This window comes from Chitinophaga sp. CB10 (genome assembly GCA_001870995.2).
Classification (GTDB): Bacteria; Bacteroidota; Bacteroidia; order Chitinophagales; family Chitinophagaceae; genus Chitinophaga.
On record MLAV02000018.1, the window covers coordinates 1 to 57,671 of the forward strand.

A 57,671-nucleotide genomic window follows, 5' to 3' on the forward strand; every position below is an offset into this window, starting at 1 on the left:
GGAGCTTGACTGTGTCACAATTATCAATTATTTTTGGTGAGCGGCTGAAATTACGATTGTAAATTAAATCTTGACACAGTTTATTTTACACTCCCTGTTTACACACTTTGTGAGACAGTCCCCTCCATTGGAAATTACTCTTTTCTTGTTCACATAAATACCATCCACTGCTAGCTTAACACCAGACGAACTCTTTCCCACTTCATCTCCAGATGTATTTGTTGTATAAAACAGTTGCGCACTTGCATTAACCTTGGCCTTGCCTACGTCCGCACTCAATTTTGGTCAAACGACAAAGTACTTTGAGTTCCACTTTCACTTACTGTAGTTTTTTGCGATCCTTCCACAGGTATATCTCCCAATATTGCACTAATAGCATTCTTCTGTTCAGATTTACCAACTGATTTACTAGAAACGCTCAATTGAACCGGCCATTCTCCATTTACAAACAAATTTTCAAGGGAGCCAATTTTCATTGAAGCTTTAGACTCGGAAATTGTAACTGTTCCACTCGCTTCCGCGGGTCCTGCTTTTGCTGCAATTTTATCTTCTGTTGAAATATGAACTTCTCCTTCAAATTTGAATACATCTGTTACCTTATCCACTATTCTTCCGAATCCTTGGAAATATTCCTTAAATCCGGCAGTGATAACCGACCATGGGTGGCCCCCTCCTAGTCCAGGTTGCATACCATCTGGATCAATAAATCGGATTGTATTATCGAAGGTATAATTATATTGAGAATGCCTGCGCATACTATCCGATAATGGATCTATGGTAGACCACCTACCTATCTGTACATCATACATTCTTGCACCATAATCATACCACTCCAACCCACTGCCATCTCCAAACTCCTTACTCTGCAACTCCTTACCATTATACTTCAAGCTGTTCTGCACATAATTCGGTCCGGTCAATTCCGTAGTACTAATCCCCGCCATCGTCAACCCAAACGGATAATAATGCGTCTCCTCCAGTGCCACCGGGGAAAGGCAAAGTTATCTCCCAAAATCTTCCAGCGAAATTTTTGTCGGCTTATAATAACGAATCCTGTACTTCTCATCAACCATCATATTCAGAATATCATATATTTTCACCAACTGATCCTGCTTATAATTTGCGGTGTACACTTTCTTAGTTTTGTTACCCACCATTAAAATGATACTCTTTCTATCGCCGTCTTCAATATGCCTGTTAATATATTCTTCTTTTAACGTGTCAATATCAAAAGAAGCCAGATGATCACATAGCAATAACGATACGCTATCTGTTAATTTCCCCACAAGCAGGAGACTGTCCGGTTTTCCGCTAATTCCATCGTAAAATGTCACCTTCAGGCTATCGTTTTCCACTATATAATTCAAGGTGTACGCCATTGAATAATTATGTGAGGATATTTCCAAGTGATAGGTCAGATTGCAAGGGTTCATTACTGGTTTCGTACGACATGCCATTAACAGCGTTAAAAGTAAAATCAAAGTTATTCTCATCTTACGGCAGTATTCTCGGTGTAATATTGTGTTCACATCTTAGTCTGCTTTCCTCTTCCCTGGTGTTTGTTTCTTCAAATTCCAGCACCCGAGGATTATTTTTTACTTCCGGGTCAAGTTTGCCGGTTGAGGCGCCATTTCTTTGGCCTTTATTCATATGTCTGGCATGGATAAACTCATTCCCTAGCCCTATAAACGCAGGTCTTGCGCTTCCTCCCTTGACATCCACACCACCACTCGTTTCATATGGATTAAAGCTAACGACAGTATTGGCTCCTTCCCCATTTGCCCGGTACTAGTCAAATATGACTTACTTTCTTCACCGTCAAATGGGCGGGGTTCCATTACCATCCAGATTTTCAGTTACAACATTTAATTTCTCAGATGTAATAAGATCATGCACTAACTGGGTACCAAATTCCTTCTCCCCTTTACCTGTGGAGACTATACTACTCTTCTCAACCGTTCCAATACTTACCGCCGACAATGCTTCAGCGCTTGAGGCTAACACCACTTTTCCGTTACTTAACATAGCCAATGGTTCGGTGGTCATCTTTTGAATATCAGCGAACGTTTTCTGCATGGATGCAGCATCTCCCCGTAATATAATATCGGTCGGAGCCAGCCCATCAGGATCAATAAATCTAAGCGGATTATCGAAAGCATATGCATATGGGCTCCAGCGCCGCGACTTTTCACCTAAAGGATCAATAACCCACCAATGTCCTACCTGATGATCATACATCCTTGCCTCATAGTCGTACCACTCGACGCCGGACTCATCCTCAAATTCGTTACTCTGCAATTCCTTGCCATTATATTTATTTCGGTTAACCAATTTCTGAGAAAATGCTTTTGAACTAATCCCCCGCCATCGTCAACCCAAACGGATAATAATGCGTTTCCTCCAGCACCGGGCCACTCATTTGCGCCACCATCAGGTTATCAAAGAACACCTCCTGCGGACTTTCATTACTGGTGTAAACATACAAAAATCTGCTCTTTTTCATGACCATCTTCTCTTGAGAAAGGGTCTGCAACTGATCAGGCTCGGCTTTCACCTGTTTCACCCCGCTATTTTGCTCCACCATTTTAAACTGATCGTCAAATAAAACGTAGTTCAGGTAAGCTTTCGGCTTGCCGGGTTGCTGATTGGGGTTCTTTTCTTTCAGCTTGCGATAATCATTGTTATAGAAATTGGCGTTGAAGGGCGTACTTGCAAAATACTAAGGCTCAGAAAGCCTTTAACCCGTAACGACTATACACTTTTCATTGGTTCTTAAACGTACCTATAAAAACAGCGAAGCCGCAGAAAAAATCTGCGGCTTCGCTGTTTATCTCTTTCGCTTTTTGTATTTCTTATCATACCAGTCATGCCACTTCCGTAAATCTCCCTTTGTAAAATCAAACTGCCCAAAATATGTAACTTTTCCGGATGAAGGGATTCCGGTCTCATCCCTCATAAACCGAACACAATTAATTCATCCATATAGGGTATCATTGGGCGATGCAGCAACCAGTGAGTCCATTATCCTAAAATAATAAGCACGCTCAACATTCTTTTTGGAAGTATTTATATAATAGTTATCAACCTGGCCATACATAATATTAGGCACAAAAAAGCACAGTATTAGTATTCTAAAAACCCGGCCTACAGACAACTTAGCTTTACATTTACTTTTTGGGCGTAACCGTAACATTCGCAATATTTTTTTTAATAATATTAAAGTCCACTATATACCTTGTCCCTTCCTTATTATATTGCTGGGATATAGTACCATTACCAGTTCTGGGATCATATGTCGAATTTTGTCTCGCATTTTCATTTCTTGTAGTTCCATTAATTGAATTTTCTACTTTAATTCCCTGATCATGTGCTTGTAAAGGTGACATACCTTTTACTTGTGTTTGATACCCTTCATTTATTTCATGACCTAAAGCCGCAGCAGAAGATACTACACCATTTCCTTTATCTAATTGTTTCACATCAGCAACGTCTATTTTTTGGACCTGCCCATTACTATTATCACCTATAATATATTGTGAACTTCCATTATCTAAGCCTATCAACACATCGTTTGCGCCATTAAAAGCGCCATTTACAGCATCATAAAAAGCTTGTTGCTGACTATTCATGGAACCTTTGGCATCTTTATTCTCTGCTAAGGACATTACCGGAGAACCGTCTTCTGCTATCCTTGTCTGAACGGTGTAGAATCCACCTAGAGCCTGATTTACCATGCCTACAAATTCTCCTGTTGAGGTTTTGTCATTCGGATTCATTGTAACAGCAATTACACTATCACCATTAATATCAACATACTTCAGTGGATTATTTATAGCATATTGATATGGATTGAAGTTAACATACTTATCGGCAAATCGATCATGTACATGAAAACGTCCAATTTGTGCATCATACATCCTCGCCACATAGTCATACCACTATAACCCTGAACCATCTCCGAACTCCTTATTTTGTAACTCTTTCCCGTTATACTTAAGTCTATTCTCCGGATAGTTCTTCCCCACCAACGCATTCGCACTAATCTCCGCCATCGTGAGCCCAAACGGATAATAATGCGTTTCCTCCAACAATGGCCCCGCATCTAAATTTACAAAAAGGTTATCAAAATATACATCCTGCGCCGTTTCATTAGACGTATAAACATACAAATACCTTGACTTCTCTACAGGTATCTCATTCATAGTCAATGCTTGCAGGGCATCCGGCTCTCATTTCGCCTGGCGGATACCACTGTTGTTGTCCACCATCCGGAAGTTATCGTCGAACAGTACATAGTTTAAATAGGCCTTCGGCTTATCTGGACAATTCTAATTCGGTTCTTTTTCCTTTAAACGGGAATAGTCATTATTATAGAAATTACTATTGAATGGACTAATTGTTCATTGATAACCTAATCCGCCTTTCGGGTATCCTCATAAGTTGGCGTCTAGCGGTATTGCAGATCGTGCATTAAAATAACAACTCCGTAATCTCTATAGAAGATTATGCCTTTCTCTTTATAGTATTCCGGATGATTCACTATAATAAATCTTGTTGCAGTATCACTGCTATAGCTTTGTACTCTGCCTGTTAAAAGGCTTCCTATAAAAACATATAAAGTATTGTAAGTTTTTTGATAGCTGTTAATATGTGGATGGAATTGGCTGAGGACCGTTAGTACTGCTTCGTTGTTATTTATGGCCCCAGAAAGTACCATTGCATCATTATTTCCTAAAGCACGTCCTAGACTGGCCGCTTTTTGCCTTAAATCTACTACTTGGCTTGCCGAGCCTCCATTTTTACTAATAGTAGCCCCGATTTCCTTCATTAGTCCCTTCAATTATCAGCTGCCATTGCCCGCAAATACCAGCGATGGACCTATCTTTTCCCTCCTTCACGAGCAGCCAGCCTGGCACTAAAAAGGCGTATGACCGATAATAATAATAAGCCGCGGGCAATGCCTGCGGCTTATTTATAAAAAAGTTAAAAATTGGATTCATCGTCTTTCCAATACAATGATCGGGGATTTCGTTGTTCACAAATTTCAAATTCAAGATTAGTATCAATTAGCAATTCACGATTCTCAAAAAAATAAGCTCCCTTATTATAACATAACAATATTGAATCAACCATAGCTTCTATCGAATCATAAATGGACACAGGATCTATTGATAAATTAATTGCTGGCGAAAATAGATAAATCATACCCCATTCCCCGGATAGCTCGTCTATATTCAATAGCAAAAAATCTCCTCCTCCATTTGTAAATACAGGAAAGTAGCTTCTACTCCAATACTTATTTTCAATACTATCACTTTTATAAAGGTCGATAGCCGACTCTAAAGAAAAAAATATTCCAAAATCAAAAAAGATTTGCCGGGAAAAATTATTCTCATATATATCCCTTATCCCATTCCTCCATTTGTATAAATCATACACCGATAAGGGTAAATTTATTCCTATTTTATCTATTTGAGTTTTTATTTCCGCCTCTGAAATCCCAGGCTGAAGGATCTCTAATACATAGGCATCATATTTCAATAAATACGAAGTAATTTGGTCTAATGCTTGTTTCATTATTACATCAATTACATTAACTAATTAGTTATGCACCTCCCGGTAGTGGTGTACGTGCAGGAACAGGTGGCAAAATCGGTGGAATTATAGGAGGAGTGAATCTCTGTAAGAGAGATTCCAATAATTTTAATAGAATGGGGGGCATCAGTCTGTGGTTCTGATTGTGTTGCTGGGACAGGTTCCTTTTCCACATCTGATTCCGGAATAACAATTATTTTATCCCCGTCTTTAAATCATTAGCTGTGACTAAACCACCCAAACCACCTGCTTGTATCTGTTGCTCCGATTTTGGAAAAGGAACTACATGAGACTTCTCACCACCCTCAACTGTACTTGGGAATGGATACTCATCCAGTGATTCTGTACTAGTTGGACGACGGTTATTCTTATTTTTATCGTATAAACTCAATGCATCTCTTCGCCGGGTATTTTTATTTACTTTATTGCGTTCATATGTAAGCATGATTGGATGACCCATGCTGATAGCTTCCATCGTATGGTTATATATTTTTTCAGTATGAGGCTCATTATACTTTTCCACCTTCGGATCGATTACACCCCACCTCCCTATCTGCACATCATTCATCCTTGCTCCATAATCATACAATTACATTCCTCTGCCATCTCCGAACTCTTTCGATTGTAGTTCTTTCCCATTGTATTTCAAGCGGTTTTCAGCATAGTTACTTCCCTTCAACGCATTCGAATTTATCTCCGCCATCGTCAACCCAAATGGATAATAATTACCGTCCCCTTTTTACACCCGCCGCCGTTTTCAAAGAACCCGTTTTAAAGATAGCAGATTTCTCTTTTCAATTGAAAAACAAAAACTACATCGTCAGGGGCAGATGGAGTGTTACTAAACTGCGCAAACGCAAAAACTGGTCACAGGCGGACCTCGCTAAGGCCGTGGAAGCATCGTGCGACATAATCGGTAAATATGAACGTAACGAGAACAGCCCATCTATCGAGATGGCCGTTAAAATTGCCGATGCTTTCGATGTGACCATCGATTACCTCATCGACAACGGTAAATATGCTGCCTATGATAAAGATGTGATTGAACGTATTGAGGATATTCAGGCGCTTGATGCTAACACCAGGACTACACTATTTAATGTGATTGATACCTATCTGCGAGATTACCAAGTGCATAAAGCATAAAACAATTATTTATATTCCAATCCCCAATTATTTAATATACTGTCTGCTCTATACTTTGTAACGTTCTTCTCCTCAGTGGCAATCAAGGGATTATAATATTTATATTCCCAACCGCTTGTGTCGCTATAGCTATACCCAATAGTCAATTTCTCATATCCCCCCCCTGCTATCCTGAGATAAGTATCCCCATCATAAACTATACTTCCTGATTTTACCACTACAACCTTGGAACTTCTAAAGCTTCCACTATCGGGTCTGTTTACTGGATGCCATACCTTCGTTTCACTAAACTTGTCATTTGTCACCCAAGTATCAGGCAGCAATGCTATACCAAGCCTCGCTCGTTCTGCATTAAAGGCAACTCCATATTTTCTCCCGGGCGGGAACATTAAATAATATAACTTATCCTTAGTCAACAAAAAAATAAATGAAAATATTGTAAGCAATGGGTACCTAAATTTATCCCTTGTCTTTCTCACTATAATAATCATTTAAATAATCCGTAAATAAAATCTATAACTTTTTTGGATGTACCTGTAGGCTCATTCCTATATGCCCTTCCATCCAATGCGGTCGACGCTCTTGGCGTAACGTCTATTGGAGAATTTTCCGGCAATATTCATTTACCTGCAGCTTCCATGGCCTGATCGGCACTAGCTGGCGCACCACCTGCTCCAAGAAGATCACCCCATTTACCCGGCACCTTAACAGCACCGCCTAACGGCAAAGCCCACAAACCTAATGCTTTATCTAAAAATTCACTCGTTTATTAATCCGATAATCATTATACTGAAGCTTATTGGTATTCCTGAAGCTCTCCTAATCTTTTGTTACACTTCCATCAGCGAACTCCTTCGTCTGCAACTCCTTCCCGTTGTATAAATACCTATTCTCCAACGGCCCCACCGCCTTCGTCGATATCCCACTCATCGTCAACCCAAACGGATAATAATGCGTCTCCTCCGATACCGGGTACGATTCCTATGCCACTTCGACTTCCGTTTTATGTATTTCTCATACCACTTATGCCACTTATCCAAATCCTCCTTTTTTACAGGTTAATCGTCCCAAATAATTACCGTCCGCGGTTGCCTCTATACCAGTGATCTTTTCCATTAATTTAATCGAGGAAGGACAGAATATTATTTCCCCTGCTGTTGCGTTTGCAGTAGAATCTAACACATAAAGATGATACCCAATCAGTTTCAAATCGCTTCGATCAATTTTCTGTGCGCTATATGTTGTTGTATAAAATATTAAACAACAGACAAAAACATATTTCAAATTATTTAAATTGAAATACTGACACTTTCTTCGTTACTGAATTATCCAGGTCTTTTGCAGATGCTGTAATACCTCAATCGGTGATATTTAGTCTACATGGTCGCATGCCAACAATCTTTTCAAGATACAGGAAACCTACCTAAACTATGTTAGTACTGATCTAGCACAGGTTAAAAACTTAAGAACAGAAGTCAGTTATATATCCCATTGCAACCAGAAACACATACCTGTTAATACGCTGCCACTCTATTCTCAAACAGCCGGTTCATCGCACTCCACTCCTCCGCACTAACCGCCTTCCTCCTCAAATTAGCCACATGCTTACCATCTACCAGCAACTTAATCACATTATGGCCCTTCTTTACAATCACCTTATCCAAGGTTACATTGATAGGTAATTTCTTATAGATGGACATGTTGACGAACGATAAACTTAATTCCTGCTCATTCACTCCCATGGTGAGGACTTCATTTAAATTCATCCGCAATAACAAAATGGAAGATAGCCCCAATATCATAGAAACAAGGGCCATTTTAGAAGAAAAATCCATTTTCAATAAATACAATGCCACACCCAATACTGTAAAAAAAATTAAGGCTCTGATAGCAACAGCCTCCATATAAACAGGCTTAAACTTAAAGAACATTGTTACTTAAATTTGTCAGTTATCAATATATCGTGGAACGAAAAACTTCTTATTTGGTTGAAACAATCTGCTGTATCTATATTCCGTACCTACCGGCTCTCAGTTCTCCCGTAACGGGTAAATTCAATAGTGGAATATACAAAAAAAATTCACAAAAAAGGGCCGCCTCACAAATGAGGTAGCCCTGTGCATACAATCTACTAACTAAATCAGTCTTTACAGTTTATTTGGCTTATATATCTTTACTACGCCATCCCCTTCTGAACTCACAATCAGCAGGCTTTGTTTGATAGGACTATCCGCGGCATGGATGAACATTACGCCCTCAGGTGCATCACCCGTCTTCAGGAGTTGGAGGAAGGAAGGGTTGGTCGGATTGGTCACATCATAGACCGCCACGGCATCCGCACGCTCCATGCCAACAAACAGGAGCTTTTTCTTACCAGCTTCGCCCAGGGCCAGTCCCTCTGGCTCCACACCTTTGTCATCACTACGACCGTCATCATACAGGGCAGCAGCCTTGGCCTGTACTTCCAGCTCATTTTTGCTATCGAAAACCAGGGTACCGGCGTTCCCATCCCATACGCTGAAAGAACGGGCTCCAAAGGAATAGAGTTGATCGTAATCCCCATCTTTATCCGTATCTCCTAAAGTTGTGGTCACATTCAACCTGCCCAGCATTGCCTGCCCCTGTAAGGTCAGCGCGTCAGGAAACGCCGCTGGGTCCAGTTTTAAGGCGCTTACGCGCTTTGCCTCGGCAAAACCGGCATACTCCCGTACATCTCCTTCGTTAGCCGTAAAAAGGTAAGGAACGCCGTTTTTATGTAGCACAGCAATAGCATCCGGCTGATACATACTTTTTACATTCCATTTCTTAAATTCAATTACATTATCCTTATCGCTTACGTCCACCCCGTTGGCGGCTACATTGTAGTCCTTAAATCCCAAAGGCATGATGTTTTTGATAGTTTTGGCAGTTATATCGATGGTGGCAATGGCATTATTCTCCTGAAGGGTTACCCATGCGGTTTTGGAATCTTCCGCGACGGTAATATACTCCGGTTCCAAGTCCTGCGCCAGCGTAGCATTAGGCCCGAATACCCGTAAGCCTTGCTGCATCAGCGCGGCTTTCTGCGATTCAAAACCACTGAAATCAATCGTTTTAACTTCATAGTTGTTCTGAACATCGATTATGGATATGGATCCCACGGGATCATTGGTATAGTCAGCATTTGGCTCTCCCTCATTGGCAGAAAGAATATAGCGGCCATCAGGGCTGAAAGTCAGCATATCCGGCAGGACGCCAACTGTAACACTTTTTACCAGGGAATTATCACTGGTATTGAATATCACTACCTTTCCCGGCTCCTGCTTTACTTTTGATTCAATAGCGGCTGCCAGCAGACCGTTCTTTACGGACAGGCTGTTTACATAGCCGCCATAGCCGGAAGAGGCGATCTCCGTTAGCTTGACTGGCTTTGAAGGGTCTTTTAAGTCGATTACATCAATGCGGTTCAGGAAAACACCGTTGTTATCTTCCGCATTATACACCACAAACAGGCGCCCGGTTTTGGGGTCGTAAGCCGAAATTTCAGCGGCGCCTTCATTCCCTATATCAATGGAACCAATCTCCGCAAAGGAGGCAGGGTCTTCAGGTACGTAGAAATCTTCTTGATGATCTTTTTTACAGGACAGCGCTACAATTACTGTGAGTACAGGCAGGATTTTTTTATAGTTCATCTCGCATTTTGGTTAATGGAGCGCAACCTAATATATCGGCATTACAGTAACATTAACGCAAGGTTATAAGATTGTTAAGCATGGGCATAAGAAAAGCTGCGGAGGATATCCGCAGCTTCTAATCAGTTTACCGGAGCCTGATACCGGTACTCGTAGACTTTCAAAATATTATAATTATGATCCCGTTGTTCAATCAGTTGCCCGTAACCGTCATATAAATAATAGACGGTAATATTGGACTCATTGGTCGCACTTGTCATACCGCATAGGGGATCGTAGGTAAATGTCTTCATTGTCGCATCCGCTGGATATATTCTTACCTCGTCAATGTAGGCGCCGTCTGTTATAGTATAGGTGGGACCGGTATAGGGCAACGTCTTCATAATCCAGTTGCCGGCACTACCATTCCTATACCAATATGTTAGTACGTAACCACGCTGATCCGGGACTGTAAAATTCACCTGAAAGCCTGATGGTTTAACCATGCTTCCTGTTTTGGCTGCCACTTGTGCAATGCCTTTATTCACACCATACTCAAAACTCTCATAATAGAATTGGGAGGAATTGGCATTAACGACTTCGGCTACAGGAAATTGGTTATCATATCCCCACTTATAAGAAGAAGGCACATCGTTATGTTTTGCCTGCGTAAGAATATTACCCTCCGAATCATAGTTGAGAAAATCAACCGCGGTAAATGCCGCGTCCGGATGAAACTGCTGGATTATTGCGACAGGCAATATCTTATTACCTGGCCAGCTTGTATAATTAGTACGGACAGTTTTTACAGGTACACCATCAATATCTTTTTTAGTTTCAATATTATCACCAACCCTGAAAGCATTCACCATATTTTGCAATACGGGGTCAGCGGGATAATCAAAAGGATACTTGAACGTTGTATTCTCCTGTTGGTTCTTGCTGTTGATAGTGCTCGACTTAGTCAGCTGCAGATAGGTTGGATGCCCATATTCAAAAATAGTGGTAGTTATCAGCGAGTCACTGCTGCCTGTAGGCGAATACTCTACAACAGATTCAGCGGACAAATAGGTAAAATCAGCAAGCATATCATAGAATTTCACATTTTCGAAAGTACGCATATACACACCGGCTGCGGCCTCATAGGTAGCAAACTTTTCTTCCGGTATTTTTACTCCGCGAATCACCGTCCTACGCGTTCCGTCCGTTTGATAATTCCGAGAAATCCGTTTAATCAGTTTAAAACTTCCGTCCGGCTGATTGGCATATATGTATTGGTGAAGCAACTGCCCGTTTTCAGGATCGGAAGTTAGTGGTACATTCGGAAATGTAGGATAGTTAATTTGATCTTTGTTGTTATGATAAATATAGACCGTCTTACCAGCATTTGTGCGACTTTCTGTCACTTCTGTATATCCAAGGGGTGAACCAGCCGCACTGGCACTGATAGGCATAATAGACGTAGACTCCCGGAATACGGCATCTGCACTTGATATTACTTCATAGCTTATAGGCCAATCCGGCGGGGCTGTACACATCTTCTGTAAAACACCCGTATAAGTATATACCGGGTCCGACATCAACACTCCTGAGGATCGAATACTATCGCCCGGAATTATCGTTTCATAGGAATATTTAGTTGTTACATCGTTTGCGTGATTTACGCCATCATAATTTGTCAGTGCTTTAATGCGTAAACCTGGGCCATAACGTTCCTTTATTTTCCTTTCCTCTGTTTTGAAAAACGATACGGTAATCCAGTTAAAAAATCCCCCCTCGCACAATGCCTTTATTTTGTAAGTCCCCGGATCCAATGTAAACACTTGTTCCGCATCTGCACTACTTTGATTTCCAGAGTTAATCAGAATCCCCATACTTCCAACGAACATTTGACTGGTGCCATTGATCTTATAAACTTCAAAAGCATCATACTCAATATCCATCTCATCATTCATGCAATCCCCAAAGTAGCAGGACCAATGTGACTGGACAGTCACATCCCTCACTGAATCCATCGTAATTAACATTTCATTGGGTTGTAATTCCATGACCGGTGACTGTGGTCCTTTCTTATGAAGATATTCCAATTGCTCCACCCTTTCCTTTATCGTCTCTGGTGCGTAATAGTCATTTGGCTCATACGTGAAAGTTGTAGTACCACCGGTAGGATAAGTTAAGGAAGTCAGCATGCAAGCTTGGCTAAATTGAGGATTAGGCTCTCTGTTTGCCCCTATAAAGGTACCTGTTTGCTGTGTTGCTGGGTAATAAATAGAAACAGGCGGTACCAGCGTCCCATTTGCCATATGATCGCCATTATTTGTATTCTCCCTTATGGCATTGTTTGAGGCGCCATTGTAATATCCCCAATGATCGATTGCTTTGCTATTTTTTGCCGGTAAATCCATCGCATTGTAATTAAAGGTGAATGGAGCTTTGGGTTTAATACCATCCGTTTCCCTGACAGACAAGAGTTTTAATCTTTTCGTCAGATAATCGCCACCGCCAAAATAACTGTACTGCATTTCAAATCTGCGCTTAAAGGTATAGACTCCATCTTCCCTTGAATAGATGCTGATATTATCAAGCTTAAGTGGCATGGATGCAGCTGTACTTACAACTGGTTCAATATCCTCCCGCGTACTATGGTTAAATTCCACTTTTCCGGCTGGGAATGTAATAGATTTCAGATATACTTCCTGTATTTCAGAATATGAAGAGAAATATAGGAACTCATGATAATTACCGATAGGACAAGTACCTGCTCCGCCGGGTAATGTGGCCAGCTGGGTATTATAGATATGTCTCTTTATCTGGGAGCGGCTCAGAACCTGTGCTGCTCCTGGAGATGTTTTAAAATAGTTAAAATTGACCTCTGCACCGGTAGGGGATATTATTTTATCCAGGTACCAGCTGGTAACCGTTTCTTTCGGTGGACTGTCTTTCACATTCAAATCCGACTGCAGCTCTTCGGTTGAAACAGCTGTCCGTGCAGTATTAATTTCGCTGGTACCAAAATAATACTGCATGCCATGCGCATCGGTAATAATCCATGAATATCCCGCTATTGCAGCATTGTAACTCACAGATATCTTCACATCAGCCTTGGAAAGCAGAGTGGCTGTGATAGGCGTCCCTGCTGTTCCTTTATTGAGAATAAATTTTCCAGAGGCGCCATTTATGGTGAATGAGAATATGTCAGGTTCTCCGTCTGCTATTCCTGAAATAGCATCGTTTAAAAACGCCATATCCCGGTTATACGCATTATTATCCGTCGGACGGACGTACAGGTAGTTACTACTCACACTCTGAGGCATATAGCTATACATGTAGCCATAGGTACTAAGATCATCAGTTCCACGTACTACCCTGGAAATAACCCCACCTGTAAACAAAGACCATCCTAATCCAACCAATGAGGCTTCTTCCTGCACTTTAATACCTCCACTATGATAGTTGAGACTAATAGGGACAGTAATTTCTTTATTCTTCACTGTAAAGATCGGAACTGAAACATTTACAGTTCCAGTATAATTAGATACCGGCACCTCTCCGTATTTAGCAATGGAAGCAGCATTGGGCGAAGGGCCGATTACACGTGGAATACTGGTTCTATCCTCCTGTGCCAGGATGCTAAGCGGCATAGAACACAACATGGCAAATGCCAGATACTTAAAAATTTTCATAGCGTAAAATGGATAACTCAATTCCAGGTATAACAAAACTTGGTTGCTTACAAACGTACAAGAGGTTTTTTTTATTAGCCCTATTTTGGGTAATTTCCCTCTTTTCATGCACTTCCTTGCGGTTAAGCAATTTCTTTCCTATAAAGTCGACAAAGTTCCTTACGGCCCAACCCCTTATGCGCCTTCACCCATTTCACCATTTTCCCCATATCCAACTTATCCAGCAGCACCTCCGTTGTAGCCGAAGCATTCGGAATCGCCGCCGGGCCACCGCAGGCGCTCATGATATACGCATGCAGCAACAACTTGGCTCCATTGGATTTATTTAAATCCAGGAACCATACTGCGGAATAAGTAGCATACGGGCTCGGCGCCGCTATCCATGTACATTTGGTCGTATCTCCTTCATAGGCCATGAGCTGATCCAACAGGCTACTGTCGGCCGCAAAAAAATGCTTCACAGCGGTATAGTAAAGTATGCTATCCTGCTTAAACTGCTCAGGTGATTTATCATACAACATCAGCATATGGGTATCCGCAGCATTTGGCACATTGGTCACATAACCGAAAGTGAGACTATCCAACAGGGTGGCAGGCGCCGCTACGGATGGTGTTTCTTGGGTTATTGCAGTTGCCTGTTGCTGTTGTTGTTTTGGCTGACATGCCCACAGTACCAGTAATACCAGGCTCAAAATCGTTATCCTCATGATCCTTCCTAAATTAAAAAACGTTGTGAGGAAAATTAGTAATTTTCTCTCACAACGCTTCCTCTAAAGAATAGTTTTTATTTCGGCGATGCTAAAATTGCTTATTTAGCTATCCAACAACTTTTCCAACGCCTTATCCACCTTCTCAAACGCAAACCCTTTCAACACTGCTTCCATCTGCTGCGCAATCTGCGCGGTACACAAGTTCCCGATGCTGCCGGCATGGGTATGATTCACCTCTTTGGCAGGCGCAAAAGTCCCTTTCTCGATATCCATTCCTACCTGCTTGTAAGCCTCGCGAAACGGCGTTCCCTGCAACACTAAATTATTCACCACTTCCACGCTGAACAGGTACTGGTATTTCTCATCGTCGAGGATGTTATCCTTGATACGAATATTTTCCAGCATCAGTTTTGAAAGGCTGATGCAATCTTTCAATGCTTTAAATGCCGGGAAGAGGTTTTCTTTCAGGAGTTGTAAATCGCGGTGATAGCCGGAAGGCAGGTTGGTGATCATCATCGCAATTTCATTCGGCAAGGCTTGCAGCTTGTTGCCATGACTGCGGATCAGCTCCCATACATCCGGGTTCTTTTTATGAGGCATAATGCTGGAACCGGTAGTCAGCTCATCAGGGAAAGTGATGAAGCCGAAATTCTGGTTCATGAACAAGGTAGCATCCATCGCCATTTTAGCGAGGGTGGCGCCAATGCCGGCCAGTGCAAATGCTACCAGCTTCTCGGTCTTACCACGGCCCATTTGCGCATATACTACGTTATAGTTCAGGGAATCAAAGCCCAGCAGGGAGGTGGTCAACTCACGGTCAAGGGGGAACGAAGAGCCATAACCGGCCGCAGAGCCAAGCGGGTTCTTGTTTACCACGCGGTAGGCGCCCTGCAGCATGGTGAGGTCATCCACCAGGCTTTCTGCGTACGCTCCGAACCAGAGGCCAAAAGAAGAAGGCATCGCTATCTGCAGGTGTGTGTAACCCGGCATGAGCTGACCTTTATATTTTTCACTCTGCGTTTGCAGCAGGTCGAAGAGGGATTTTACTTCTTCTACCACCAACTGCAACTCATGACGCAGAAACAGCTTCAAGTCCACCAGCACCTGGTCGTTACGGGAACGGCCGCTGTGGATCTTCTTGCCTACTTCGCCCAAACGGCGCGTCAGCAGCAGCTCCACCTGGGAGTGGATGTCTTCCACATCGGCTTCCAGTACAAAATTACCGTCCTGGATTTCCTGGTATATCTTGCGCAGTTCTGCCTTGAGTACGGTCAGTTCCTCCGCTTCCAGCAGACCAATGCTTTGCAGCATAGTGATGTGCGCCATAGAACCCAGTACATCAAAAGGCGCCAGGTAGGCATCCATCTCGCGGTCTTTACCCACGGTGAATTTTTCTACCGCATCCAGTGCTGTCTTATCTTTTTGCCACAATTTCATAATTCGGAAATTTCTGCGCCGGCGCTATCAGTTGATAGCTTCCAGCAATTTTATATAACTATCTATTCCGTCTTTTATTTCGGAGAGATATATGTATTCATCGGCTGTGTGAGAGCGGGCGGAATCGCCGGGGCCCATCTTCACGCTTGTTGCCGGGATCAGCGCCTGATCAGAGGTGGTAGGCGACCCATAACAGCTCTTACCGGCGGCAATTCCTGCCTGGACAAACGGGTGGTCCATCGGGATGTGAGATGGCCGCATACGGAGGCTGCGGGGCTTTACTTCACACTGCACATTGGCACGGATGATTTCCAGCAGTTCTTCCAGCGTGTACTGATCATTGGCTCTCACATCCACCACAAATGTACAATCCGCCGGCACTACGTTATGCGCTTTGTTGGAAGTATTGATCACCGTTACGCTCATCTTTACGGGACCCAGCGTTTCGGATACTTTAGGGAAGCAATAATCGCGGAACCACATCAGGTCCGGCAGCGCCTTATACAAAGCGTTCTCTCCTTCCTCGCGGGCAGCGTGCCCTGCTTTGCCGGTGCTGGTGCAATCCAGTACCAGCAAGCCTTTTTCGGCCACTGCCAGCTGCGTTTGCGTCGGTTCGCCTACGATAGCGAAGTCGATGGCCGGCAGTTTGGCAAGAATGCTTTCCACGCCATTGCTGCCACTGATCTCCTCTTCGGCAGTAGCGGACAAAATAATATTGTATTTCAGATCGGAACGATGGTAGAAGTGCAGGAAGGTTGCAATCAGGCTCACCAGGCAGCCACCGGCATCGTTGCTGCCCAGGCCGAATAACTTACCGTCCACCACATCCGGACTAAACGGATCGCGGGTATATTGCGGGTTTGGCTTTACCGTATCGTGGTGGGAATTGAGTAAGATATTGGGCTTAGCGGGATCGTAATGCTTATTTAGCGCCCAGATGTTGTTCAGATGCCGTTCATGCGGTATCTCCATAGCGGTGAGGAATTCGCTGATCAGCGTAGCTGTGCCGTCTTCCTCACGACTCAATGACGGCGTCGCAATCATCTGCTTCAGCAGTGCTACGGCTACATCATATAGTTTTTCGTTCCACATAGTTAGCATATTAAGGTGCCGGCTACGGTATCGGTAGTATTACTCAACACGTCTTCGGCATGGCCTATCAGCACTTCTTTCACGCCGTTGTCTATAGCGCCGAAAGCGTTGTCCAGCTTGGGCAGGATGCCGTCAGACAAAACTTTCTGGTCCATCAGCTGCTGATAGATTTCTTTATTGATAAGGTTGATCACGGCATTGTCGTCATTAGGATCGCTCAGCACGCCCTTTTTCTCGAAGCAGTAGATCAGCCGTACATTGTATTTACCGGATAAGGCAATGGCCAGTGAGGAGGCAATGGTATCCGCGTTGGTATTCAGTATCTGGCCGCTGCCATCATGTGTGAGGGGTGCTAACACCGGCATTATCCCAGCTTCCAGTAAAGCCACGACGGGACCTGTTTGAACCTGCTCAGCTTTAACATCTCCCACAAACCCATAATCTATTGTTTTAACAGGACGTTTAGTAGCCGGAATGATGTTGCCATCCGCACCTGTCAAACCGATCGCATTGCAGCCTTTGGCCTGTAACTGCGCCACCAGCTGTTTGTTTACCAGTCCGCCATATACCATGGTTACGAGATCGATGGTTGCCGCATCGGTAATGCGCCGGCCATCCACATACCTGGATTCGATTCCCAGCTTGTCACCTATACGGGTGGCCACTTTTCCGCCTCCATGGATGAGTATCTTTTTAGCGGAAATTGCTGCAAACTTTCCGAGGAAAGATTGCAGCAATGCCGGGTTATCAATGACGTTACCGCCTACTTTGATAATAAACAGGTCGATCATAATTCTCCTTTCAAGATTTCACTCAATACTGCCTGCGCCGCCCATACGCGGTTGCCCGCTTCAGGGATCACGATGGAGTTAGGTCCATCCAGCACTTCGTCGGCGATCACCACATTCCTGCGGACAGGGAGGCAGTGCATTACCTTGGCGTTATTGGTATTTTTGAGCTTTGCGTTGTCCACCATCCAGCTGCTGTCCGTGCAGGTGATCTTACCATAGTCCCTGTAGGAGGACCAGTTTTTCACGTACACAAAGTCAGCATCTTTCAGCGCTTCGTCCTGGTTGTATTCGATACGGGCGCCTTTGGTGAATTTCTCATCCAGTTCATAACCTTCCGGGTGGGTGATCACAAAATCCGCTTCGCCCCAGGCATTGATCCACTGCGCGAAAGAGTTAGGTACGGCCTGTGGCAGCGCTTTTACGTGCGGCGCCCAGGTCATTACCACTTTCGGTTTGCGTGGCTCGTTCCACCTTTCCTTGATGGTAATCACATCCGTCAAACTTTGCAGGGGGTGTAAAGTGGCGCTTTCCAGGCTCACTACCGGCACGCCTGCGTATTTGATGAACTGGTTGATGTATTTCTCTGTATAATCTTCTTCCTTGTTTTTCAGACCAGGGAATGTACGGATGGCGAGAATATCGAAGTATTGTCCCATTACCGCAGCGGCTTCCTTTACGTGTTCGGAAGTATTCCCGTTCATGATAACGCCGTCATTCATTTCCAGCTGCCACCCTTCCTTATCAATATTGAAAACGATCGGTTCCATGCCCAGGTTTTTGGCAGCCACCTGTGTACTCAGGCGGGTACGCAAACTTGGGTTCAGGAATATCATTCCCAACGTCTTGTCTTTTCCTAATGCTCTATCCTTGAAGGGATTTTTTTTGTACTCCAGTGCAATGTCTACCAAACGCGGGACACTGGGAACATCGGCTGTTGAAATAAACTGTTTCATTATTATTTCACTTCTTTTCTGAATGCTTCTAAAAATTGGTCTGCATGTGCCCGGGTAAGCGCCAGGGACGGTAACAGGCGGATCACATTTGGTTTTGCTTCACCGGTGAAGATCTTATGTGTACCCAGCAGGTTTTTCCTTACATGGGCCAGTTCTTCCGGCAGCTCAATGCCAATCATCAAACCGCGGCCTCTTACTTCCAGCACCTGGTCAAACTTCTTCAGTTCATTGATCAGGTATCCGCCAACGGTGGCAGCGTTCTGCATCAGGTTTTCTGACTCGATCACTTCCAGCACTGCCAGCGCTGCTGCGCAGGCCAGGTGGTTGCCTCCGAAGGTGGTGCCCAGCATACCGTGGCTGGCGGCGATTTTAGGGGAGATAATGATACCTCCGATGGGGAAGCCATTACCCATACCTTTTGCCATCGTATAGATGTCGGCGTTAACGCCGGCATAATCATGCGAGAAGAATTTGCCGCTTCTGCCGTAGCCGCATTGCACGGAGTCAGCAATGAATACAGCGTTGTGCGCATCGCAGAGGGAGCGGATTTTTTGCAGGAAAGATTCGGACGCTACCCTGATACCGCCTACGCCCTGGATGCCTTCGATGATCACGGAAGAAACTTCGTGATCCCTGAAAGCCTGTTCCAGCGCCGCTTCGTCCAGCCATGGCAGGAACACGACGTTATCGGTTTCATTAACCGGCGCAACGATTTTAGGATTGTCCGTTGCGGCCACTGCCAGGGAAGTACGGCCGTGGAAGGATTTCCTGAATGCGATCACTTTCTTTTTACCATTGTGAAAAGAAGCCAGTTTCAGCGCATTTTCGTTGGCTTCCGCACCGGAGTTGCAGAGGAACAGCTGATAGTCCTCTTTTCCGGAAACCTTGCCCAGCAAAGCTGCCAGCTGCTCCTGCAGGGGCATTTTGATAGAGTTGGAATAGAAGCCGATTTTATGGAGCTGGTCTGTAAGGCGTTTCACATAGTGAGGGTGCGTGTGACCGATGGAGATCACGGCATGGCCGCCATACAGGTCCAGGTATTCAGTGCCCTTATCGTCCCAAACATTGGAGCCGAGGGCTTTATCAATAACGATATTATTAACCGGATAAACGTCGAAGAGTTTCATTTGTAATTTCAGATTGACAATTAAAAAAGGTTTAGAAAACGATGGACTTCAGTTTGAGTCCTGCCGTTTCATCCAGTCCGCACATCAGGTTCATATTCTGTACAGCCTGACCGGAAGCGCCTTTTACCAGGTTGTCCTCTATGGAATGGATCACCAGTTTCTCTCCCACTTTTTCCAGTTGTATCAGCACCTTATTGGTATTCACCACCTGTTTGAGGTCTATCTGTTTTGTGCTCACATGCGTGAATGGATGACCAGCGTAAAATTCCTGGTACAACTGCACGGCGCCTTCCAGTGACAGATCGCTCTGCAGATAGGAAGTCACCCAGATGCCTCTTGGGAAATCACCTCTTACCGGAACAAAGTTTACATCTGCTGTATATCCAGGCTGCAGTTGTTGTAAGCTTCGTCGGATTTCTTTAAGGTGTTGGTGTGTTAATACTTTGTAGGTGGAGATATTATTTGCCCTCCAGGTAAAGTGTGAAGTAGCCTGCAGGCTTTGTCCCGCTCCGGTTGAGCCGGTGATACCAGTGGTATGGACTTCTTTCAGTACTCCGGCTTTCGCCAAAGGAAGGAGTCCTAACTGGATAGCGGTAGCAAAGCAGCCGGGATTCGCGATATTGGTTGCCGTTTTGATGGCATCCCTGTTCAGTTCAGGCAGGCCGTACACAAAGGTTCTTCCTTTCACGCTTTCGCCTAAACGAAAATCCTGGCTGAGGTCAATGATCTTCACGTGGTCTGCAATATCATTTGCTTCCACGAACTTTTTGGATTCGCCATGACCCAGGCAGAGGAACATCACATCGATGTCGTTGCTCAGTTCGCCGCTGAAGGTCAGTTCGGTTTCGCCCAGCAGGTCCGCATGTACGGCGTACAGCGGGTTACCTGCGTTGCTCCGGCTGTGCACAAAGGAGATGGTCACATCCGGGTGGTTCAACAAAAGCCGGATCATTTCGCCACCGGTGTAACCGGCGCCGCCAACGATTCCTGCTTTTATTTTATTGGAATTACTCATTGCTTATTTGTTGTCATTTTTTACCTGATGCCAGATCATGGTCTGGTTACCGAAGATTTTGCTGAAGCCTCTCACGTCGTCACCGGACCAGCCGCTGTTCATTTCGCCGTATTTGCCGAATTTGCTGCTCATCAGGTCGTAAGGACTTTGGATACCGGTTACCTGGAAGCGGTAAGGCATCAGGGTTACATATACTTCACCGGTTACATTTTCCTGGGAGTGCTGGAGGAATGCTTCGATGTCGCGCATTACAGGGTCCATGATCTGGCCTTCGTGCATCCAGTTACCATAGAACTGCGCCAGTTGGTCTTTCCAGCTCAGCTGCCATTTGGTGAGTACATGTTTTTCCAGGGCGTGGTGCGCTTTCAGGATTACCATTGGCGCGGCGGCTTCGAAACCTACGCGGCCTTTGATGCCGATGATGGTGTCGCCCACGTGGATATCGCGACCGATAGCGTAAGGGCCGGCAATAGTTTGCAGGTATTGGATGGCTTCGGAGGGATGTGCGAATTTCTTGTCGTTGATACCGGTCAGTTCACCTTTTTCGAACACCAGTTTCACCTGCTCTTCACCATTTTTGGTGAGTTGGGTAGGCCATGCGGATTCAGGGAGCATACCGTTGGAGGTCAGGGTTTCCTTACCGCCTACAGAAGTACCCCAGATACCTTTGTTGATGGAGTACATGGCTTTTTCGAAGTTCATGTCCACCCCTTTGGATTTCAGGTAGGAGATTTCTTCTTCGCGGCTCAGTTTCATATCGCGGATCGGAGTGATGATTTCCACACCTGGGATCATAATGTGGAATACCATGTCAAAACGAACCTGGTCGTTACCTGCGCCGGTAGAACCATGGGCCACAGCGTCAGCGCCTACTTCCTTCACATATTCGGCAATGGCGAGCGCCTGGCTCATACGCTCAGCGGAAACGCTCAGGGGGTAAGTGTTGTTCTTCAGTACGTTTCCGAAGATCAGGTATTTGATAACGCCGTCGTAGTAACTGCGGATTGCATTAACGGTTTTATGGCTCTTAACACCCAGGTTGATAGCGCGCTTCTCGATCTCCTGTAATTCTTCCTCAGAAAAACCGCCTGTATTTACGATCACAGAATGCACTTCATAACCTTTTTCCTCGGTCAGATATTTAACGCAATAGGAAGTATCAAGTCCTCCGCTAAATCCCAGTACTACTTTTTTCATTATAACAACGTTTTATTCAGATAACAATATTTTTTACAAGGTGCCTGTCAGAAGAAGAACAGGAATTTCTTTTTAGCGCCTGCAGCGCCGCCTTCTTTTTTGCTGTTGAGCAATACGAATCTTTTGAACCGCAGCCAGCGTTCGTAGAGTTTGATGTTGCCTTTGAAGCGGCGACGGCGGCGTTCGTGATGAATGCGGCCGTTAGCGGCAACAGACATTTTCATTTTCTCCATTTCGGCTTCTGCAGCGGCGGCTTCCGCTTTGGCGGCCATCGCTTTCTCTTCCGCTTCCTTCAGCTTTTCAGCCGGATCATAGAGCATGGCGGTGCAAAGACAGTTCTTACGGTTTTTTGCTGTAAGAATATCAAAATTCACGCAACTGCGGCAGCCTTTCCAGAATTCTTCATCATCTGTTAACTCGGAATAAGTAACAGGCTCGTAACCCAGCTCTGAGTTAATTTTCATCACGGCCAGGCCGGTGGTCAAACCAAATATTTTGGAATCAGGATATTTCTGACGGGAGAGTTCGAATATTTTCTTTTTAATCGATTTAGCTACACCATGCCCACGAAACGCCGGATTCACGATCAGTCCTGAGTTGGCAACAAATTTCTCATGGCCCCAGGCTTCAATATAGCAGAAGCCTACCCATTCGCCCTTGTCCGTAACTGCAATGACAGCCTTACCTTCCTGCATCTTCAGTTCCACATAAGCCGGGGAACGCTTTGCAATTCCGGTTCCACGAGCTTTGGCAGAAGACTCCATCTCATCGGTGATGGTCTTTGAATAGTGTATATCGTCAGGAGTGGCTACCCTAACGATTATATGCTGATTTTCCAACTTTTAAAATTGAAATCGTGAATCAATAAACTACATTGAATGCTTTCCATTACTGGAAAAAGAGAAACACCTTATGACTGGGGATCATGGTGCGACAGCGAGTCAATATGACGGAGCGCTATCAAATTCTAGGTCGTCGGGAAAGGTATCTAAAGACATTGAACCCAACAGAATATACCCCTTTATTTAAAGCGGGATGATATGCGGAGATGTTGGTATGAGTTGCGGTTTTTTCCAACTTCAGTTCAGCGTTAAATTGTTATAAATATTGTCTTTAGTTTAGATTATCCGCAAAGTTATAACATTATATTTTTAATTGGTCCAAATTTTTTTGGCCAACGGCAAATTTTTTCAACCCGTTAACAGAAAATGCCCCTGCTGCCAACTTCTCAGGCAACAGAGGCATTACAGATATAATATTTATTTACTATCTGGTGATAATTCCCAGTTCGGCCACGCTGATCTTTTTATCCCCTTCCACTGCCGGCCGGGTGGCCACCAGCTTGATATAGCGCGCTTTTACAGGGCTGAAGGCCACGGATTGCTGCACCGGGTTGTTTTTTATGTTGGCGAACATACCTGCGGCGGCTTTGGACCAGGTATTTCCGTCCTCGCTGGTATAAAATTCATATCCATATATGATGCCGCCAATATGCTCATTTGTCACAGGAGTGTAAGTGAAGCCTTTGAGCGTCAGTGTTTCCCCAAGGTTTACGACCAGTTCCTGCGGCGCTCCTGCTTCGCTGACCCAGGCGCTGCCGGCGTTACCGTCAATCGCTTTCACGGCGGCGGCAGGCTGCACGGTCCATTTAGCAGGGGCTACGTCGTAGCTCGCGGTAGTAACGGCGCTGCGTTCGGCTTTTCCGTTTTCTTCGTGGATGGACACCGCTTTTACTATGCCGCCCATCGGCAGAGAGATTGCCTCGCCTGTTTTGTAGAGGCGGGAGTTGACAGTCGGCTCGCTGCCATCGGTAGTATAATATATATGTTGGTCTACCGTAGCGTTGCTGATCACCACCTCTCCTTTGCTATTCCGCTTCAAAACCGGCTGGGTGACCAGTACAGGGGCCAGGTAAAGCCCTACTTCACGGATCACCGGACAAGCTTTAGCGTCCAGGATGTTCACCCGCACCTGGGTGGTAGTAAGCTTAGGCAGCTCCAATATTCTTTTGTGGCCGATGGTAGTGGCTGTGGCCACTTCCCGGAAGCGGCCGTTCTCCAATACTTCCACGGAGAATGCCTTGACACGTTGTCCCAGTTTGATATATTCTTCCAGACTGATTCTGTTGAAAGAAACCGGCTGTTTGAAAGTAAGGGTAAAGGAGGCGGTAGTGGCGTCGTCCGGGGTAGCCCAGTAGGTATCCGGGTTACCGTCGTTCAGGTGGCTGACTTTCACCGCGCTGTTGTTGCGGCGGGTAACGCTGGCGGAGGCGACTGCCCTGCGGGCCAGGTTATTTTTAAAAGTAGCGTCCAGCACGCGGCGCAGCTCCATGAGGCGGGTGGAATCGTTCTTATGAATTACCCCTTCCCTGCTCACGGGCACGTTCAGGATCAGGTTGCCGTTGCGGCCAACGGAGCCGTAGTAGATTTTGAGGAGGTCCTGCAGGGATTTTACTTTATCGTCAGTATCCGGGCTATAAAACCATCCCGGGCGGATGCTCACATCGCATTCCGCCGGCACCCAGGCTTCCCCGTCTTCCACGCCTTCGTTCAGCTGCTGCTGTGGCGGCGCGGCTCTTCCCGGGCCATATCCTTTGATGTTCAAGGTGCTCCAGTTGGTAGTGCCGGCAATGCCGTTTTCGTTGCCTACCCAGCGGCAGCCGGGGCCAACGTCGCTAAAGATAACAGCGTTGGGTTGCAGTTTGTGAACGGTATTATTAAAGAGTTCGAAATCGTACTTCTGTGGTTTGGTGCCATCGTTGGCGCCGTCGAACCATTGCTCAAACACGGGTCCGTAGTTGCTCAGCACTTCGGTGAGGGTGTTCACGAAGGTCTGGTTGTACCTGGGCGTACCGTAGTCAGGATGGTTACGGTCCCACGGGGACAGATACACGCCGAATTTCAGTCCGTATTCCTTACAGGCTGCGGAGAGTTCCTTGAGGATATCGCCTTTATACATGCTCTCGCGCACGGTATGCGTACTGTATTTGCTGGGCCAGAGGCAGAAGCCGTCGTGGTGTTTGGCGGTCAGCACGATTCCCTTCATGCCGGCGAGTTTGGCCGTACGGGCCCATTGGCGGGCGTCTACATGAGTAGGGTTGAATACTTTAGGGTCCTCGTCCCCGTGTCCCCATTCCTTATTGGTAAAGGTGTTGGGGCCGAAATGGATGAACATGTAATATTCCATGTCGTTCCACTCCAGCTGAGATTTGGAAGGTAAAGCGCCATAAGGCTTGATTTCCTGAGCCATTGCCATGTTGCAGGCAAGCAGACCTGCAAGTATTGGTGTAATTTTCATGGATCACTGTTTGATTAGGTCACTGGCGAAGATAAGTCAGATATCTCTGCAGCAGCTAAAGGTAATTTAGCTATTTATAATGCTGAATTAGCATTGTGAGGAACGGTCGGATCCTCTGTTGTAAACATTACGCTTATCCATCGATTGCAAAACCAGAGCGGATTTGCAGACCGTTTATCACAAAAATGTAAGAAAATAGTTGACCTGCATTACTTTGCTTCATCTTATTTTATAAATTTAGCCTCTTCTGAACGTATTATAATACGCTATTTAAACAACTGAACAATGATGAAACAACCACTGCATCGCAGAAGTTTTCTCAAAAACACCGCAGCAGCAGGTATTGGCCTGTCTATGCTGGGTTCTTCTGCAAAGCTTTTCGCAAATGAAAAAAAACCAAAAGTTAGAGTTGGCCTGATTGGCGTGGGCGCCCGTGGATTGAGCCATCTGGACCTCGCACTTCGCAGAGAAGATGTGGATGTAGTTGCCTTTGCCGATCCTGATACTGCTTACACGGTGCCAAAAGCGAGGGATATGATCACCAAAGCTTACGGTGCAAAACGTAAGGTGGCTGAATACACTAACGGTCCGGAAGATTTTCGCAACATGCTGAAACGGGATGACATCGATGCGGTGATCATCGCGACGCCGTGGGAATGGCATTCCATCATGGCGATTGCAGCAATGAAAGCGGGAAAGATCCCTGCAGTGGAAGTATGTGGCGCTTCTGACATCCAGGAGTGCTGGGAACTGGTGAACACGAGCGAATCTACAGGCATTCCTGTATTCGGTATGGAAAACGTGTGCTACCGCCGCGATGTAATGGCGGTACTGCAAATGGTGCGTCAGGGCCTGTTCGGCGAGCTCACACACTTACAAGGTGGCTACCAGCACGACTTACGCGCCGTTAAATTCAACAACGGTAAACAATATTATGGCGGTGGCGTGGAATTTGGTGAGAACGCGCTCTCCGAAGCTAAATGGAGAACCAACCACTCCGTTCACCGCAATGGCGACCTGTATCCATCCCATGGTCTGGGTCCTATCTGCAATGCCATCAACATCAACCGTGGTAACCGTTTGCTGTCCCTGACTTCTGTGGCAACAAAATCCCGCGGTCTGCACAAATACATCGTTGACAACAGCAGCGAAAGTCATCCGAACGCGAAGGTGAACTTCAAACTGGGCGACATCGTTTCTACCCTGATCACTACGAACAATGGGGAAACGATCATGCTGTCGCACGACACGAACAGTCCGCGCCCTTACTCCCTGAACTTCCGCGTACAAGGTACCAATGGCCTGTGGATGGATGATCAGAAACAGATCTATATCGAGAAAGTGAGCCCTAAACATGATGTTTGGGAAAGCACCGGTAAGTTCGACGATCCTTCCAGCTACTACGGCAAGTACGATCATCCGCTGTGGAAACGCTATGCGAAAGATGCAGCCGGCGCTGGTCATGGTGGTATGGACTGGTTTGTAATGAACTCCTTCATTGAGAGTATCAAACGCGGTGCGCCGTTTGCGCTGGACGTATATGATATGGCTACCTGGTATGCGATTACTCCGCTGACCGAGCAGTCTATCCAGGAAGGCGGCAGCGTACAGTATATTCCTGACTTCACCCGCGGCCGCTGGATGAACAGGAAACCGATCTTCGCTTTGGATGATCAGTATTAAGAGATAGTTGAATTATAAAGTACTAACGGGAAACGGCCGGCTGAGGGATCAGCCGGCCGTATTGTTTCAGGTGAACCAATATTATTATCTGCGGGCGTACCGATCAGGCGTTTTTGGCGCAGTTACAAACAATCGCGGCGGCCGGCCACCATGGCTTATCCCGCGCCTAATGCCGGCCTGGCCGTACCACTATCGCAGCGCCGCCTTAAATCTTTTCTCCCCCTAAAACAAAAAAACCGCCTGTAAAGGCGGTTTATGTCAGCTTGCATTATTGAACTTATAAAACTGTCACCCCGTTTTCAATCGTGGTAACATAGATTTCAGGATCTTTATTATACTCCTTGTTATAACGGGAACGCACAAACTCCGTGTACTCCTCAACTTTATCCGCCGCCACCAGGTTGATGGTACAGCCGCCAAAGCCGCCACCCATCACGCGTGCGCCGGCTACTTCCTCCCGCTCGCTGGCCAGGGAAACGAGGAAATCCAGTTCAGGGCAGCTTACTTCATAGAGCTTGCTCAAGCCTTCGTGGGTTTCGTACATCAGTTTGCCGAACTCGGACAGCTTGCCCTGTTGCAGTAAACCGGTGGCTTCCTGCACCCGGGAAATTTCTTCAATCACGTACACACAGCGATCGTACACTTTTGCCGGCAGCTCCGCTTTCACTTCTTCCAGCATTTCCAATGTGGCATCCCGGAGGGATTTCACTTCAGGATGGCGTTGCTGAATGGCTTTCACGCCGGCTTCGCATTGCTGGCGGCGTACGTTGTATTCAGAGGAAGCGAGGGAATGATGCACCATGGAGTTGCACAGCACCACCTTGTATCCCGGGAATTCAAACGGGAAATATTCGTAATGCAGGCTGCGGCAATCCAGTCGCATCACCTGGTCCTTTTTACCGTGGAGGTTCGCAAACTGGTCCATGATCCCGCATTTTACGCCGGGGAAGGTATGCTCCGCCTGCTGGCCGATCAGCGCCATATCCATGCGGGACAGGCCAAAGCCAAACAGTTTGTCTAACGCTGCTACGAGGCCGCCTTCCACCGCGGCGGAAGAAGACAGGCCCGCGCCGATAGGAATATCGCCTGCCAGCACACAGTCAAATCCTTCCACTTTCAACCCCCGCTGCTGCAGCATGGCTACTACGCCCATGATGTAGTTGATCCATCCCGGGGTAGGCACTACCGCATCCAGCGAAAAAGTGATGGTTTCCTTACTAAAATCAGCGTAGACCTTACATTGATTACTGTTATTCGGCGCTACTGCGTACACAATTTTTTTATCGATGGCAGCGGGTAATACAAAGCCGTCGTTATAATCTGTATGTTCACCTATAAGATTTATTCGCCCTGGGGATACAACGATCAATGGTTCTTTTCCGAAAAGTTTGACGAATTGCTCTTTTGTTTTTTGTATCATTAAGTACCTGTAATTAAACGTAAAATTTACGCCTAAAAATACGCGATAAAAAATAAGGAACAAAGAAATTTTTCAGGGGAAAAACCGCTTTGTTCCTTATTCCTTGTTATTCAATACGACTTATGCCGTTACTAATTGTTTTTTGCCAATCTTGTGTCCGATCACTGCATAGAACAGGATGTAGAGGTAGCAAGGCAGCATGCAGTACAGGAAGGCGTGTCTGAAATCGATGTTCGGGCTGTAGAGGAAGCTGAACATGGACTGTTTGTTAAACATACCGCTGTAGATCTGTGGCAGCACGGCGCCGCCTACGATACCCATTACCAGCAGTGCGGAACCGGTTTTGGTGAATTTGCCCAGGCCGTCGATCGCCATCGGGAAAATCGCAGGCCACATCAGGGAGTTGGCCAGTCCCAGCAAGGCAATGCAGGTAACTGCGGAGAAACCGGTTTTGGTATAAGCCATCACGGTAAATACGATGCCCAGCGCCGCGCAGATGAGCAGCGACTTCTGAGCGCTCAGGTATTTAGGGATGGTGATGATACCGATGATATAACCCGCCAGCATGGCTACCAGCGTGAAAGAGGTGAAATATTTGGTCTGATCGAGGCTCATGCCCATGGATTTACCGTAGGAGCCGATTACGTCGCCTGCCATTACTTCCACACCTACATAAACGAAGATGCAAAGCACGCCCAGCAGGAGGTGCGGAAACTGGAAAATGCTGGTTTTACCAACGGTAGCGGCAGCGGTGGCTGCATCTTCCTCGTTGGTGTCGATTTCAGGCAGGCTGCTCTTTTTCAGCAGGAAAGCCAGTACCAGCAGCACGATGGCAATTACCGTATAGGGGCCGATGACGCGGGAAGCGAGGTTATCCAGCAGGCCGGCTTTTACCACCGGGTCGGTAGCGGCGGCAATTTTGCCTTTCAGCTCTTCGGCGCCGCTGAGCAGGATTACGCCCAGGATGATGGGCGCGAGGGCGCCTGCCACCTTGTTACAGATACCCATGATACTGATACGCTTGGCCGCACTTTCCTTAGGGCCAATGATGCTGGCATATGGGTTCACGGCTGTTTGCAGCAGCGCCAAACCACCACCCTGAATAAACAGGCCGGTCAGGAACATCGGATAACTCCGGGCATTGGCTGCGGGGATAAATACCAGCGAGCCGATGGCGATGATGCCAAGGCCAACGGACATACCATTTTTAAATCCTGTTTTCTCCAATATGTAAGAGGATGGAATAGAAAGAAACAGGTAGGCAAGGTAAAAGGCAAACGTCACCAGCAGGGACTGGGAGACATTCAGCTCGCATACAATTTCAAAAAATTGGATCAGTGCCCCGTTTAACCAGGTCACGAAGCCAAATACGAAGAACAGCATGGAGATGATCGCCATTGCCTGTCCGTACCCGGCTTTTTTAGGAGGTACTTCCATTGTTACTGTTTGATTCGACATAAGCTGAGTAGATTGTTTTAAGTATTTGCGAACATAAGAAACAGTTTCTATATTTCATAAATATCTTAGCTAAAACGTTTTATCGCCTAAAAAAAACACAAGTGTTTATCCGGTTTTTTAGAAAATGATAAAAAATAATTTATACATTTATCGGGCAAAAATTCACTGTAACTTAACACGTTTATGGCTCAGCAACAACGGCAAAACGCGCAAAGTACTCATCCTTCTTTCTTTGTGCTAATTTTAGTGTTCTTTTTTTGGGGCTTTTTAGCCGCATCCAACAGCATATTCATCCCGTTCTGCAAGACCCATTTTAACCTTACCCAGCTTGAATCTCAGCTGATTGATTTTGCTTTCTACAGTGCCTACTTTATCGGGTCTTTGATCCTCTATCTGGCATCGGCAGCAAGAAAGGTAGATATCCTCAACAAGATAGGATATAAAAAGGGTATTATTTACGGTTTATTGATTTCTGTGCTTGGATCTGCTATCATGATCCCCTGTGTCAACAAAGAGAAAATTGTTCCTATCACGGAAACCGCAGCAGACATCAGCAGTTTCCAGGTTGGTCAGCAATTGCAGACTTCAGATCGCGAGGTGAAGATCCGTCGCGATAAAAATGAAAAAAATGAGCCAGTTACGTATTCCCTCATTGTTTCTAAAAATGAAGCAGGCGCCAAATACGCTTCCAACGCCAACCTGCAGGCAGCGGTAGGCGGCAGCTTCACCGAAACCGCCACTGAATACACCGGCACTTTCTCCAAGGACAAACTGCAAAATGTATTAGGCGTACTGGAAACTGATTTCCACCAAACCGTTACCTTCGGCTACTTTGCGCTGATCCTGATGGCCCTCTTCATCGTGGCACTCGGATTCTCCCTGCAACAGACAGCCGCCAATCCGTTCGCCATCATCCTTGGCGACCCTGCCAAAGGCGCGCACCGCCTGAACCTGGCGGGAGGTATCAACTCCTTCGGTACTACCATCGGCCCTATCATCGTGAGCATGCTGCTCTTCGGTGGCGCTGCCGGCGGCGCGGTTACCGATACGGATATCAGCAAGATCAACACGCTGTACATCCTCCTGATTGTACTGTTCCTCGTGGCTGCTGCTATCTTCGCATTTGTGAAAATGCCGGACAACCAGGAAGAAGGCGAAAGCTTCGAATCTTCCCCGAAAGCAACAAAAGCAATTCTCGGCATCACCGCGATGTTCGTACTGATCCTCGCAGGGCTGGCCCTGAAAATGGAACTGCCGCTGTTTACCGCCGGTATCGTTGGTATCATCGGTATCCTGCTCGTTGCACAGTCCTCCTCCAATAAAAATCCTGAAGGCTGGGGCGCGATGCGTTATCCACAGCTGACATTGGGTATGCTGGCCATCTTCATCTATGTAGGTGTAGAAGTAACCATCGCCAGCAACCTGGGCGGACTGCTCACCCACCCGGGCTTCCTGACGCCGGAAGGCTTACCTGAATCCAAGCTGGATCCATATGTATCCCTGTTCTGGGGTTCCATGATGATTGGCCGTTGGACGGGCGCTATCAGCGTATTCAACGTTTCCAAAAACACCCGTAAGATCCTTTGCGTGATCGTGCCTTTCGTGGCTTATGCCATTGTGCTGGGCGCCAACGTGATCAAGGGCAATGATGTATCCGGACTGTATCCATACGTAATCTGCATTGCCATCCAGATCATCGGCTTCTTCATGGGCCAGGATAAACCGGCTAAAACACTGATGATTTTCGGTTTGCTGGGCGTACTGTTTGTACTGGTAGGTTTATTCACCACCGGTCCGCTGGCTACCTTCGCCTTCCTCAGCGGCGGCCTGTTCTGCTCTGTAATGTGGCCAAACATCTTTGCGCTGGCCATTGCGGGCCTGGGTAAATACACCGGTCAGGGTTCTGCATTCCTCGTTATGATGATCCTCGGCGGTTCCCTGGTACCACCATTACAAGGCGGCCTGGCGGATATTCCGGCCATCGGCATTCACCACTCCTACATTATTCCGGGCTTATGCTTTGCATACCTGGCATTCTTCGCATTCAAAGTTAAAAACATATTAAAATCTCAAGGAATTGATTATGAGTCAGCAATTAGCGGTGGGCATTGATATTGGGGGAACTAACACAGTTTTTGGCATCGTAGATCGCAGAGGTAATATTTTGAGTGATGGCAAGATGTCAACCAAAAGCCATGATAATGTAGAGGATTTCTTAACAGAACTCCACGGTCACCTCAGCAAACTCATTGAGCAGGCTGGCGGAACTGAAAATATAAGAGGTATAGGCGTTGGCGCTCCAAACGGCAACTTCTACACCGGTAATATAGAATATGCGCCAAACCTTTCCTGGCGCGGCATCGTGCCCCTGGCAAACCTGCTGGAACAGCGCTTCGGCCTGCCCACCGTGCTTACCAACGATGCCAACGCAGCTGCCATAGGTGAAATGACCTATGGCGCTGCCCGCGGAATGAAAGATTTCATCATGATCACCCTCGGCACCGGCGTTGGCAGCGGCATTGTTGCGAACGGACAGCTGATTTACGGCCATGATGGTTTCGCAGGCGAACTCGGTCACTGCATTGTGCAGCCCGGCGGCCGCCTTCACCCGGGCACCGGCATGCGCGGCTCCCTGGAATCCTATGCATCCGCCACGGGCGTTTGCAATACGGCCAAGGAGTTCCTCACCACCCGCCCGGAAGTAGAGAGCGTGTTGCGCCAGTATCCGCTGGATGATATCACCTCCAAAATGATCTATGAGGCCGCGATGAAAAATGACGCCCTGGCAAAAGAAGTGTACGAATACACCGGCAAGATCCTCGGGGAAGCGCTGGCCAACTTCGTGATGTTCTCCAGCCCGGAAGCCATCATCCTTTTCGGCGGACTTACCAAAGCGGGCGACATGCTCATGAAACCTGTACGCATCCACATGGAAAATAATGTGCTGCCGATATTCCAGAATAAAGTTAAATTGCTGTTCTCGGAGTTAAAGGAAAGTGACGCCGCTATTTTGGGCGCTAGTGCCCTCGCATGGGAAATGAAAGACTAAACATCCTATAATGAAAGATAGAAGAAGTTTTCTGAAAACAGCGGCCCTGGGCGCCGCTGTTTTCTCTTTAGACAGCATCGCCTCCGCCGCAGACGCGCAGGCTAAAAAAGGAAGTGTAACCGGTAAACCTATCGTTGTTTCTACCTGGGATTTTGGTCGCGCTGCCAACAGCGCCGCATGGGAAATCCTGAAAAACGGCGGTCGCGCCCTCGACGCCGTGGAAGCAGGGGTACGCGTACCGGAAGCAGATCCCAACAATCACACCGTAGGCTACTCCGGCTACCCGGACAGGGATGGCCGCGTGACCCTCGATGCCTGCATCATGGACGAATTCGGCAATGCCGGCTCCGTATGCGCGCTCGAACACATCACCCACGCCATTTCCGTAGCGCGTAAAGTGATGGAGAAAACGCCGCATGTGATGCTCGCAGGCGACGGCGCCCTGCAATTCGCCCTGGCAAACGGTTTCGAGAAAGAGAACCTCCTAACGCCGGAAGCGGAAAAAGCATGGAAGGAATGGTTGAAAAAATCCGAATACAAGCCGGTGATCAACATTGAAAATAAATCATACGACAGCAAAGGCGCTACTGCCTTCAATCCACTCATGCTGCCGGGCAACCAGTACAACCACGACACCATCGGGATGGTAGCCATGGACGCTGCGGGCAACCTCTCCGGCGCCTGCACTACCAGCGGTATGGCGTTTAAGCTGCATGGCCGCGTGGGCGACTCCCCCATCATCGGGGCAGGGTTGTATGTGGACAACGAGATCGGCGCTGCCACCAGCACCGGCGTTGGCGAAGAAGTGATCAAGATTGTAGGTTCCCACCTGGTAGTGGAACTCATGCGCCAGGGCTATCCGCCTGAAGCGGCCTGTAAAGAAGCGGTGAACCGCATCGTTAAACGCAGTCCGTCCAAAGCGAAAGAAATCCAGGTAGGATTCCTCGCGCTCAACAAAAATGGACAGGTAGGCGCATACTGCCTGCAGCCTGGCTTTAGCTACGCGGTACTGTCCAACGAACAGAACAATGTGCTGATTAACGGCAAATCGCATTTTAAGTAGGAGGGTTGCTCGCAAAGGGGCATAAGGGAAATGTAAGACGCAAAGAGGATGAGGGTGTTTGATATTAAAGTATAACAGATTAGCTAATGGTATCAAAGTGACATCATATGGTGATAGCAACTTTGATCAATTTCGCTATTAATAGGTAAGCATTTAGGATAAGGTTGTTTCCGATCCATTTTAGCCAGTACCATCAACCTACCCTACACACCTTTGCGTCTTACTCCCCCTTATGCAGCTTTGCGAGAAAAAACTCCGCGAGAAAAAACTTTGCGAGAAAAAACTCCGCGAGAAATACCTCCGCGAGCAAAAACCCTCGCCAGCAACAAACTCAAAATCATTACACCATGCTCACCCTTGAAATCTGCGCCGGCTCTGTAACCTCCTGCATCGCAGCCGAAAAAGGCGGCGCCTCCCGCATAGAACTGTGCGACAACCTCCTCGAAGGCGGCACCACTCCCAGCTACGGTACCATCGCCTTGGCAAGGGAAAAAGTTAAAATTGACCTGTATCCCATCATACGCCCGCGTGGCGGCGACTTCCTCTATTCCGACATCGAATTCGAAACCATGAAGCGCGATGTAGCCCTCTGCAAACAACTGGGCTGCAACGGCGTGGTAATCGGCATCCTCACCGCGGAAGGGAAAGTGGACAAAGCCCGCTGTAAAGAGCTGGTAGACCTGGCATGGCCCATGGGCGTTACATTCCACCGCGCGTTCGACATGACGGACAACCCTTTTGAAGCGCTGGAAGATATTATCGCCATCGGCTGCGAAAGGATACTGACCTCCGGCTGCCGCAATACCGCCATGGAAGGGGCTGAACTGCTGAAAGAACTCGTGATCCGCGCGGACGACCGCATTGCCATCATGGCCGGTTCCGGCGTGCGCAGCACCAACATCGCCACCCTCGTGAAAACTACCGGCGTAACGGAATTTCATACTTCCGCCAAAGCCTACAACGATAGCAAAATGGTGTACCGCAATCCAAACGTTAGTATGGGCGGCATCCCGGGCGTGCCGGAATACGGCATCTCCGAATCACAGGAAAATGAAGTGCGATTAATACGCGAAATAGCTGAAAAAGCATTGGCCGAAATCAGCCAATAATCCTATTTTAGCCGCTTGCCATTTTGCAAACGGTATTATCTACGCTGTAATTGAAACGTGAACATTATGAAAAAACTGATTCTTGCAGCTGCATTGCTGCTGGGCGGCACCTTCGCCCACGCACAGGTAAAAGGTGTGCGTCATGTTATCCTGATCGGAATGGACGGCTTCGGCGCCTATTCCTTCCCTAAAGCGGACAATCCCGTAATGAAACAAATGATGCAGGAAGGCGCCTGGACGCTCGAAGCCAGGAGCGTACTCCCCTCTTCCAGCGCGGTAAACTGGGCCTCCATGGTGATGGGCGCCGGCCCTGAACTGCACGGCTATACGGAGTGGGACAGCAAAGTGCCGGAACTGCCCTCCCGCGTGCTGGATCAATACGGCATGTTCCCTTCCATTTATACCCTCCTGCGGGAGCAAAAACCGAAAGCTGAAATCGGCGTGATTTACAGCTGGCAGGGCATCGGCCACCTTTTCCCCAAGCAGGCGGTGAATTACAGCCTGGGCACAAAGGATAACGACTCCCTTGCAACCGCCGCCGCAATTGACTATCTTAAAGCCAAACAACCGGACTTCCTCTTCATTCACTTCGACGAGCCGGATGGCGTAGGCCACAACATCGGTCACCATACGCCTGAATATTACGAGCAGGTGAAGAAGAACGACGCGCTGCTGGGCAAAATTTTCCAGGGCATCAAGGACGCCGGCATGTGGGATAACTCCATCATTATCCTCACGGCCGATCATGGTGGTATCAGGAAAGGCCATGGCGGAAAATCCATGGATGAAATGCAAATACCCTGGATTATCCGCGGACCAGGCGTTAAGAAGAATACACAGATTACCAACAGCGTCATGACCTATGATACCGCCGCAACCATTGCGTGGATCTTTGGACTTAAAACACCGCAGGTATGGACTGGCCGTCCCGTTACAGCAGCCTTTAAATAATTAGTCGCCATGAAAAGCATTCTTTCCGCAGCCCTGCTGCTCCTGCTGATGAGCAGCGCCGGCTTCTCCCAGCAAAAAATAAAAGTACTCAGCTACAACATACACCACGGCGCGAACATGAAAAATGTGATCGACCTGCCAGCCATTGCAGCAGTGATCAACGCTGAAAAGCCCGACCTGGTTGCCTTACAGGAGGTGGACAGCGCCACCGGCCGCAGCGGCAAAGTGGATCAGCTCCAGGAGCTGGCCCGGCTTACCGGCATGTATGGCTACTTTGGCCGCTCCATGAATTACGATGGCGGCGGTTACGGCACCGGCATCCTTTCCCGCTATCCCATCAAAGAAGCCGCCACCCTGCAAATGCCGGTGGGCGAAGGAAAAGAGCCACGGGCGACCAGTATGATTGTAACCAACATACCTGGTACCAAAGGCGTTCGCTTTGCCAGCACCCACCTGGATGTGGAGCGCGAAGATACCTGGCGCATACAGGAAGCCGAGCTGCTCTGCCAACATTTTAAAACAAGTACACTGCCGGTGATCATTGCGGGCGATTTCAACGCCCTGCCAGACAGCAAGCCTATTGCGGCTTTCAGGCAATTGTTCACCGACCTCTCTGCGGACTCAGGCCCCAGTTTCCCTTCGGAAAAGCCGGGGATTAAGCTGGATTACATCATGACCGCCAAAGCGCCCGCCCGCTGGAAAGCCGCGCTGGCGAAGGTAATCAACGAACCGATGGCATCCGACCACCGCCCTGTTTACGTAGAGATCAGCCTGTAAAAACTATCAACTTCATATGACTTTGAAAAAATTATCTCGCTGGGGCCTGTCTATCGCCCTGCTGGGCCTGTTCAGCTGCGGCAACGGCAGCAACCCAGGCACGCCGAAAGGTAAGGTGAGCATCATTCCCATGCCGGTAAACGTGCAGGAAAAAGCAGACTCCTTCCTGCTGAACAAACGCACCGTACTGGTGGCCGGTAATGAGGCCGACAAACAAACGGCGGCGCTCTTCAACAGCTGGCTGAAGGAGCTTACCGGCTATGAGCTGGACGTGGCGCCGCAAGGTACGGACAATGCCATCCTGCTCCATAGCGGTACGGACACTACTAACGCGGAAGGCTATACGCTGGACGTGAATAACAAAACCATTACCATCAACGGTAACAGCAGCGCCGGTACCTTCTACGGCGTACAGTCGCTCATACAGCTGCTGCCGGTAGAAAAAGCCAGCGCCATGTACGTTCCCGGCGTGCATATTGAGGACGCGCCCCGCTTCGCCTACCGCGGTTTGCACCTGGATGTGAGCCGGCACTTCTTCCCGGTGGAGTTTATCAAGAAGTACATCGACCTGATGGCGATGCATAAGTACAATACTTTCCACTGGCACCTGACGGACGACCAGGGATGGAGAATTGAAATCAAGCGTTTCCCGCGCCTGCAGGAAGTGGCTTCCAAACGGAAGGAAACCATGGCCGGCCATTACAACGAAGGGAAATACGATGGCAAGCCTTACGGCGGCTTCTACACGCAGGAGCAGGTGAAGGAAGTGGTGAAATATGCAGCGGAGCATTTTGTAACGGTTATCCCGGAAATAGAAATGCCGGGCCATGCCCTGGCTGCCCTGGCCGCCTATCCTAACCTCGGTTGCACCGGCGGCCCTTACGAAGTAGGCACCCGCTGGGGCGTACTGGACGACGTATTCTGCGCCGGCAACGACAGCGTGTTCACCTTCCTGGAATCCGTGATGGAAGAGGTTTTACCGCTGTTCCCCAGCAGGTACGTGCACATCGGCGGGGATGAATGCCCGAAGGTACGCTGGGAAAAATGCCCTAAATGCCAGGCGCGTATCAAAGCCCTTGGCCTGAAGGACGAGCATGCCCTGCAGAGCTACTTCATCCAGCGCATGGAAAAATACCTCAACGCACATGGCAAACAGATCATCGGCTGGGATGAAATCCTGGAAGGCGGCCTGGCGCCTAATGCGACGGTGATGAGCTGGAGAGGCATTGAAGGCGGTATTACCGCTGCCAAACAGCATCATGATGTGATCATGACGCCGGGCGATTACTGCTATTTTGACCATTATCAGTCGAAAAGTAAAACAGAGCCACTGGCTATTGGCGGCTACCTGCCGGTCAGCAAGGTGTACGAATACGAGCCTATCCCTGCGGAGTTAACCGCGGATGAAGCCAAATATATCAAGGGCGCGCAGGCCAACCTCTGGTCGGAATACATTGCCAGTCCTGAGCATATGGAATACATGGTGTATCCGCGCGCTACCGCGCTGGCGGAAGTGCTTTGGTCGCCGGCGGACAAACGCGACTATAACAACTTTGTAGAAAGGTTGAAAGTACACCTGAAACGCCTGGACCTCAAGAAAGTGAATTACGCCAAACATGTGTTTGAAATCACCGGGGCGGTGGAAGATAACCATAAAGGCGGTGTGCAGGTAAAGCTGGATGCCAAACTGGATGGCGGTAAAATTACCTATACTACTGACAGTACCGCGCCTACAGCGGAAGGTACCGCTTACCGCGCGCCGGTACAGGTGCAGCAATCAGGTACCATCCGCGCGCAGGTATTCCAGGACGGGAAGCCTTTTGGCAATGAGTACAGCCAGGCTTTCCTGTACCACAAAGGCCTGGGCAAAAAGGTAACCCTGGCTGCCCCGCCTGAAAAGAATTACAACCCGGGTACTCCCTTTGCGCTGGTAAACGGCGTGCAGGGCAGTGCGGAGTTTAATGACAACCAATGGTTCGGATACAAAACCACTCCGCTCACAGCCGTGGTGGAACTGGATAGCATCCAGGATATCAGCGAGTTAGGCACCAATACCATCAAAGGCGCCTCCAACTGGATCTATCCGCCCAGGTCTGTTGTTTTTTCTGTTTCGGAAGATGGGAATGCTTACAAGGAAGTATTTAAGCAAACCAGCTTTACTGCTGACGGTATCAACAGGATCAGGGCGAAAATTACGCCGGTAAGGGCTAAATATGTGAAAATGCAGGCCGTTCCTTATGGTAATATCCCGGCAGGGGCGGTTGGTGCAGGTAATCCTGCGTGGATGTTCATTGATGAGATTATTATCAATTAAATCTGCGGAATGCCGCCATGATAAAGAAAGAGGCGGGATGCGCCGGATTGCCGGTAATCATCTCAGCAACACGCCCGGGCCCATAAAACAAAGAAACCGTCTGGCATGACACCAGACGGTTTTTTTGTTGATCCTACACCTAATTTATATTATGAAAAAAGCATTTCCCGAAAGCATTCAACTATATTAACGGAATCGGAAGGAAAATGGTTCTCCCGCCGCGCAAGAATTTTCAATTAAATAAGTGCTAAATAAACGTAGATATTAGCGGTATTTTTTTTAATTTTCCGGCTCGTTTTTAAACCGCATCTAATCAAAAACGTTTACAAATGACGATTAATCATCAGGAAATCGAACTGATCGACAGCTTTGAGCAAATTGCTGTGGAAATTCATTCCTCTGCCAAAGAGGGTTCCAAAGCAGTTGCCCGCGAAATCGCCGCGCTGATCCGCGAGCGGCAGGCTGCCAATCAAAAATGTGTTTTAGGACTGGCGACAGGCTCCACTCCTAAGTACCTCTATGCCGAACTTGTACGCCTGCACAAGGAAGAAGGGCTGAGCTTCAAAAATGTAATTACGTTTAACCTGGATGAATACTACCCAATAGAGCCGGATGCTCTCCAGAGCTACAACCGCTTTATGAAAGAACACCTGTTCAATCATGTGGATATTCCTGAAGGCAATTACAACGTTCCGGACGGTACTATCCAGAAAGACCAGATCAAACAATACTGCGAGCAGTATGACAGAAAGATCGAGGAAGCCGGTGGCATTGATATCCAGATCCTGGGTATCGGTAACAACGGTCATATCGGTTTCAACGAGCCTGGTTCCAACATCAACTCCCACACCCGTCTGATCACGCTGGACAACAGTACCCGTCTGGCAAATGCATATGAGTTCCCTAACATGAGCCAGGTACCCCGTTTGGCCATCACCATGGGTATCGGCACTATCATGAAGGCTAAGCGCGTACTGCTGATGGCCTGGGGCTCCCACAAAGCGAAAATCGTATGCCGTTCCGTAGAAGGCCAGAGCACTGACCAGGTGCCCGCTTCCCTGCTGCAACAGCATGCTAACTGCAAATTCGTGATCGATGAGCAGGCTGCTGCTGAGCTGACCCGCTTCAAAGAGCCATGGCTCACCGGCGATTGCGAATGGACGCCTAAGCTGATCCGCAAAGCCGTAACCGGCCTGGCGCTGAAGCTCAACAAGCCTATCCTCATGCTGACCGATAAAGACTACAATGAAAACGGTTTGAACGACCTCATTGTACAATACGGTTCCGCATATGAGCTGAATATTAAAGAATTCAACGCTATCCGCGATACCATCACCGGCTGGCCGGGCGGTAAACCGGGCCCTCAGCTGCCTAAGCATCCGGAGCGCTCCGAGCCTGCGAAGAAAACAGTGCTGATCTTCTCTCCGCACCCGGACGATGATATCATTTCCATGGGTGGCACCTTCATCCGCCTGCATGAGCAGGGCCATGATGTGCACGTAGCTTACCAGACTTCCGGCAACATCGCGGTTACCGATGAATTCGTACTCCGCTTCGTGGACTTCGCCGTAGGCTTTGAGCATATGTTCGACATCGACGGTAGCAAATCCACCCAGATCCTGGCAGACGCCAAAGCGTTTATCAACAGCAAAAAGCCAAGCCAGAAGGATACACCGGAAATCCGCTCCATCAAAGGGCTGATCCGCCGTTGCGAAGCGAAAGCTACCTGCCGCTACGTAGGCATCCCTGAAGGTAATGAACACTTCATGAACCTGCCTTTCTACGAAACCGGCCTGGTGGAAAAGAAACCAATGGGCCCGGAAGATGTGCAGCTGACGGTAGACCTGCTCCGCAAAATCAAACCGCAGCAGGTGTATTGCGCCGGCGACCTCGCCGATCCGCATGGCACCCACAAAGTATGCCTGGACATTATCTTCGCAGCACTGGAAATCGTGAAGAACGACGACTGGGCCAAAGATTGCTGGGTATGGCTGTACAAAGGCGCATGGCAGGAATGGGACATCCACGAAATCGAAATGGCTGTACCAATGAGCCCTGACCAGGTGTACCAGAAACGCCTCGGTATCTTCATCCACCAGAGCCAGAAAGACGTGGTGCCTTTCCAGGGTACCGACAGCCGCGAGTTCTGGGAGCGTGCGGAAGACCGTAACGCCAACACCGCGCAACTCTACGATAAGCTCGGCTTACAGCAATATGCAGCCATGGAAGCGTTTGTACGCTACCATTTCATGTAATTGCTACAGATATTCAACTGAAAAAGGGGTTGCCGGTCCGGCAGCCCCTTTTTATATTCAGCGCTTTCCATTGCATAACATCCGCATAACTCCACCCTAATTACCATTGGTATAATTTACCCTTCATATTGCAAATATTCTTTTAAATTACGCCACAAACTACAATGCGCTTCAATGGAAAATGATATCCTCATTGACTTCCGTTTTACTAAAACGAAACCAGGCTTTGGTGATCTGTTCCTGATTACGGGTGAAACCCATCCTAAATTCGCCCCCCGTAACAATGCCTTCGGGCAACTGGCCCACCTGGGCTTTGAGCAGTTGGACGACTTTTTCGGTATTCTTAACAGTGAGGAAGCCGGCGACGATGTAATCGTATGGCTCTTCCCCATGCTGAACGGAGAGGAAGTATTTCACAACAGCGGCTCCTTCGATGCCATCCGCCTCTCTTACAACGCGCTGCGCAATACTGCGGACAGCCTCGCCATCCTGCAGGCATGCTACGATGCCTTCACCACCCACCTGGATACCCAGGCCCTCTTCGAAGGGAAAGCCATCAACTCCTTTGAACCGGTACGCGCAAAAGCCGGCGAAATCATCAGCTACTGGCGCGGCAACCAGATAGAACCCGGCTCCGAAGCCAGCCTGCTTATCGACGAAGACGATGACGAGGACTGGGATGACGACGAATTCCTGGATGAAGACTGGGTAGATGAGGATGAAGATGATAACAGTAAAAAGTAAGCCTTAGCGGTACACGGTAACTTCGGCATATGCCTAACGGGCGACTTACCTCAGGTACGTCGCCCGTTGGTTTTTGATGCCTTATTTCTTTCTCCCAAAAAAATATTAAATTGTAACCACCTATACAACTAAACCTGATGCCAACAACTATGACTACACGTAATTTCAAAGGTTATGCCGGGCTGGTATTGGCCGCCGTTATAGTGGCCGCGCTGCTCATTTCCGGCATTCCCGGCTCCCGCAAAGCCACCCACGAAAAACATACAGTCAAAACCGCAACAGTTGAAGAAGTTAAAGAGGGTTCCGCCGGTATTATCCTCCACCTGAAAAACGATCCGAAGATCTATTTTATCGACACCAAAAAACGCCGGCACCCCAGCGCGGCCGAGCTGCAACGCCAACTCTCCGGCAAGGAAACCCGGCTGGTAGTGGCCGACAACTGGTCGCCCCTGGACCCCTTTTCCAGCATGCAGGAAATAGAGTCGATCGAGTTGGAACAACACACCGTCTTTTCGGCGCACTAACCTTTTTTCTTTATCTTAGTCACCTGTATATGTGTGACTTATGAAGAAGATTACCTATTTGTTACTCGCTGTTTTGTTGATAGCCTGCGATCCGAAAGGCAGCAGCAAATACGATAATGAGGAAGATTCCGGGAAGGCAAAGACGACGACCGACGCTAAGAAAACGCCCGCCAAAGCGGCCAAACCTATTGGCGGCGAGAGAATAAATAAATCCGCTACCATCCGCCAGCAGCCCAACGGTACGCCCGTTGCGAGCCTGGTCGACTATGCGCCCGTGCGCTGCGCCACCATCCGTAAAGGCTGGTACCCCGTGAGTATTGATTTCGACATCACGGCGGACGAATACCGCAAACCCAGCTTCCGCAAAGGCCGCAAGCTGTCCGTCAACGGCGTGCCTGCCGGCGCCCTGCTTCGCGATATCAAACTGCCCGTTTCCACCAATGGCGACAGGATGTGGGCTACCATCGAAGGCTTTACCGAACAAAGCAGCATCCGCCAGGGCAGCATTGTGGAAGTGGCGGCCGTCAACTTCCTGAAGCAGCATAAAGACTACAGCATCGACGGCCTGCAACCTTTTATCCACAACTTCCAGCTGGATGAGGACAGCGCCATCAAACCCTACGTGCTGTATTACAATTATGAAAGCGGGATCGACGATCCGAGCCCCGGCTACCGCCTCGCGTTTGTCTGCCAGGGTAAGCAGCTGATCGGCGTGCTGCATTCCCGCCCGTTTGCCCTGCAAGGCACTACGCCACGCCGCCTGCAACGCGGCTATGCCGTGAACTTCCTGCCGGGTATCGACGATTACCTGAAAGAAGATTTCTGCAAGAAATTCAATTCCTATATAGTCACAGTTGATTAATGTCATAACTTTTCGTTATAACCTATTACTTTTAAAGATTTGACTCCGGCCTTGCCTGTGCTGACCTTTGCTGCATAAACCAACGTTCAGCATATGGCACATCAGCACATCAGCAGCAACAAACTCCGGTTTGCCCCTTTACGCAAACCGCTCTTCTTTACTGCGGCGGCAGTAACGCTGCTGCCCATCGTATCCCCGCCGGTAGCCCTGTTAATGGGCATTGCGCTGGCGCAGACCACCGGCAACCCCTACGCGCAGCTTACCCGCCGCACCACGCACTGGCTGCTGCAACTCTCTGTAATAGGCCTCGGCTTTGGCATGAACGCCCACCAGGCGCTGCGGGCCGGCCGGGAAGGCCTGCTGCTCACCATCGCTTCCATTGCCGCCACACTGCTGCTCGGCTACGGGCTCGGCAGACTGCTAGGCATCGATAAAAAAACCAGTCACCTCGTTGCCAGCGGCACCGCCATTTGCGGAGGCAGCGCCATTGCCGCCATTGCGCCGGTGGTAAAGGCCAACGATCAACAACTCTCCGTATCCCTGGGTATCATCTTCCTGCTCAACAGCATCGCCCTGTTCCTCTTCCCTGTGCTGGGACATTTATTGCACCTGAGCCAAACCCAGTTTGGTTTGTGGAGCGCGATAGCCATACACGACACCAGCTCCGTGGTAGGCGCCGCCGGCAAGTACGGCACGGAAGCCCTGCAGGTAGCCACTACGGTGAAGCTTTCCCGCGCGTTGTGGATCATCCCCGTATCCCTGCTCACCGGCCTCCTGTTCAGAAACGGTACCAGCAACATCAGGATCCCCTGGTTCATTGGCTTGTTCGTTATCGCCATGTTACTGAATACCTTCCTGCCGTTGGGCCATATCAGTTATACCCTTACCAGCGCCGCCAAAACGGGGCTGGCGCTGACCCTCTTCCTCATCGGCAGTAACCTGAGCCGGGAAGTGCTGGGCAGCATCGGCTGGAAACCACTGCTGCAGGGCGTCTTATTATGGGTATTCATCAGCGCGGCCACGCTGGCAGCCATTATTTTCCTGCAGTGATCCACTGCAGGAAATATCCCTGCATTTCCTTACATTTGAAATACTGAAGGATCGTCAGGTATTTTCCCCGGGATGCATCGGCAGGCAGTTAACTGAAATCGCTATTAAATAACCATTATACTTCTTTCCCCTATGAGCTGGAAGCACGGCGGCCGTGCCACTATTTTCATGGCGCTATCACGGGCTATAGAAAGTACAGCCCCCGCCCATAAAAGACTCCTATACGATCCCTTTGCTGCAGCATTTTTGTCGCCCCTGTTTCAAAAAATCGTTGCCTGCTGTAACTACGGGCCTCTCCGCAAAGTCACCACTACCATCTTGCAATTCCGCTGGCCGGGCGCTTACACGGCCGCCATAGCGCGCACCCGCCTGATAGACGATATGATCCGCGACGCGGTGAATAACCAGGGCATCAACCAGGTGATCATCATCAATGCGCGGCTGGATACGCGGGCGCACCGGCTGAAAACCAGCATCCCCGTGCAATACGTGGAGGTGGACCTGAAGGAATCCCAGCTGCAAAAGCAGGAAATAATTTTCAACCTCGTTCCCGAACAGGTGACCTACGTGGATTACGTACCGGCGGACATCCATACGGAGCGGTTATCTTCCGTGATGATCAGCCACCTGCAAAGGGAATACTATAAAACCCTGTTCCTCTGGGAAGGCGTTACCTCCAACCTGAAGGCAAAAGAAATTGACGAGTTTTTCGACTATGTCACCCGCTATCCTGCCGGCACGCAGATCATCCTTACCTACCTCCATAAAGCGGCCGTGGATAACCCGGATAAATTCCGCGGCTTCCGCTCCGTAGCGCGCACGCTGGGCCGCAAAGGGGAGTTCTTCAACTTCGGCGTATATCCCGACGCCTGGACGGCCATGTTCCGGGAGCGCAACATGCACGTTACCTATGATGGCGGCGCCAGCGACTACCGGGCGCAATACTACCGGGAGGCCGCCAAACGCATGAAAGGCTACGAATACTTCCGCGTAGTACGGGCCGCATTAAAATAATACCATAGCTCGGGCCGATTGAATATCTTTGCAGCATTCTTCACGATAGCAGGACCCGATATGCATATTCATTATTTCCAACATGTTTCATTTGAAGGCTTAGGATGTATAGCGGATTGGTGCCGCACGCAGGGCCATACCCTCACCGCCACCAAATGGTTTGAACCCAACGCCGGCACGGAAGCCGCTGCCACGGCGGATTGGATCATTATCATGGGCGGCCCCATGGGCGTGTATGAGCAGGATAAATATCCCTGGCTCGCCACCGAAATTCAAATCGTAAAAAAAGCCCTGGAACAGCAGAAGAAAGTATTGGGTATATGCCTCGGCTCGCAGGTACTGGCTGCTGCCCTGGGCGCTAACGTGTACGCACATACGCAAAAGGAAATCGGCTGGTACCCGGTGGATTTTACCTTCCAGGACCAGGCTGCATCCCTGCACGGTGTGCTGCCACAACATATGGAAGTTTTCCATTACCATGGCGATACGTTTGATATCCCGGCAGGCGCTACCCGCTTTGCCGCCTCTGCGGCCTGCAACAACCAGGCGTTTATATACGATAACGCCATCGGCCTGCAGTTTCATATCGAGCTCACGCCTGACTCGCTGCTGGCAATAGTGGAGCACGGGCAGGACGACCTGGCGGCCGGCGGCGCCTATGTGCAGCCCCGCAATGAAATACTGGCCAACACGGCACAATTAACCGTTAACAACAATGCTTTGGTAAACTTGTTGAATTACCTGGCAGCAAAATAAATTTACTATGGACGCGGCATATGACGTAATCATTATCGGAGGGGGACCAATAGGCATTGCCTGCGCGCTCACCGCGCAGCGGGCAGGCTTGTCGTACCTGGTGATTGAAAAAGGATGTCTGACGAACAGCTTGTACAACTATCCCCTGTACATGACTTTCTTCTCCACCTCCGAAAGGCTGGAAATAGGCAATATTCCCTTTGTATGTATCAATCCCAAACCCAATCGCCCGGAAGCCCTGGAATACTACCGGCGCGTGGCTACCAGCAACCAGTTAAACATCCGGCTGTTTGAAGAGGTAACCGGCATCATCCCTAACGGGAACGAATATACGGTGCATACGCCCAGGGGGCAGTACCACGGGCGGCATGTGGTGATTGCCACCGGCTTTTACGATATCCCCAACCTGCTGAACATACCCGGGGAAAACCTGCCGAAAGTGACGCACTACTACAAAGACCCGCATTTTTACGCTACCCGCAAAGTGCTGGTGGTAGGCGCCAATAACTCCGCGGTGGACGCGGCTTTGGAAACCTATCGCAAAGGCGCGCAGGTAACGATGGTGATACGCGAAGATGGCATTGGCAAAAGGGTGAAATACTGGGTAAAGCCTGATATCGAAAACCGTATCAAAGAAGGCAGCATCAAGGCCTACTATCATTCCAGCCTGGCGGCCGTGCGGGAAAACGAGGCTGACATCCGCACGCCGGAAGGAATAGTTACGATTCCTAACGATTTCGTGATTGCAATGACCGGATACCAGCCCAACTTTGAGTTCCTGAAAAAAGCAGGCATCGCCCTGTCGGACGATGCCAAGAAATATCCTGCCTACAATCCCATCACGATGGAAACCAATATGCCGCGCATTTACTTAGCCGGCGTGGTTTGTGGCGGGATGGACACGCATGTATGGTTCATTGAAAATTCCCGGGAGCATGCGGATAAGATCATTCAGCATATCCGCAGCAGGGTTTAAATAATGTTCACTTCTCTTTCGAGGGTAACGCCGAATTTTTCCTGCACACTGTCTACCACTTGTTGCGACAGGTGGTAGATCTCACTACCCTTCGCATTCCCGTAATTCACCAGCACAAGGGATTGTTTGGCATGCACGCCGGCATCGCCCTCCCGGTAACCTTTCCAGCCGCATTGCTCAATCAGCCAGCCGGCGGCCAGTTTGAAATGATCGTCCGGCAGCGGATAGGCCACGATGCCGGGGAAGCCGTCTTTCAGGCGGCGGTAGGTAGCGCCATCCACGGATGGATTTTTGAAGAAGCTGCCGGCATTGCCGATCTCCGCCGGGTTCGGCAGTTTGGAACTGCGGATGTTGATTACCGCATCGCTGATGGCCCTGATGGAAAGCTCCTTCACGCCCATATGCTCCAACTCCGCTTCTATAGCGCCATAGCTGGTATTAAAATGCGGCGTTTTACTCAGTTTATACGTTACCGATATGATGGCAAACTGGTTTTTGTACTGATGCTTGAATACGCTCTCCCGGTAGCCAAACTTGCAGTCGGCATTGTTGAAAGTCACCAGCTGCTTGTCCTCCAGGTGATAGGCTTCCAGCTCATGGAAGCAGTCTTTGATCTCCACGCCGTACGCGCCGATGTTCTGCATCGGACTGGCGCCAACATTCCCCGGTATGAGGGAAAGGTTTTCCAGCCCGGCCAGGTTCCGCCCGATACAATACTGTACGAAGCCATGCCAGTTCTCCCCCGCGCCCGCTTTCACATATACGTAATCGTTATCCTCTGCCACTACGGAGATCCCCTTAATTTCATTTTTGAGCATGGCGCCATTGTAGTTTTGGGTGAAAAGAATATTGCTTCCTCCGCCCAGGATCATACGTGGACGCCCAATTACCCGCTGATCAGCCAGCCCTGATTCCAAGTCCTGCAAACTCGCAAAAGTGCCGAAAAAACGTGCGGCAGCAGTGATTCCAAAGGTGTTATACGGCTTTAACAGAACATTTTCAGATATGAGCATAACTAAGCATTCAAAAAACTTAACTTTATATCGGACAAAGATAAACCGGATTTACTAACATCAGCACAATTCTATCCATGGAAAAAACTGCTATTGTAATAGGAGCTACCGGCCTTACAGGTACTCACCTCGTATCAGCGCTCCTGCACAACGGGTACTATACCCATGTAAAGGTGCTGGTACGCAAACACTGGTTTAATCCCAGGCCGGGGCTGGAAAGCGTGATAGTGGATTACTCGGATGAAGCCACCCTGCGTACTTTGCTCAAAGGCGACGCCCTGTTCTGCTGCATCGGTACTACGATTAAGAAAGCCGGCTCCAAAGAAAACTTCCGCAAAGTAGATTTTGATATCCCTGTGAGATGCGCCAGGATCGCGCATGAAAACGGGGTCCCGCAATTCCTCGTCATATCCAGTATAGGCGCCAACCTGTACAGCCGCAATTTCTACCTCCGCACAAAAGGGCAGCTGGAAGCCGCCATCGAAGGCATCGGCTTCCCCTCCACCAGTATTTTCCGCCCCAGCTTCCTGTTGGGGCAACGCCAGGAATTCAGGCTGGGCGAATGGCTGAGCAAATACCTCATCCAGTTGTTCTACTTCCTGCTGCAAGGCCGCTGGAAAAAATACCGGGGCATCAAAGCCGCTACCGTAGCCAGCGCCATGCTGAAAGTAGCGAAGAAAGACGCCCCCGGCATCGCTGTGTTTGAATCCGACGCCATCCAGGAAATAGGGGAAACCCCGCGCTGAGTTTGGCCAACACTACGTATCTTTATTGCTTATGCAACGACTTATATTCTTTCTGATCACTCTCTGCTGGATAGCTTTATCCCAACCCGGTAAAGCCCAGGATAATAAGTTCCCGGATGTATGGCCAAGAAACGCCGTAAAGCACCCTGTGCCCGGCGGCCCGCAATACAACGTGCCCTTTTTTACGCTCATACAACGCGAAACATTCGACTTCAACGTCAATAACGAAGATAAAGCCGCCGGCATCGCCTACTATCACAAACTGTACAAGAGCATCCAGATACAGCAAACGCTGAACAGGGATTCCTTTAACTCCGTACAGTTTTCCGTGCCCGGCAGCGAGGAAACCCGCAGCCTGAACGTACGTAAAATCAGTGCGGACGGCACGGCCACCAACCTGGCGCGCAACGCGCGGGCGGTGAATAACAATGCAGGCGGCACCACCATCAGCATTGAAGGCCTGGAAGCCAACGCCGGCGACGAGATTGAATACGAGCTCACCACCAAAGCCTCCGGCTACGCGGGCGCGTTTATCATGCAGTCGGAGATCCCCACCGCAGAAGCGCTGTTCCGCCTGACGGCTCCCAAAACAATGAAATTCAATTTCAGCTCCAACATCCCCGGCGCTGCGCCCGCCGTTAGCGAAGAGGGTAACAGTAACGTGTACACGTTTACCAGGGAAAACGTGGCGCCGATACGCAGCAACCCGTTATACAACGTGAAACCGGTGCTGGCACGGCTGGAATTTGCACTCGCGGAAATTACAGAAGGCAGTAAAACCACTAAAATAAACTGGCAGGACTTCGGTAAGGAAACCTTTATTCCTTACGCTGCCATCAACAAACAGGAGGCCCGCCTCGTGGAAAAGGAACTCGGCAACCTGCCTTTCCTGAAGCAGCGCATGCCGCTGCCACAGCTGCTGTACCTGCTGGAACAATACATGAAAAACAATTATCAGCTCACTCCTCCGGATCCCTACCAGCAGCCGGGCGACCTGGTGGAGGCCATCCGCACCAAAAGAACGGATAAGATGGGCATGATCAAGCTGATGAACGCTTTCCTGTATTACCTGAACATTCCTACGCACGTGCTCTTCACCTCTGCCAGGGATGAAATTCCTTTGCAGAAGGACCTGGTTAATCCTCAGCTGGCCTCCAACGTACTGCTGTACTTCCCTACCCTGGGCCAGGCCATGGCGCCGGGCGAGCCGGAATCCCGCTTCCCCTGCTACCCTGCCAACTGGATCAACCTGCTGGCAGTAAGATGCCATGATACCCTCATTGGCGATAAAAGCGAAGTGCTGACAGACCTGATCAATACGCCACTGCCTGATTATACTTTCAGTAACATCAGCATGGATGCTTCCCTGACGGACCTGAATAACCCGACCTGGGAGGTCACGCAGTCCTACGGCGGTTATGCGGCCGCGAATGTGAAACGGGGCTTTGAGCGCGCCGGCAACGACGAAAGCAGGAAAAACGCGGCCTTCAACTCCATCCTCCCGCTGGAACCCGCTATGCGTAAGGTTGTGAGCTACAGCGCAACGAACGAAACATTCAATAACTACCCGCTGGATAAGCCGGTGGTGGTGAAATCCAAACTCAGCACGCCTTCCCTCGTGGAAAACAAAGGCACGGGTAAAAATATCAAGGTGGGCAACCTGCTCAGCGGCAGCCTGATCCTCAACCCCGTCATGCCGGAAGATACGCTGCCCGTACAGCTGGCGTTTCCGTTCTACTTTGAAACCCGCCTCCATATCGACATCCCGCAGGGGTATAAGGTGATGAACAAGGACGATTTCAGCGCCAGCATCGGCGATAAGAACGAGCACCTGGGCATGAAAATGCGCCTTGTGCAGGACGGCAATAAAGCGCACATCTTTGTAGTGCAGTACTTTAAACTGGTTGATTTTAAAGGGGCCGACAAGGATTTATTCCGGAAAATCGTAGAGCGGGTGCAGATATTGAAACAGCAGGAGCTTATACTTGGTAAATAATAAAAGCAAGGGGGGTATCAACAGTTGATACCCTCCTTGCTTTTTATACGTACACGCCTACACGCAATCCACATCCGGCACAATCGTCACCGATCTGAATTTCTTCTCTGCCAGCAACTGTATGAAATACTCTCTCAGCAACTGTTTGGTTTGCGCTATTACTTTGGTATCCCGCGGTAATTTGATCAGCATCTCCTGTAAATAGTTATTCCGCACCCTTGCGACCAGCGGCGCTGCGGGGCCTACCAGCTGCGGGCCTATATGCGGGTTCAGCCAGCTGGCAAGGATTTGCGCGGCCTGCTCCACTGTTTGCTGGTTTTTATGTTTGAGCGTGAGCTTCAGCAGCCGGTAAAACGGCGGATAGTGGAAAAACTGGCGCTCTGCCAGCTCCGCCTCGTACATGGCTTTATAATCGTGGTTCAGCACATAATGCAATACCGGGTGCCGGGTATTACTGGCCTGTACCAGCACTTTGCCTTTTTCATGTTTGCGGCCGGCGCGCCCGCTCACCTGCTCCATCAGCTGGAATGCCCGTTCGTTCACGCGGAAATCGGGATAGCTGAGGAGGCTGTCCGCACTTAAAATACCCACGAGGTTCACATTCTCAAAGTCCAGCCCTTTCACCACCATTTGCGTACCCACGAGGATGTCCACTTCCCGGTCTTCCAGGAGCTTAATCATTTTGTTATGGCTGTCCTTATTCCGGATAGCATCCACGTCCATACGGGCGATGCGGGCTTCCGGGAAAATCTGCTGCAGGTCGTCCTCAATTTTTTCCGTGCCGAAGCTTTTTGGAATGAGGGACTGGCTGCCGCAGGCGGCGCAGGTATATACGTACGGGTAGCGTGTACCGCAATAGTGGCAGTGCAGTTTATCCTGGTTCCGGTGGTAGGTGAGCGATACATCGCATTGTTTGCAATGCGGTATCCAGCCGCAGGTGGTACACATCAGGAAGGGAGCATAGCCACGGCGGTTCTGGAACAGGATGATCTGTTTTTGTGCGGCAAGGCTTTCTGTTACGGCTGTTTTCAGGGCGAGAGAGATATTGCCGTCCATGGTTTTTTCAGCCGTTTCCTTTTTGATGTCCACGATGTCCATCGCCGGCATTTCCACGCCGCCGTATCTCTCGGCCAGTTCCACCAGGCCGTATTTGCCCTGTTGAGCGTTGAAGTAGGATTCCAGGGAGGGGGTGGCGCTGCCGAGCAGGACTTTCGCCTTAAAGAGGCCGGCATAGTAAATGGCGGCATCCCTGGCGTGGTAGCGGGGAGCGGGGTCCTGCTGCTTGTAGGAAGGATCATGCTCCTCATCGAGGATGATGAGGCCCAGGTCCCGGAACGGCAGCAGCAAGCTGGAACGCGCGCCCAGCACTATTTGCAGCTCTCCGTTCTTCACCTTATTCCAGATTTCTACCCTTTCGTTGTTATTGAAGCGGGAGTGGTAGATCCCGATATGTTTTCCGAAATGTTTCTGTAAGCGGCGGATGATTTGCGCCGTGAGCGCAATTTCAGGCAGCAGGTACAATACCTGCTTTCCGGCCGCCAGGGCTTCTTCCATCAGTTTTACATAGACCTGCGTTTTACCGCTGGAAGTAACGCCGTGCAGCAGGGTCACCTGCTTGGTCGTAAAGTGGGCCCTTACCTGTTCCAGCGCCTGCTCCTGGGCGGGGCTGAGGGTAAAATCCACCTGGGCATCCAGCTTGTGCAGCTTGATGCGGTCCACTGCCCGCTTTTCCACGAGGAGGATGCCTTTATCCACCAGGCCTTTGAGCTGGGCGGTGGTGGCATTGGATTTTTTCAGCAGGGCATTTTGGGTTACCTCGCCGGTGGTTTTCAGCAGGTGCAGGTAGGCCAGCAGCAGCTCCATTTGTTTGGGCGCGCGGCCAAAATCGTTGAAGAGGGCTTCCAGCTGCTCATCCCGTTGATAGTCCGGGTGCAGCACTACGAAGTTTTCCAGCTTCTCTTTATATACCTCTTTGAGTTCTTCGTAAACGAGGCAGACTTTTTTTTCGATGAGTTTTTTGATGACGCTGTAGACCTCCGATTTATCCAGTATCAGCTGCACTTCTTCGATGCGGAGTTCTTTGCGGATTTGCAGCGCTTCGGCGATGAGGTATTCGTCATCGTCCAGCTCCGTATAGTCGTCCCCGTAAGCGTCGTTATAGAGCAGCAGCGTTTCGCTGGAGAGCTTCAGGTGCGCGGGGAGGGCGGCGTTGAGCACTTCGCCTTCGCTGCACATGTAATAGCTGGCTATCCACGACCAGAAGCTGAGCTGGGTGGGATATACCACCGGCTCTTTATCCAGCAGGTCCAGCAGCGGTTTGGTTTTATAATCGGCAGGCGCCTGCTGATGAATAGCCTTTACGATACCGGCATACTTCTTCTGTTTACCCAGCTGCACGGCCACACGGCTGCCCACCTGGATGGAGGGTTCCATGTTTTCCGGGATAGCATAAGTATAATTTTTTGGTAGCGCCAGTGGCAATATTACATCTGCATACTTCATGCGGTCGGTTGCAAGGTTGGGTAAGCACGACGTTTACGCAGTTCTGCGTCCATCACCTCGTAAACGCGTTGTTTGAGGGTATTGATATCGTCGAGCGTGAGGCCATCCACCGGGATTTCGGGTAGGAATACTACCCGGCATTTACCGGGGTTCAGTACCATCAGCCCTTTGCCGGAAGGAAAGCGGTCGCCCGCATCTACATACAGCACCGGTTTGAGCGGTATCTGCATTTCGATGGCCATACGGAAAGCGCCGTTATGGAAAGGGCGCAGCGGCTCGCTGGATTCGTTGGTAGTGCCCTCCGGGAACATGAGCACGGAGATGCCCGCCTTGAGCATGCTCATCATTTCACGTACGCTCTTTGCACGGGCAGGCGCGTTGGAACGGTCTACCGAAACGACGGAATTCTTATAAATGAAGCCAAAAAACGGGATTTTTGCCATTTCCACCTTTCCGAGCGGGCGGAAGGGCAGCCGCATAACCTTCACCGCCACGGCGGCATCCAGGTAGCTGCGATGGTTAACAACGTATATGCATGGTTTATCGCCATGCGGCACGAGGTGTTCTTTTGTAACGCGCATCCCTACCAGCGGGAACCAGGCATGGGCCCAGAATCTCAAAAAGTAAAAGATAATGTTTCCGCCTTTTTCCTTACCCAGGAGAGATGCCAGGAAAATTGGCGGCAGGATAAGGAACATGATTCCTAAAAAAATAATGGCGGCGTATATTACATATATAAGACGCAACAATTTCATAAATAACTTCATAAACGCCCCTTGACTGTGGTTTGAATTAAGCCGGAAATCTACGATTTATATAATTAATAATGAATTCCTTTGAGCAGTATTGTGTTATTCACAATGACAGGTCCAGTCCTGATCCAGGTCGATGCAGGTGACCACCCTGGCGCTGTTCTTGTCGCAAGGCGCAAAAACTATGCGCAAATGCTGCCCTTCATGGGAATACCCTTCCAGTGCGAAGGTCGGGCAGGGGCGGTCGTTCGGATTCGATTTCTCCAAATTGACTTCTCCTTTCTGCAGGATTTCAGCCACTTCCTGCTCCGTCACGTGTCGGCACTCCATGCGACACCTGGCGTGTTTCGTAAATTCCAGTCTGGCCTCGCGATTTAGCAGGGCGCCGGGGGCGTTGTTGGTAGCGGGCTTAGGCGGACTGGTGATAACGCCTTTGCTTCCCGGAATAGTGCCTGACTCTTTTTTCCACCACTCCTGGTGCCAGCCTGCCGCTAAGAGAACGACTAACAACAGCACCGGAAGATATTTTTGAACAGATTTCATAAAATTATAACAGCGGCGTAAAATAGTCAAAATTCCTGACCTGACTATGACATAAAAAGTTGCTACCTTTGCCGTCCTTTATGGAACAAGTAAAAACAGTAGCATTTCATACCCTCGGCTGCAAGCTGAACTTTTCAGAAACCTCCTCTCTGAGCAGGTTACTGGAACAGGATGGCTTTGTCAAAACGGATTTTGACAATACCGCCGACGTATATGTGATCAATACCTGTTCGGTCACTGATAATGCCGATAAGGAATGCCGTCAGCTGGTGCGCCGTATCCAACGCCGCGCCCCTGAGAGCATGGTGGTCATCACGGGTTGCTACGCCCAGCTGAAACCGGAAGAAATTGCGAGCATTGAAGGGGTAGACCTGGTACTCGGCGCTGCGGAGAAATTCAATATCGCCGAACACCTGAAGAACCTCACCAAAGGCGACAGTGCAAAGATCTGCTCCTGCGATATTGAAGATGTAAACTCTTTCCACTCCTCCTACTCCCTGCACGACCGTACCCGCACCTTCCTGAAAGTGCAGGACGGTTGCGACTATGGCTGTACGTTCTGCACCATCCCGATGGCGAGGGGCAAGAGCCGCAGCGACAGTGTGGCCAATGTGGTAAAGAATGCCGAAAGCCTCGCTGCCAACGGCGTGAAAGAGATTGTACTCACTGGGGTAAACCTCGGGGACTTCGGTAAAGGATTCGAAGGCGGCAAGAAAAGAGAAGAAACATTTTATGAGCTGATCCAGGAACTGGAAAAGGTGGAAGGTATTGAGCGTTATCGCATCAGCTCCATCGAACCGAACCTGCTGACCGCGGAGATCATTGAATTTGTAGCCAACAGCAGCAAGTTCATGCCGCATTTCCATATTCCCCTGCAGAGTGGCAGCAATGAAATCCTAGGCCTGATGCGCCGCCGCTACCGCCGCGAACTCTACGCGGAGAAGGTGGGCATGATCAAACAGTTCATGCCGCATTGCGCTATCGGCGTTGACGTGATTGTTGGCTTCCCGGCCGAATCCGATGCGCACTTCCAGGAAACGTATGACTTCCTGCACAGCCTGGATGTATCCTACCTGCACGTGTTTACCTACTCTGAAAGGGCCAACACGCTTGCGCTGGATATCAAGCCGGTAGTACCGGTACACGTGCGCCACGAGCGCAATAAAATACTCCGTAACCTCAGCGTGAAAAAACTGAACTACTTTACGGAACAACATATCGGTCAAACCCGCAAAGTGCTGTTTGAATCGCACAACAAAGACGGCATGATGGAAGGCTACACCGATAACTATATCAAGATCACTACCCCATTCCGGGAAGAATGGAGTAACAATATTGTAGCGTGGGAATTGAGATAACCGCGCTCACTGCATAGAAAAAGACGCCGGGATGCCGGCGTCTTTTTTTTATCCTATATTCCCATCGTTAAATTGCTATTTTTACGCCAGCTCATTTTCAGGTTCCTATGAGAAACTTAACCCTTATTTGTTGCTGGCTGCTGATTACTGCCGCCGCCTATGCGCAAAAAAATATTACCATCGTGGGCGCAGCCCAAACCGTACCGGCCGGGAAAAAATGGGTAATACCCATCAACAGGAAACTGCAGGTGGAAGTGCCGGATGGCGCCCTGCAGTCCGGCACGCTTTGCAATGCTGCCCTGCTCACTAAAAACGGATCAATCGGCCTTGTAGGCGCCGGGCCTAACCCTTACGCCCCACTGAACATTTACCAGATAAATATTTCCGGAGTAGAGCGCGCCGCTTTCAGCGGCAGCAATGTACTGGCTGTTACGCCCGCCTCCTTCAGCTGGAAATCCTATGAAACCAATGCAGTCGCCACCATCAGTCAAAACCTGGTATTCTATGAGCAGGATAACGTGTCTGTAAAGGAATGCCTGCTGGCGATTCAGGCATTTGAATACAACCTTACTCCTGCGGAAGTAAAACAATTACAGGCTACGCGGAATGCTGCCATCAAAAAGGCAGCGGCAAAAAATACTGAAAAGGAAGAAACCCCGGATGAAAGAGTAGAGCGGTATGCCAGGGAAGCGTACGAAGCGGGCAGGCCGGTCAGCGATTACTACCTGGCCAATAAACCAACGCTGGTAGCCAGCAATGATCCGGCTGCGGAAAATGCATTAAAGGAGGTGTTTAGTACCCTTTTCAGGACCGAAGGAGGCGCTCCCCTTCATTTCCTGCAGCAACAATCCGTCACCTTCTATTTCGATACGCTGGGCCATATGACGCACCTGTATGCAGATCATCTTGATGAAAAACGCTTCCTCAAGCCGTTCCGGGATTATTTTACCGCTTCGGCGCCCGGCGTGATTATGCTTAAAAACAAAGAGATCCCGGTTAAATTTTCGAAGGAAATAAAAATACAGTTCGAGGAAGAAAGCGGCGAGGTCAGGGGAACGGTAAA

General features: G+C 48.9%; 48 protein-coding genes and 1 pseudogene (1 of these 49 running past the window's edge). 21 read left to right on the plus strand and 28 right to left on the minus strand.

The features are described from left to right. Positions 1-275: 275 nt before the first annotated feature. From BOC67_RS21055 to BOC67_RS21090, 8 genes are all read right to left on the minus strand, one after another. The gene (locus BOC67_RS21055) at positions 276-986 is read right to left on the minus strand and encodes an RHS repeat-associated core domain-containing protein (protein ID WP_291913284.1); all 711 of its coding nucleotides are present in this window, start codon (positions 984-986) and stop codon (positions 276-278) included. A gap of 15 nt (positions 987-1,001) precedes the next feature. Beyond that, a complete protein-coding gene (locus BOC67_RS21060) occupies positions 1,002-1,493 on the minus strand; it encodes a hypothetical protein (protein ID WP_291913286.1) in 492 nt (163 codons plus the stop codon). 325 nt (positions 1,494-1,818) lie between these two features. After that, positions 1,819-2,331 (minus strand): RHS repeat-associated core domain-containing protein, encoded by a 513-nt coding sequence (locus tag BOC67_RS21065; RefSeq protein WP_291913287.1) that lies wholly within the window; start codon positions 2,329-2,331, stop codon positions 1,819-1,821. Between the two features lie 22 nt (positions 2,332-2,353). Then, positions 2,354-2,584 (minus strand): hypothetical protein, encoded by a 231-nt coding sequence (locus BOC67_RS21070; RefSeq protein WP_291913290.1) that lies wholly within the window; start codon positions 2,582-2,584, stop codon positions 2,354-2,356. A gap of 583 nt (positions 2,585-3,167) precedes the next feature. Continuing rightward, positions 3,168-3,926: an RHS repeat-associated core domain-containing protein gene (locus BOC67_RS21075; RefSeq protein ID WP_291913292.1), complete on the minus strand. Its 759-nt coding sequence runs from the start codon at positions 3,924-3,926 to the stop codon at positions 3,168-3,170. A gap of 521 nt (positions 3,927-4,447) precedes the next feature. Beyond that, positions 4,448-4,828 carry a hypothetical protein gene (locus BOC67_RS21080; protein WP_291913294.1) on the minus strand — a complete coding sequence of 127 codons (381 nt, stop codon included), beginning with the start codon at positions 4,826-4,828 and terminating at the stop codon, positions 4,448-4,450. 155 nt (positions 4,829-4,983) lie between these two features. Further along, on the minus strand, positions 4,984-5,577 hold the full coding sequence (locus tag BOC67_RS21085) for an SMI1/KNR4 family protein (protein WP_291913296.1): 594 nt from the start codon (positions 5,575-5,577) through the stop codon (positions 4,984-4,986). A gap of 211 nt (positions 5,578-5,788) precedes the next feature. After that, the gene (locus BOC67_RS21090; protein WP_291913299.1) at positions 5,789-6,118 is read right to left on the minus strand and encodes a NucA/NucB deoxyribonuclease domain-containing protein; all 330 of its coding nucleotides are present in this window, start codon (positions 6,116-6,118) and stop codon (positions 5,789-5,791) included. A gap of 191 nt (positions 6,119-6,309) precedes the next feature. Between BOC67_RS21090 and BOC67_RS21095 the strand changes: the two genes are divergently transcribed. Continuing rightward, the gene (locus BOC67_RS21095) at positions 6,310-6,741 is read left to right on the plus strand and encodes a helix-turn-helix transcriptional regulator (RefSeq protein WP_291913301.1); all 432 of its coding nucleotides are present in this window, start codon (positions 6,310-6,312) and stop codon (positions 6,739-6,741) included. 5 nt (positions 6,742-6,746) lie between these two features. On the opposite strand, the gene BOC67_RS21100 is transcribed toward BOC67_RS21095, so the two are convergent. From BOC67_RS21100 to BOC67_RS21165, 14 genes are all read right to left on the minus strand, one after another. After that, a complete protein-coding gene (locus BOC67_RS21100; protein ID WP_291913303.1) occupies positions 6,747-7,220 on the minus strand; it encodes a hypothetical protein in 474 nt (157 codons plus the stop codon). Positions 7,221-8,255: 1,035 nt separating this feature from the next. Further along, positions 8,256-8,672 (minus strand): hypothetical protein, encoded by a 417-nt coding sequence (locus BOC67_RS21105; RefSeq protein WP_291913304.1) that lies wholly within the window; start codon positions 8,670-8,672, stop codon positions 8,256-8,258. A 216-nt stretch (positions 8,673-8,888) separates the two neighbouring features. Next, entirely contained in the window at positions 8,889-10,412 is a 1,524-nt protein-coding gene (locus tag BOC67_RS21110; protein ID WP_291913307.1) for a choice-of-anchor I family protein, read from the minus strand. A 122-nt stretch (positions 10,413-10,534) separates the two neighbouring features. Then, positions 10,535-14,182: a hypothetical protein gene (locus tag BOC67_RS21115; protein ID WP_291913309.1), complete on the minus strand. Its 3,648-nt coding sequence runs from the start codon at positions 14,180-14,182 to the stop codon at positions 10,535-10,537. A 14-nt stretch (positions 14,183-14,196) separates the two neighbouring features. After that, a complete protein-coding gene (locus BOC67_RS21120) occupies positions 14,197-14,781 on the minus strand; it encodes a hypothetical protein (protein ID WP_291913310.1) in 585 nt (194 codons plus the stop codon). A 105-nt stretch (positions 14,782-14,886) separates the two neighbouring features. Further along, positions 14,887-16,221, minus strand: coding sequence for an argininosuccinate lyase (gene argH, locus BOC67_RS21125; RefSeq protein WP_291913313.1), 1,335 nt, complete (start codon positions 16,219-16,221; stop codon positions 14,887-14,889). 27 nt (positions 16,222-16,248) lie between these two features. Continuing rightward, complete coding sequence (locus BOC67_RS21130) at positions 16,249-17,313, minus strand: M20 family metallo-hydrolase (RefSeq protein WP_291913315.1); 1,065 nt, start codon at positions 17,311-17,313, stop codon at positions 16,249-16,251. A 2-nt stretch (positions 17,314-17,315) separates the two neighbouring features. Beyond that, positions 17,316-18,104, minus strand: coding sequence for an acetylglutamate kinase (argB, locus tag BOC67_RS21135; RefSeq protein WP_291913317.1), 789 nt, complete (start codon positions 18,102-18,104; stop codon positions 17,316-17,318). Further along, the gene (locus BOC67_RS21140; RefSeq protein ID WP_291913319.1) at positions 18,101-19,057 is read right to left on the minus strand and encodes an N-acetylornithine carbamoyltransferase; all 957 of its coding nucleotides are present in this window, start codon (positions 19,055-19,057) and stop codon (positions 18,101-18,103) included. The genes argB and BOC67_RS21140 overlap by 4 nt, the downstream gene beginning before the upstream one ends. A 2-nt stretch (positions 19,058-19,059) precedes the next feature. Beyond that, complete coding sequence (locus BOC67_RS21145; RefSeq protein ID WP_291913321.1) at positions 19,060-20,184, minus strand: aminotransferase class III-fold pyridoxal phosphate-dependent enzyme; 1,125 nt, start codon at positions 20,182-20,184, stop codon at positions 19,060-19,062. Positions 20,185-20,215: 31 nt separating this feature from the next. Next, complete coding sequence (argC, locus tag BOC67_RS21150; protein ID WP_291913323.1) at positions 20,216-21,199, minus strand: N-acetyl-gamma-glutamyl-phosphate reductase; 984 nt, start codon at positions 21,197-21,199, stop codon at positions 20,216-20,218. 3 nt (positions 21,200-21,202) lie between these two features. Beyond that, on the minus strand, positions 21,203-22,396 hold the full coding sequence (gene argG, locus BOC67_RS21155) for an argininosuccinate synthase (RefSeq protein ID WP_291913326.1): 1,194 nt from the start codon (positions 22,394-22,396) through the stop codon (positions 21,203-21,205). A 47-nt stretch (positions 22,397-22,443) separates the two neighbouring features. Then, positions 22,444-23,235 (minus strand): GNAT family N-acetyltransferase, encoded by a 792-nt coding sequence (locus tag BOC67_RS21160; RefSeq protein ID WP_291913328.1) that lies wholly within the window; start codon positions 23,233-23,235, stop codon positions 22,444-22,446. A 427-nt stretch (positions 23,236-23,662) separates the two neighbouring features. Next, a complete protein-coding gene (locus BOC67_RS21165; protein WP_291913330.1) occupies positions 23,663-25,693 on the minus strand; it encodes an alpha-L-fucosidase in 2,031 nt (676 codons plus the stop codon). A gap of 285 nt (positions 25,694-25,978) precedes the next feature. On the opposite strand from BOC67_RS21165, the gene BOC67_RS21170 reads away from it, so the two are divergent. Beyond that, positions 25,979-27,376 (plus strand): Gfo/Idh/MocA family oxidoreductase, encoded by a 1,398-nt coding sequence (locus tag BOC67_RS21170; RefSeq protein WP_291913332.1) that lies wholly within the window; start codon positions 25,979-25,981, stop codon positions 27,374-27,376. 277 nt (positions 27,377-27,653) lie between these two features. Here BOC67_RS21170 and galK read toward each other — a convergent pair whose 3' ends face one another. Then, on the minus strand, positions 27,654-28,796 hold the full coding sequence (gene galK, locus BOC67_RS21175; protein ID WP_291913334.1) for a galactokinase: 1,143 nt from the start codon (positions 28,794-28,796) through the stop codon (positions 27,654-27,656). Between the two features lie 120 nt (positions 28,797-28,916). Continuing rightward, positions 28,917-30,254: a sugar MFS transporter gene (locus BOC67_RS21180; RefSeq protein ID WP_291913336.1), complete on the minus strand. Its 1,338-nt coding sequence runs from the start codon at positions 30,252-30,254 to the stop codon at positions 28,917-28,919. A gap of 474 nt (positions 30,255-30,728) precedes the next feature. Here BOC67_RS21180 and BOC67_RS21185 point away from each other — a divergent pair, with 474 nt between their 5' ends. The 15 genes and pseudogenes from BOC67_RS21185 to BOC67_RS21255 all read left to right on the plus strand — a co-directional run bounded on the left by BOC67_RS21185 (position 30,729) and on the right by BOC67_RS21255 (position 47,698). Continuing rightward, a complete protein-coding gene (locus tag BOC67_RS21185) occupies positions 30,729-32,366 on the plus strand; it encodes an MFS transporter (protein ID WP_291913338.1) in 1,638 nt (545 codons plus the stop codon). Then, positions 32,338-33,303, plus strand: coding sequence for an ROK family protein (locus BOC67_RS21190; protein ID WP_291913339.1), 966 nt, complete (start codon positions 32,338-32,340; stop codon positions 33,301-33,303). Before BOC67_RS21185 ends, BOC67_RS21190 begins: the two co-directional genes overlap by 29 nt. Before the next feature lie 10 nt (positions 33,304-33,313). Beyond that, positions 33,314-34,366 (plus strand): N(4)-(beta-N-acetylglucosaminyl)-L-asparaginase, encoded by a 1,053-nt coding sequence (locus BOC67_RS21195; protein ID WP_291913341.1) that lies wholly within the window; start codon positions 33,314-33,316, stop codon positions 34,364-34,366. Positions 34,367-34,713: 347 nt separating this feature from the next. Next, complete coding sequence (locus BOC67_RS21200) at positions 34,714-35,475, plus strand: copper homeostasis protein CutC (protein ID WP_291913344.1); 762 nt, start codon at positions 34,714-34,716, stop codon at positions 35,473-35,475. Between the two features lie 66 nt (positions 35,476-35,541). After that, a complete protein-coding gene (locus BOC67_RS21205) occupies positions 35,542-36,426 on the plus strand; it encodes an alkaline phosphatase (RefSeq protein WP_291913346.1) in 885 nt (294 codons plus the stop codon). A gap of 9 nt (positions 36,427-36,435) precedes the next feature. Beyond that, positions 36,436-37,203 carry an endonuclease/exonuclease/phosphatase family protein gene (locus tag BOC67_RS21210; RefSeq protein ID WP_291913347.1) on the plus strand — a complete coding sequence of 256 codons (768 nt, stop codon included), beginning with the start codon at positions 36,436-36,438 and terminating at the stop codon, positions 37,201-37,203. A gap of 22 nt (positions 37,204-37,225) precedes the next feature. After that, positions 37,226-39,517, plus strand: coding sequence for a glycoside hydrolase family 20 protein (locus BOC67_RS21215; RefSeq protein ID WP_291913348.1), 2,292 nt, complete (start codon positions 37,226-37,228; stop codon positions 39,515-39,517). Between the two features lie 323 nt (positions 39,518-39,840). Continuing rightward, positions 39,841-41,772 (plus strand): annotated as a pseudogene (gene nagB / locus BOC67_RS21220) (glucosamine-6-phosphate deaminase); the annotation flags it as partial. 174 nt (positions 41,773-41,946) lie between these two features. Beyond that, positions 41,947-42,516 (plus strand): hypothetical protein, encoded by a 570-nt coding sequence (locus BOC67_RS21225; protein WP_291913349.1) that lies wholly within the window; start codon positions 41,947-41,949, stop codon positions 42,514-42,516. A 149-nt stretch (positions 42,517-42,665) separates the two neighbouring features. Further along, positions 42,666-43,040, plus strand: a complete 375-nt coding sequence (locus BOC67_RS21230; RefSeq protein WP_291913352.1) for a hypothetical protein — start codon at positions 42,666-42,668, stop codon at positions 43,038-43,040. Between the two features lie 40 nt (positions 43,041-43,080). Then, positions 43,081-43,902, plus strand: coding sequence for a hypothetical protein (locus tag BOC67_RS21235; RefSeq protein ID WP_291913355.1), 822 nt, complete (start codon positions 43,081-43,083; stop codon positions 43,900-43,902). A gap of 93 nt (positions 43,903-43,995) precedes the next feature. Next, entirely contained in the window at positions 43,996-44,952 is a 957-nt protein-coding gene (locus BOC67_RS21240; RefSeq protein WP_291913360.1) for a putative sulfate exporter family transporter, read from the plus strand. A 132-nt stretch (positions 44,953-45,084) separates the two neighbouring features. Beyond that, positions 45,085-45,966 carry an SAM-dependent methyltransferase gene (locus BOC67_RS21245; protein ID WP_291913363.1) on the plus strand — a complete coding sequence of 294 codons (882 nt, stop codon included), beginning with the start codon at positions 45,085-45,087 and terminating at the stop codon, positions 45,964-45,966. 60 nt (positions 45,967-46,026) lie between these two features. Beyond that, positions 46,027-46,722, plus strand: a complete 696-nt coding sequence (locus BOC67_RS21250) for a gamma-glutamyl-gamma-aminobutyrate hydrolase family protein (protein ID WP_291913367.1) — start codon at positions 46,027-46,029, stop codon at positions 46,720-46,722. Positions 46,723-46,729: 7 nt separating this feature from the next. After that, entirely contained in the window at positions 46,730-47,698 is a 969-nt protein-coding gene (locus BOC67_RS21255) for a YpdA family putative bacillithiol disulfide reductase (protein ID WP_291913370.1), read from the plus strand. Here the strand turns inward: BOC67_RS21255 and murB are convergent. Beyond that, positions 47,695-48,711 carry a UDP-N-acetylmuramate dehydrogenase gene (murB, locus tag BOC67_RS21260; protein WP_291913373.1) on the minus strand — a complete coding sequence of 339 codons (1,017 nt, stop codon included), beginning with the start codon at positions 48,709-48,711 and terminating at the stop codon, positions 47,695-47,697. The genes BOC67_RS21255 and murB overlap by 4 nt on opposite strands. A 77-nt stretch (positions 48,712-48,788) precedes the next feature. Here murB and BOC67_RS21265 point away from each other — a divergent pair, with 77 nt between their 5' ends. Then, positions 48,789-49,457: an NAD(P)H-binding protein gene (locus tag BOC67_RS21265; RefSeq protein WP_291913376.1), complete on the plus strand. Its 669-nt coding sequence runs from the start codon at positions 48,789-48,791 to the stop codon at positions 49,455-49,457. A gap of 31 nt (positions 49,458-49,488) precedes the next feature. Next, positions 49,489-51,453: a DUF3857 domain-containing protein gene (locus BOC67_RS21270; protein WP_291913381.1), complete on the plus strand. Its 1,965-nt coding sequence runs from the start codon at positions 49,489-49,491 to the stop codon at positions 51,451-51,453. A 57-nt stretch (positions 51,454-51,510) separates the two neighbouring features. Here BOC67_RS21270 and priA read toward each other — a convergent pair whose 3' ends face one another. The 3 genes from priA to BOC67_RS21285 form a co-directional block, all read right to left on the minus strand. Then, complete coding sequence (priA, locus tag BOC67_RS21275; protein ID WP_291913383.1) at positions 51,511-53,955, minus strand: primosomal protein N'; 2,445 nt, start codon at positions 53,953-53,955, stop codon at positions 51,511-51,513. Continuing rightward, positions 53,952-54,653, minus strand: a complete 702-nt coding sequence (locus tag BOC67_RS21280; RefSeq protein WP_291913386.1) for a 1-acyl-sn-glycerol-3-phosphate acyltransferase — start codon at positions 54,651-54,653, stop codon at positions 53,952-53,954. The genes priA and BOC67_RS21280 overlap by 4 nt, the downstream gene beginning before the upstream one ends. Positions 54,654-54,806: 153 nt before the next feature. Beyond that, positions 54,807-55,217 (minus strand): DUF4258 domain-containing protein, encoded by a 411-nt coding sequence (locus tag BOC67_RS21285; RefSeq protein ID WP_291913388.1) that lies wholly within the window; start codon positions 55,215-55,217, stop codon positions 54,807-54,809. A gap of 113 nt (positions 55,218-55,330) precedes the next feature. On the opposite strand from BOC67_RS21285, the gene mtaB reads away from it, so the two are divergent. After that, positions 55,331-56,608, plus strand: coding sequence for a tRNA (N(6)-L-threonylcarbamoyladenosine(37)-C(2))-methylthiotransferase MtaB (gene mtaB / locus BOC67_RS21290; RefSeq protein ID WP_291913391.1), 1,278 nt, complete (start codon positions 55,331-55,333; stop codon positions 56,606-56,608). Positions 56,609-56,715: 107 nt separating this feature from the next. Next, positions 56,716-57,671, plus strand: partial view of a hypothetical protein gene (locus BOC67_RS21295; RefSeq protein ID WP_291913394.1) — the 5' portion only. 250 nt of this gene lie beyond the right edge of the window; the window shows 956 of its 1,206 coding nt (coding positions 1-956); its start codon is at positions 56,716-56,718; the stop codon falls past the right edge of the window.

Excerpts from the sequence above, each read along its gene's own strand:
- BOC67_RS21060 (WP_291913286.1), bottom strand. The coding sequence starts at position 1,493 with ATGAGAATAACTTTGATTTTACTTTTAACGCTGTTAATGGCATGTCGT.
- BOC67_RS21070 (WP_291913290.1), bottom strand. The coding sequence starts at position 2,584 with ATGGTGGAGCAAAATAGCGGGGTGAAACAGGTGAAAGCCGAGCCTGAT.
- BOC67_RS21080 (WP_291913294.1), bottom strand. The coding sequence starts at position 4,828 with ATGAAGGAAATCGGGGCTACTATTAGTAAAAATGGAGGCTCGGCAAGC.
- BOC67_RS21085 (WP_291913296.1), bottom strand. The coding sequence starts at position 5,577 with ATGAAACAAGCATTAGACCAAATTACTTCGTATTTATTGAAATATGAT.
- BOC67_RS21095 (WP_291913301.1), top strand. The coding sequence starts at position 6,310 with ATGGATAATAATTACCGTCCCCTTTTTACACCCGCCGCCGTTTTCAAA.
- BOC67_RS21105 (WP_291913304.1), bottom strand. The coding sequence starts at position 8,672 with ATGTTCTTTAAGTTTAAGCCTGTTTATATGGAGGCTGTTGCTATCAGA.
- BOC67_RS21110 (WP_291913307.1), bottom strand. The coding sequence starts at position 10,412 with ATGAACTATAAAAAAATCCTGCCTGTACTCACAGTAATTGTAGCGCTG.
- BOC67_RS21115 (WP_291913309.1), bottom strand. The coding sequence starts at position 14,182 with ATGAAAAGAGGGAAATTACCCAAAATAGGGCTAATAAAAAAAACCTCT.
- BOC67_RS21120 (WP_291913310.1), bottom strand. The coding sequence starts at position 14,781 with ATGAGGATAACGATTTTGAGCCTGGTATTACTGGTACTGTGGGCATGT.
- argH (WP_291913313.1), bottom strand. The coding sequence starts at position 16,221 with ATGAAATTGTGGCAAAAAGATAAGACAGCACTGGATGCGGTAGAAAAA.
- BOC67_RS21130 (WP_291913315.1), bottom strand. The coding sequence starts at position 17,313 with ATGTGGAACGAAAAACTATATGATGTAGCCGTAGCACTGCTGAAGCAG.
- argB (WP_291913317.1), bottom strand. The coding sequence starts at position 18,104 with ATGATCGACCTGTTTATTATCAAAGTAGGCGGTAACGTCATTGATAAC.
- BOC67_RS21140 (WP_291913319.1), bottom strand. The coding sequence starts at position 19,057 with ATGAAACAGTTTATTTCAACAGCCGATGTTCCCAGTGTCCCGCGTTTG.
- BOC67_RS21145 (WP_291913321.1), bottom strand. The coding sequence starts at position 20,184 with ATGAAACTCTTCGACGTTTATCCGGTTAATAATATCGTTATTGATAAA.
- argC (WP_291913323.1), bottom strand. The coding sequence starts at position 21,199 with ATGAGTAATTCCAATAAAATAAAAGCAGGAATCGTTGGCGGCGCCGGT.
- argG (WP_291913326.1), bottom strand. The coding sequence starts at position 22,396 with ATGAAAAAAGTAGTACTGGGATTTAGCGGAGGACTTGATACTTCCTAT.
- BOC67_RS21165 (WP_291913330.1), bottom strand. The coding sequence starts at position 25,693 with ATGAAAATTACACCAATACTTGCAGGTCTGCTTGCCTGCAACATGGCA.
- BOC67_RS21170 (WP_291913332.1), top strand. The coding sequence starts at position 25,979 with ATGATGAAACAACCACTGCATCGCAGAAGTTTTCTCAAAAACACCGCA.
- galK (WP_291913334.1), bottom strand. The coding sequence starts at position 28,796 with ATGATACAAAAAACAAAAGAGCAATTCGTCAAACTTTTCGGAAAAGAA.
- BOC67_RS21180 (WP_291913336.1), bottom strand. The coding sequence starts at position 30,254 with ATGTCGAATCAAACAGTAACAATGGAAGTACCTCCTAAAAAAGCCGGG.
- BOC67_RS21190 (WP_291913339.1), top strand. The coding sequence starts at position 32,338 with ATGAGTCAGCAATTAGCGGTGGGCATTGATATTGGGGGAACTAACACA.
- BOC67_RS21195 (WP_291913341.1), top strand. The coding sequence starts at position 33,314 with ATGAAAGATAGAAGAAGTTTTCTGAAAACAGCGGCCCTGGGCGCCGCT.
- BOC67_RS21200 (WP_291913344.1), top strand. The coding sequence starts at position 34,714 with ATGCTCACCCTTGAAATCTGCGCCGGCTCTGTAACCTCCTGCATCGCA.
- BOC67_RS21205 (WP_291913346.1), top strand. The coding sequence starts at position 35,542 with ATGAAAAAACTGATTCTTGCAGCTGCATTGCTGCTGGGCGGCACCTTC.
- BOC67_RS21210 (WP_291913347.1), top strand. The coding sequence starts at position 36,436 with ATGAAAAGCATTCTTTCCGCAGCCCTGCTGCTCCTGCTGATGAGCAGC.
- BOC67_RS21225 (WP_291913349.1), top strand. The coding sequence starts at position 41,947 with ATGGAAAATGATATCCTCATTGACTTCCGTTTTACTAAAACGAAACCA.
- BOC67_RS21230 (WP_291913352.1), top strand. The coding sequence starts at position 42,666 with ATGACTACACGTAATTTCAAAGGTTATGCCGGGCTGGTATTGGCCGCC.
- BOC67_RS21235 (WP_291913355.1), top strand. The coding sequence starts at position 43,081 with ATGAAGAAGATTACCTATTTGTTACTCGCTGTTTTGTTGATAGCCTGC.
- BOC67_RS21240 (WP_291913360.1), top strand. The coding sequence starts at position 43,996 with ATGGCACATCAGCACATCAGCAGCAACAAACTCCGGTTTGCCCCTTTA.
- BOC67_RS21245 (WP_291913363.1), top strand. The coding sequence starts at position 45,085 with ATGAGCTGGAAGCACGGCGGCCGTGCCACTATTTTCATGGCGCTATCA.
- BOC67_RS21250 (WP_291913367.1), top strand. The coding sequence starts at position 46,027 with ATGCATATTCATTATTTCCAACATGTTTCATTTGAAGGCTTAGGATGT.
- BOC67_RS21255 (WP_291913370.1), top strand. The coding sequence starts at position 46,730 with ATGGACGCGGCATATGACGTAATCATTATCGGAGGGGGACCAATAGGC.
- murB (WP_291913373.1), bottom strand. The coding sequence starts at position 48,711 with ATGCTCATATCTGAAAATGTTCTGTTAAAGCCGTATAACACCTTTGGA.
- BOC67_RS21265 (WP_291913376.1), top strand. The coding sequence starts at position 48,789 with ATGGAAAAAACTGCTATTGTAATAGGAGCTACCGGCCTTACAGGTACT.
- BOC67_RS21270 (WP_291913381.1), top strand. The coding sequence starts at position 49,489 with ATGCAACGACTTATATTCTTTCTGATCACTCTCTGCTGGATAGCTTTA.
- priA (WP_291913383.1), bottom strand. The coding sequence starts at position 53,955 with ATGAAGTATGCAGATGTAATATTGCCACTGGCGCTACCAAAAAATTAT.
- BOC67_RS21280 (WP_291913386.1), bottom strand. The coding sequence starts at position 54,653 with ATGTTCCTTATCCTGCCGCCAATTTTCCTGGCATCTCTCCTGGGTAAG.
- mtaB (WP_291913391.1), top strand. The coding sequence starts at position 55,331 with ATGGAACAAGTAAAAACAGTAGCATTTCATACCCTCGGCTGCAAGCTG.